This window comes from Acinetobacter modestus (assembly GCF_014636095.1).
GTDB lineage: Bacteria > Pseudomonadota > Gammaproteobacteria > Pseudomonadales > Moraxellaceae > Acinetobacter > Acinetobacter modestus.
The window spans coordinates 1-57318 of sequence record NZ_BMDV01000011.1 but is presented as its reverse complement, the minus strand read 5'-3'; the positions used below and the strand labels follow the sequence as shown (position 1 = coordinate 57318).

Below are 57318 nucleotides of genomic sequence, written 5' to 3'. Positions count from 1 at the left end.
CATCAAGAGGATTACCACCGACACCGCCAGTAATACCACCAATAATATCAGTCACAGCATCAAGAGGATTACCACCGACACCGCCAGTAATACCACCAATAATACCAGTTACAGCATCAAGCGGATTACCACTGACACCACCCGTAACACCACCAATAATATCTGTAATATTTCCCAGAGGATTGCTACTACCAAGGTCGGTTAGATCGCCTACAATATGTTGAATTGTGTTTGAAGCAGTTGTTCCATTATTAATTAAAGTTCCAATTACACCTGAGGCAGAACCTACGGCACCATTAATATCTGCACCTGCTAAATCTGAAATTGCTTCAAGTGTTCCATTTACAGTATCGCGTGAAGTTTCAAATGTAAGTGTCCCAAGATTGGTCAAATCAACGATTGGATGTACTTGGGGTAATACACCACTAATTACGCCACCTACTGTATTTATTCCTGTATTGATAATTTCTGTTTTGAGGCTCTCTACACCTTGAAGTACATCGATACCAGTTTGAACAATGCCTGTGACTGGATTGTTACCTAAATCGCCACCCGTAACACCACCAATAATATCGGTTACACCATCAAGAGGATTGCCACCGACGCCACCCGTAATACCACCAATAATACCAGTTACAGCATCCAGAGGATTACCACTGACACCGCCCGTAACACCGCCAATAAGATCGGTCACAGTATCAAGAGGATTACCACTGATGCCACCCGTAACACCACCAATAATATTGGTCACAGCATCAAGAGGGTTACCACCAACACTACCCGTAACACCGCCAATAAGATCGGTTACAGTTTCAAGCGGATTACTACCTAAACCGCCTGTAACACCACTAATAAGATCGGTTACAGTCTCAAGCGGATTACCACCGACACCACCCGTAATACCACCAATAATATCGGTTACAGCATCAAGAGGATTACCACCGACACCGCTAGTAATACCACCGATAATATTGGTCACAGCATCAAGAGGATTAGCGACGCCGCCGCCCGTAACACCACCAATAATATCTGTGACAGCAGCAACAGGACTGCCGCTGCTAATATCCGTTAAATCACCCACAATGTGCTGAACCGTGTTTGAAGCAGTAGAACCATTATTGATGAGTGTGCCGATAACGCCAGTTGCTGAGCCAATTGCACCATTAATATCCGCACCAGCGAGATTTGAAACTGCTTCGAGACTTCCATTCACTGTATCGCGTGAGGTTTCAAAGGTAAGCGTACCAAGATTTGCTAAATCTCCGATTGGATGCTCTGATTGGTGAACCGTCCCTATAACTGCATCCGCTACAGTATGGATACCTGAATTAATAATACTTGTTTTTAAACTTTCTACACCTTGAAGAGTGTCTATAGTGTTTTGAACCGTACTTGTGACAGGATTGTTGCTGAGATCACCTCCTGTAACTCCTCCGATGATTCCCATTACAATATTGACAGGGTTACTTCCAGTGGCTCCTAAGATATTTGTGACTACATTGAGTGGGGAAGTTCCTATTCCACCTGTAATACCACCAACAATATTAGTTACGGTATCAACAGGATTCGTGGTTGTTCCTCCTGTGACACCACTAACAATATTCGTCACTGTAGATAATGGACTGCTACTCCCAGTTACACTGCCTAAAGTACTGGTAATCGTACTTATTGGAGAACTTGCAATGCTATTGCTAACCGTACTAATGGTTTGATTTACCGTATTTGTAATTGAACTCGTCGAAACGATATTTGTGATTGACGAAAGAGAAAGGGGAGCTATGGTTGAACCTGTGATGGATGAAGTTGTTGTATTACTTTCTAATAAATTTGAAGTAATACTTTTAATTGGCGATAAAAGACTTTTGAAAAGCATAGCGGTACCTATATTTTAAAAGTTGTATTGTTTTGATTAATTATTAAAGTGATTTGATTTTTATGTGATGTATTTCACATTAATCAATAATAATGTTATTTGTATTTGTTTTTTTGTCAATTCAAACGATAAGCTGCATCATTGTTTAATATAGATTAATGAAAGGTTTTAGTAGTTGAATCTTAAAGTAATTCGATTTTTAACAAAGAATAAAATGTCAAAAATAATAATAGAGAATGAGGAGAATAGAGCTGATATTTTTTGCCTTGATTTAATTTGTGATATCAGTGTATTAAAAATTATTTTTCTCGCGTTACAGTTTAAAAAATGACTTTAATTCAAAGAAGTTTATAAGTTTTGTTATTGGTTTGAAAATAAATATTAAGCAATCTTTATTCTTAATTTAAAGGTATAAATATCAATTATTTATAGTTTTATTCCAATTATAAACATTTACTTTTAAATTAAAATGATCAATCTCTCGCCGTTTGAATGTGATTTTATTAAAAAATACTTATCAATTGGAAAAAAATGCGTATAATGCGCTCCATCAAATATGCGCTCATAGCTCAGCTGGATAGAGCACTTGGCTACGAACTAAGGGGTCGGGAGTTCGAATCTCTCTGAGCGCACCAATTTGAATTTATCGAAAGATAAAGTGAAAAAAACCGCTTAAATGCGGTTTTTTTGTGCCTTACATTTTTGCTTTAATTTTCTGAACAAACACAGTATTACCACCAACTGCGGGTAGTACATCATGATAGGGTAAACTTCGCATAGCCCTTAATAAAAAGGGCGCTTTTTCATCAATTTTCATTGAACTGGTTATTTTAAATAAACTTCCGTGATTCAATTCTGTAGCAACCATTTTTCCTTTTATAAAACGTAAATCACCACCATTTGCATAAAAGTTATTTTCAACAGTATTTGGATAATTAAAATAAAGCTTAAATGCAAAAGGAATATTAATCACACCTAAACCCACATTCACTTGAATATCTGCATCTTGACCTTGATTTTGGATAGGAGAAGTACTGATTTTCTTGATTTGTCTTGGAAATAATTCTTGATAGGCTAAAGGGTTTAACCATTTATGTAATTGCTGTGGTGGCTGTTGATAAAATTGATAGGTTGTGGTGAAGCGCATGGTTTCTCGCCCATGTGTGTACAAAATGCTGGTCGGTGCATGTAGGTAGCTTACAGGCTGCTGTGCATTTTGACTCAGTTGTGCAATCTTAGCCAATTGAGCTTCATTTAATTGAGGGCTTGGTATTTGTCCTGGATTTAAGGCAACGATATTTTGTTTAATAAAGCGTGTTCGAAGTGATTCTAGGATGAAAGCATTCGTTGAGCTTGGAATCCCTAATTTGACCTCTGGAATCGCATTCAGAATTTTTTTAAAAATAAAACCTTTAGGTTGATTTAAATCTCCCCACTGGGTGAGCGTAATTAAAGTTCGATGATCATCTAAGGCAAACCATTCAAACTTTCCTACACCATATGGAATAGGAGAATCAATCACTAAACTGGAAATACTGTTCGATTTAATCTGATGCTGTAAAGTAACGTCTTCATTAAAATTGAGCACTGGAATAGGCGTTGGAATGGAGACACGATATTTCATTTTTACAGTATTGCCAGATTGTTCTAGTGTTTTGGCCGATTTAAGTGTTGGAAATAGACCGACGTAGTGATTAAAGTCAGTCAGGGTCTTACTAACCTGCTGTACATTGGTAGGAACAATAAGTGCTGCGGATGTAAAACTGGCGTTTGGTTGTGAATTGGATTTGAGAGTGGGGAGGTTAGTTTTAGTTGTTGGATGCGCATAAATGAAAATATTATTTTGCGTGTAGCTTGCCAAAAGCTGGGGGTTATTTTGAAAAGGTTGTAAAGCGCTTGGGATATTGTCATTCCAAGTCAGCATTTGTGCAAAGCAAGTTTGCGTTACGCTAAAAACAAGAGTCGTTAATATAAATCCATTCAAATACAACATCAGATTCCTTTGATTTTCCTTAATCATATACTCAGTTTCATCTGTAGATGAGCGATCAAACATTGCTATTAATAAAAGTTTTTATGTATAAAAAATAGTCATATTATGTAAAACATGTCTTATCATAGGCTTCCGATCGGTCAGTATTTGTAGAAATAATAAATTAGCCTATCTATCATTCTGAATAGAAAAAGATTTTTAATATTGTGAAGTGGAATGATGAATAGAAAAATAAAGTTCCAAAGGCAATTCCGATAGTGGTAAAAGATTTCGATCAGATCATCTTCATGGATAAAGCCTACTTTTTCTCGAAATTAGACATCTCATTTTCTATCTAAAAATAAGCTGAAAAGTCCTATCGCATCATATTTAAATTTTGTATCAAATCACGATAAATCTGATTTACGCTCTAATCATTTATGTTCTAATAGATGAGTTTTTTCAAATCTTAGAAATCAAAAATGTCTGAACAACGTCCAACTGTATCTGTGCGCTATTATCTTAATTTAGAAGAATCACAAGATGGTTTTGCTCTTGTCACTTTTGGTAAAAAGACCTTTAGTCGTTTTCTAACACCTGTTATTAGTATTGCAATTATTGGTTGGGGAATCTATTTAGGTTTCTCAGACGTTGGTCGTTATTACGTCGCATTGGGTGCTTTTTTTCTGATTATGCAGGGCTTGATGCGCTATTGGTTGTTACCGATGTTATTTAAACGTCAGTTTGTCCGCTACCAATTTGGAAAAAGTGAGCAGGGAATTGACCTTTATCAAGATCATTTTGAACTTTATGCCACAGGTAAAAAGCAAACGGCGCAGTATGCAGAGGTACAATCTTTTGCAATAGGCAAACTGACTTACATGTTGGAGTTGAAAAATCATACCGTCATTATTGTTCCGAAGCGTTCATTCACTGATCCAGCAGATCAAACCAAATTTGAAAATAGTTTTAAAAAATAACTTCATTCGCGATTTAAGGAACAAGGAGCTTTTATGAGCACACGTCCGTCAAAAATTGTTTGTGTAGGCAGAAATTATGCTGAACATGCGAAAGAACTAGGTAATGCAATTCCTGATCGCCCAATTTTATTTATCAAACCACCAAGTAGTTTGAGTAGCTTAGCCCAAGGTGCCCGTTGGAATCAGGCTTTGGGTGAATGTCATTTTGAATGTGAAATTTGTTTGCAGATCGCACATCCATTGTCGCAGGAAACCGATCCAAGCAAAGCTTTAGAAGCGATTGGTGCTGTGACATTAGGATTGGATTTAACTTTACGTGATTTGCAGAATGATTTAAAAGCGAAAGGACAGCCTTGGGAACGAGCAAAAGCTTTTGACGGCGCATGTATCTTGGCAGACTGGGTGGAAGCAGATGAAATTGGCGATTTACAAGAGTTAGAGCTTGTTTTAATGATCAATGGCGTTGAACGCCAACATGGTTTTAGCCAAGATATGATTTTTGATATCGGTGCATTATTGGTTGAAATTAATCAGTCATTTAGTTTGGAAGCGGGTGATGTCATTATGACGGGTACACCTGCTGGCGTCGGGGCATTACACCCAAATGATCAATTAACCATGAAATTAATAACCCAATCAGGAGAATATGATTGGGATACATTTGTTCAAGCATAATTCATAAAATCAAAGCGCTGATATTTCAAATATCAGCGCTTTTTTATTTGTAAAAATGAGAAGATAAAAATGAAAATCTGGTTGTACTTTGCATTATTTTTAACCACAACGATCAGCCATGCCCAACAACTTGCTTTAAGTTTTGATGATGGCGTTAATCCCGATTTAAATAAACAAGCCGTTAATATTAATCAGAGAATTTTAGTGCAACTGGAACAACATCAACTCAAAAGTATGATCTATCCAAGTGTCATTAAAATTGGAGATTATGCGGGATTACAGTTAGTTGCAGCGTGGGGTGAGCAAGGTCATCAGATTGGCAATCATAGCGAGTTACATCTTAATTTAAATAAAGATAGCGTAACGAGCCAACAATATATTGATGGCATTCAGAGAGCTGAACATGTTTTTCAACCATTAAAAGGTTGGACGGCAAGATATCGTTATCCTTTTCTCAAGGAAGGAAATACCTTAGAAAAGAGAGAGCGTATCACGGATTATTTACAGCAACATGGCTATCAGTCGGGTGCAGTAAGTATTGACGCGAGTGACTGGTTTTATAATTTAAAATATTTGTCTTATCAAAAACAAGGAAAAACAGCCCAGTTAAATCAATTGAAACAAGCTTATATTCAACACTTACTTGGACGTGCAATTTACTATGATCAATTGGCAACCGAGACTTTAGGTTATTCACCAAAGCACGTACTTTTATTACACGTGAATGCGATTAATGCTGCATTTTTAACAGATGTGATTCAGGCATTTCGCGTACAAGGTTGGCAATGGATTGATACAGCCGATGCTTATACAGATCCAATGTATCAACAGCGCCCGAATATTTTACCTGCAGGTGAAAGCATTATTTGGGCATTGGCCAAGCAACGTGGGCAAGCGCAGTTGCGTTATCCTGCTGAGGATGCACCTTATGAACAAGATAATTTAAAACGTTTTGGTTTAGATTGAATTAGCGTCCTTGATACAACTTGCGGAATTGATCAGGAGTAAACTGCATCCAACGTTTAAACATATAAATAAATGCAGATGAACTGGCATAGCCCAAATCGAGTGCAATATTTTCAATGGTCTTACCTTGATTTAGCATCGACATTGCTTTCATTATTTTTAATCGTTGTCGCCATTCATGCAGTGACATTCCCAATTCTTTTTGACTATAACGCGCTAGCGTTCGTTCAGTCATATTTATCATTTTAGCTAATTCATCTAGAGTGCTGTTGTCGGCAGGATGAAGATGTAAATGATTCAATATTTCTGATAACGCCGGATGCTGTGTGGTTGGTAAATAACTTCCGACCAATTCTGCATGAGTAAGGGAATCCAGAAGTACCTGTAGTAAACGTAAATATTCTGGATCATTTTCTTGAAATGGATGTTTGCGGATATGTTCCAATAAGGCGGGAACTAAGGGAGCTGAAAGTAAGATTCCTGCTTGCTTGGGCATTCGCTCGCAAAGTGTTTCATGTATATAAAGGGTGCAGTGCGTGACTTCATTGCGATTAATCCCACTGTGCTGTAGACGTGGTGGTAGCCAAATACCATACGGCGGAGGTGTTAAATAATGAATTTGTTCAATATTAACTTCTAATACACCATCGAATGCATAAATAAATTCGCCCCATGCATGGACATGTTCAGGATAAAACGTCTCAGCAGGTGCATCTCGAATTCTAAGCCATAAAGGGGCTGGAATATCACTGTATGCAGGAAGCTGTTGAAAATTTTGAATCCTTTGAGCTGATTTTTTCATAAAATGAGAATTGCCCGAAAACATGGATTGAATGTCAGATTTTCACTATATCATGAAAATCTGACAGCTTTATATTGGTGCTCTAATTATAGAATAGAGAGCCTATTATGGATGAGCGCAAGGCATTGGATGCAACAGCTTCAGGTTTGATGATCATGCTGTGTATGATTTGGGGCCTGCAGCAAGTCATACTGAAAATGGCAGCTCCTGATATTTCACCATTAATGCAAATTGCGCTACGCTCAGGCTTGGCTGCTTTACTGTTATTACCCTTATTATATTTAGATAAAACCACGCAGCTATTGAACCGACAAAATTTTAAAGCGGGTGTTTTAGTCGCTTTATTATTCTCTTTAGAATTCTTTTTATTGGCACAGGCTCTGCAACTCACGTCTGCTTCACATGCGGTGGTACTTCTTTATACCGCCCCAATTTTTGTAGCCTTAGGTTTGCATTGGAAATTTCCTTCTGAGCGTTTAAGCACTTTGCAGTGGGTGGGTATTGCAATTGCCTTTTTAGGGATTGTGGTGACTTTCCTAAGAGTAGAATCAGACTCGCACTCAGCATTGCAGCAGCAAATGCTATGGGGGGATTTATTGGCATTGGCTGCAAGTATTGCTTGGGCAGCAACCACAATTACGGTTCGTTTATCTTCTCTAGCACAAGCGGCAGTGACGCAAACTCTGTTCTATCAACTTGCAGGGAGTTTTGTGTTGCTATTTGGCTTAGCTGTAATCCTAGGACAAGAGACGATTCATTTTACCCCGTTGGTGTTGGGTAGTTTAGCCTTTCATACTTTAGTTGTTTCTTTTGCCAGTTTTTTAGCGTGGTTTTGGTTGTTGCGAAATTACTTGGCATCTCGATTAGGTGTATTTTCCTTTCTCACGCCATTATTTGGGATGGCATTTGGAGTATGGTTACTAGGTGAAAAAATCGAACTAAATTTTTTGATTGGTGCTGTATTGGTTCTTTTGGGTATTGTGATAGTGAGCTTTCAAGGTTGGATAAGCAAATAAAAAGAAAGACCTCAGTTGAGGTCTTTTGATTTTAATAACCTAGATTTGTGCTACGTGGTCTTGAATAAGTATTATCAATTGGGGGTGCTGTACCTGCTAGGCTAGAATAAGCACTATCAACTTGATTCTTTAGGTGAATGGAATGAGAAGATCTGTGTGTTCGCTTATCACTGATATACGAGGCAGAATTATCCCAAGTACGTGCTGTTTTAATTTCATTTGAGTCAATATGATAAAAATAAGCATTGTTGTATTTGGGATTCTTATATAAAGGAGGATAGTTTTTTATTGGCCAATAAAGGACATTTTTTTTACCATGATGTTCTTGGATAATCCCTTTTAAATCGCGATAGTTTACGATCTGTATTGCTAGTAGATTTCCTTGGCTAGCGGCTTTTCTATACCATTTCATCGCACTGTAAGGATCTTCAATAAGCCCTTTGCCTAAATCATACATCCAACCAACAGCATATTGAGCTTGAGTATCACCTTTTTTAGCCTGTAACAATAACCATTGAGAAAATAAAGAATTATCATTGTCCATCAAATTACTAAGAAATTGATTTGCCTCTTGATTACCCTGAAGTGCCTCAGTATGAAGCCATTCAAAGGCTTCAAAGTTGCCTTGATTGGCAGCTTTTTTAATCCAGATTAAACCTTGTTGATAATTGGTTTCTGTTCCAACGCCTTTGAAATACATTTGTGAAAGTCTAAACTGAGCATTAACTTGTCCTTGCTCAGCAAGTTTTGCAGTATTTTTGAACTCTCTTTCTGTGGGTGAGCTACAAGCAGATAGACTCAAACAAAAACTGAGTACGATAAGTGAAAATAATCTTTGTTTCATTTTTTAAATATAATTAAAGTCATATAGATAAATTATAATTAAAGACAGGGTGTTGGTTGAATGATTTAGATAAATGGTGATGTCATATTTCAGACATCAACCTAGTACATTCTATTTCTGTTCAAAGATCGTTGAAAGAGGAATCGAAAGTTTTGCAGCTAAATAATCATTACTCTCGATGAGGGATGGCCCTAAACGCTCAATCCATTCATCATCTTGATGGATATTGGCCACATCATGACGTAATGGTAAGGGGTAAGGAAGTGCTGTAAAAAAGCTCCAGAAATCAACTTGCGCAAGATTTCTAACCAATACATACTCATCATTGTCTGTACGTTTGACTAAGTTCTGTTTTTCTAACTGTAAGATATATGCAGGTAAGCGTCCTAATTCACCACGTCCAATAATCCCAAGTAGTTCTTGTTCACTGACACTTTCTCCAATTTGTTGCTTTTTATAAAATAACTCCAATATGTCTAATAACATTAAGATAGGATGACGCTTTTGTTCTTTATCTGAATGAAAAGCAGTCAGTGCATAACTGACTTCTACGCCTAATAAGATAATGTTCCAAGACAAATAAATCCAAAGGAGGAAGATTGGAACAGCAGCAAAAGCACCATATACAATTTCATAACTGGTGAAATTACTCATCACCCAACCAAAGAAACGTTTTAAAATTTCAAATACGGTTGCGCTAAAACATGCAGCAATAACAGCGGAAAGAATAGGGACGCTACGATTAGGGATGGTCCAGTAAAGAATGAAAAAGCCAACAATTGTAAGTAGAAATGAAATGAGCCATAAAAGGAAAGAGCCATCTAATTGATAACCCGCAAAATTATTGCTCAGAATATTCATTGAGGCGACAGTAGATGAAAGTACAAAAGCACTGCCTAGAATGATTGGACCTAAAGAGATGATTGTCCAATAACGCATAAAGCCCACAAGCCCTGTGCGAGTTTCTTTGACACGCCAAATACGATTAAAGACATTTTCGATTGAAGTGAGCATAAGCACGGTAGTCACAAACAGAAATAGCACCCCAATAATCGTGAGATTACTGGATTTATCTGTAAATGCGTTCAATGCTTTGTCAAAGGCAATGGTACTTTTTGGTAAAAAATTACTGTAAATCAATTGCTGTAGTTGTTGTCGAGCAGGCTCTAAAGCTTTAATTGAGGAGATAATGACTAAGAAAACGGTCAGCATCGGAACAACTGCAAACAAAGTGGTGTAGGTGAGTCCTCCAGCTTGTTCTCTACAGCGATCAGCTTCGAAACGCCGTAACACAAATACAATAAATTGAAACCATGTTTTTTCTAAAAAAGGCAGATTTTTTAGATAACGATTTAAGATCATGGGTTCTATCCTAGTTATTTTTAATAAAATCCTGTGTCAGCACAGGATTGGCTACAGCTCAAAAGAGGAAAAATGTCGTATAGTGTTCTTTTTAACAAAATTTATTAAAGTGATGCAACCTTACGTTCTTGTTCTTTATTACAGTAAATATGGTTCAACTCGAGAAATGGCCCATCTAATTGCCGATGGAATTGAGTCTTCTGGTATCACAGCCCGTATTCGAACGGTTCCCAATCTCGCAACTGTTGTCACTCAAGCAGAGCGGAGCATTCCTGCAGAGGGGGATGTTTATTGTACTTTAGATGATTTGACGTATTGCTCAGGTTTGGCACTTGGTTCACCTACTCGCTTTGGTAATATGGCGAGCGAGATGAAATACTTTTGGGATCAAACGACGAGTTTATGGTTGAATGGCGCTTTGCATAATAAACCAGCATGTGTTTTTACTTCTTCTGGCTCGATGCATGGTGGGCAGGAAAGTACCTTGCTTAGCATGTTACCGCCATTGTTCCATCATGGTATGCTCATCATGGGGTTGCCGAATTCAATTCCAGCTTTATCGAATACTAAAACAGGCGGTACACCTTATGGGGTAAGTCATGTCAGTGGCCCTCGTCATGATCAAAGCTTGAGTGCAGATGAAAAAATCTTATGCGAAGCACAAGGTAAACGTTTAGGTAATGTCGTAAAAGCGTTGTTAGGAAAAGTTTAGATCTAAAAAAGGGAGCATCTGCTCCCATTATTTTATTTTTTAATTTGCCAATCGTAGATTTTTTTCTGATAGGCATACCACATCATCCACAGTCCAATCAGTAACATTGGTACAGTGAGAATCTGACCTTTAGTCATCCAACCGAATAGAATAAAACCTTGATCTGCATCGGGCTGACGGAAGAACTCCATGAAGAAACGTGCAACTCCATAACCCATCAGGAATAATGCTGAAACCGCCATACGTGGACGAGGTTTAGCGCTAAACCACCAAAGTATGATAAATAGAATCAGACCTTCACAGAGCGCTTGATAAATTTGCGACGGATGGCGAACTAAACCTAAAGGATCAGTTGGAAAAATCATACCAAATGGATAGCTAGGGTCTTGAACTTGACGACCATACAATTCACCACCAATAAAGTTACCGATACGACCAAACATCAAACCTGTCGGTACACATGGTGCAATAAAGTCCAAGGTTTGAAACCATGTTTTCTGATATTTCTTACACCAGAATAACATTGCGATCATGACACCCAAGAAACCGCCGTGGAAGCTCATCCCTCCTGTCCAGACTTGGAATAACCAAAGCGGATTTTCTAAGAATTTGCCAAACTCATAAAACAAAACATAGCCAATACGACCACCAAGTACGACGCCTAGAGCGCCATAAAACACCAGATCTGAGACCATATCGGCAGTCCAACCATCACGTTGTTTAGCACGATAAGAGGCTAAGCCCCAAGCGCATAAAAATGCCAAGAGATACATGAGTCCGTACCAATGCACTTTGACTGGTCCCAAGCTCAGCGCAACTGGATCAATATTTGGATAGGTCAGCATTGCTGTTCCTCAATTTAGAATTTGAAATTAAGTTTTGAGCAGATTGTAGCGGAATGATGTGAAAAATGTTGTACATTCAATGTGTAAAGATGTGAGAACAGAATTAATGTGTATTGTCGCTTTTGCATGGCATGTTCTTGATGATATGCCGTTGTGTTTAATTTCAAATCGTGATGAGTTTTATCATCGACCAAGTGCCGTTTTACATCGATGGGATAACAGTTCGATAATCGCTGGGCAAGATTTACAGTCAGGTGGGGCATGGATGGGAGTCACTGAGTCTGGGCGTTGGGCAATCGTGACTAATTTTCGAAATGGACGAGATAAGAACCAATATTCAACTTCACGTGGGCATTTAATCCAATCTTTCTTAGAAAGTGATTTAGCCCCTATTCGTTTTGCACAACAATTAGAACAGCAACAACAAGACTACGCTGGTTTTAATTTGTTTGTTGGTGATCGAGAGCAAGCGGTTTACATGAGTAATCGGGGGGAGGCACCACAAGTCTTAGCGAATGGTGTTTATGTTGTTTCCAACGGTTTAATGTCAGAAGATTGGGAGAAAACCAAACATTTACGTAAACGCTTTACACAAGAATTTTTACCAATGTTGCAACAATTAAAGATTACAGAATCTGATTTGCAATATTCAGTCTGGGATATTTTGGAAGATGAACGAAAAATTATTCCAGATTTGTTGCCGGATACAGGGATTAGTGTGGAAATGGAAGAGTTATTATCTTCAACTTTTATTCAAAGCCCAATTTATGGAACACGATGTTCTAATTTTCTGAGAATGACATCTGAGCACTGGCAATGGTTAGAGAAGTCTCAACAAGGTGAGCAGCAGGGGCGTATTATCGAAATGCAAGTTGATCTGTTGAAATAAAAATACCGACAAGGCTGTCGGTATTTTTATTGGAGTATTTTGCTTATTTTTTAGTTTCAGTTTTTTTCTCAACCGATGGTAAAACATCAGCTGTGATATAACCAACACATGCACTATAACCGCCATTATAGTTTTCTAAAACTTTTGCTTTTAATTCAGCGGAAAGTTTTGAGCTATCTCCAGGATGTTGGAAATTACTCATGATGTATGTCCAACCATTTACAGAGTCAACTGCATGTAAGCCTGTTGATTCTGCACCTGCTGGAGTAGAGAGGATACGATCTAAAGACTTAGTATCAACGTTATATGCCCAGAGGAAGTTATTGGTATGGTTGCCACTGTCTTCACCGATGAATAATGTGCGTAAAGTTTCAGAGAATTTTAAATTGTCTGGGCTTGCAATATTATTTGGATCTGCCGTGTTACCTAAGCTATCCACGGTAATATCTTTACCCATAAGAACCATATGGCTTTGGTAAGGTGTCCATTCACTATTGATCACATTGTTAAGATGATCAACTTGGCTACCTTTGAGGTCATGTCCAAGGACACCACCTGCTTTTAGCGTGCTCTTAAACTTAACATTATGTGATTCAACCCAAGCTGCATTTCCACCAATCATTGATTCTTGAATATTGGCAAGTGCAGAGTAAGCAACCTTATCTTTAATATTTACGGTAGTACCTTCCATTTTGGTGAAAGCCATACTACCGCCTTTTAGGGCAGCATATCGATGTGTTTCTAGGAATGCAGCAGCAAGCTCAATCTCAGCTTTGCTAAAGCCATTGTTGGCTTCTTTGAGTTTAACCCAAAGCGATTTTCCATCTAACACAATCTTGGTATAACCTGTTAAATCAGCTGGTGCTGTTTTCAAGCTTTCCATAATGTTTTCAGATTTGATTCCTCGAACATTCACGAGGTCTTCGATGGTCTTACTATCAGTATGACCTAACTTGATCCATTTGATTGCTGCTGTTGAGGTCTCATTCAGTTCAGATGTGTATTTCGCAACATATAATGTTCCAGCAGATAAGTCTTTTTCTTTGTCTGCAATAAACATGAAGAAACCACCGTTAGTGTAATCATCACCCATGATTACAGTGCGGTTGTCTGGCATGACTTGAATCAGTTCATGTGAAATACGACCTAAGCAGTAGTGTTTAACTGCCTTAGCACGACCTTTACCATCAAGAATAATTTCTGGCAAATGACCATAGTTATAGGCATTTGCAGTATTTTCATTGCCATATAGATTTTTACTATATGCTTTGAGCATTGCGAGATCTGAACCGATTTGGTCAAATGCATCAGGCTCATATTCTTCACTTGAAAGGTGGGTATTCCACGGAGAAAGGCTAGCACCACAGGTGATCCATAGACCATGAACTTTAGACATATCGACATTGAAGTATTTTTTCAATGTTAAGTGTCCAGTTTTTTGATCTTGATCAAGCGTTAAAATCGCAATTGGAGATGGCAATTTGCCATACATGCTTTGATTATTGAGGTTTTTAGTGGTGTATTCAAATTGAACAACGTGGAATACAGGGTTAGCCACACCAGATACAGAAGCGCCATTGATGTGGATTAAAGATGAACCATCTGGAGAGTCAGAGAAGAATTGGCGTTCTTGACCGATTACAGAAGTATCTTTAATCGGTTGGTTATTAATATCATAATAACTACCTGCAATGATTTTTCCACCATCGATATTATCAACTTGCATGCCAGTACGGAAAAACTCCTGATAACCCAATTTGTACTCTGTGGTTGTATTATCATCCCACGTAATCGTCAAAGCAGATTTAACTGAAGTGGTAGCCATCTCTGGTACAGTTGAAGGTGCCGCCATAGGTGTAAATTTTGCATTTTTAAATTTTGCAGCAGGTACGGTTGGCGTAACGGTAGTATCGTTATTATCATTGCAACCTGCTAAAGCTGCTGCTGTGCCCATTGCCCCTAGTGGTAAAAACGGAACACCCGCGAACCACTTTAAAATATCACGACGACTTGGCTGATTTGTATTGGCTGTCATAATAAATCCATATCTTTAATAAATGGTAAATAAATCTAGATTGATTTTATGTTTGATAGATGACAATTTTTTGACACTTTTAAGGCAGTTTGAAGACAATTTAATTTTTATAAATATATAAAAAATATAAATTTAAAATACAAAAATCCCTGAGGTTATTCAGGGATTGAACAGAGATATTATTATTCTGAAACTGCTTTACGCTTTTCTAATATTTTTCCAAAAAGTAAACCGATTTCAAATAGCATCCACATCGGAACAGCCAGCATAATCATGGATAACGCATCAGGTGGTGTTACAAACATAGCTACGAAAAAGCATCCAACAACAATAAAACGGCGTTTTTCAACGAGGCTTTGTGTACTCACGACACCAATCAAAATCAGAACTAGAGTAATGATTGGAATTTCAAAGGTAAAACCGAAAACCAAGAATAGTTTTAAGCAGAAGCTCAGATAGCTATTAATATCTGTCATAGGTGCAACAGTTTCAGGAGACACGCTAATAAAGAAATGCAAAATAGCAGGTAGGGTAATGAAATAGGCAAATGCGACACCTAAGTAAAATAATAGAATGCTGCCAAATAGCAAAGGAATCGCTAAATGTTGTTCTTTTTCATATAGCGCAGGTTTTATAAATGACCAAATTTGATAAATGATATAGGGCATTGCCAGCATAAATGCGACGAATAAATTGAGTTTAAACGGTGCCATAAAGGTAGCTGTGACATCCGTCGCAATCATGGTTGATGTTGCGGGTAATTGTTGTCTCAATGGTTCAGACAGCCATTGATAGGTTTGATTTCTAAAAGGTAATAAACAAAAAAACAGAAAAATTGTTACGCCAACAATCTTAAAAAGATATTGGCGAAGTACGATTAAATGCTGCATGACCGGCATTTGTTGTAGGGTTTCTTCAGTACTGACTGAAGTTGATGGTAATTGGCTCATACGGCAATCTTTAATTCGTTATCAAACTGATTCAACGATGGATATGCTTCCATACCAATCACAGATGATTTTTGGTATTGAACACAAAAGGGAATAATAGAACTTGAGTGATATGGCACATAGCGAATCGAATTTTGAGATTTAGTTACTGATGGTGCAGTCTCTATCTCATGATCTTGAGTTTTCAATTCATCTAATTGTTTTTGTAGCCGACGTTCAAGCTCAGTAATCTTTTCAATTTCTTTTTGCATTTCTTCGCGGAACTCAGAAAGACGGAGCTCTCGATCAATTTCATTCTGAATATTGTTGATAAATTTTTTAATTTTTCCATACCATTTTGCTACAAATCGAGCAGCTTCAGGTAATTTATCAGGACCAAGAACCAATAATGCAATTACTGCAAAGCAAAAAATCTCAGTCATTCCCAAGTTCAGCATAATTCCGCTCGCTTAGCTTTTTACTGAGCTTTCAGCATTTTTAACTTGAGCATCAATGGTACGAGGCTCATTGAGTGGCGCAGCAACTTCATCTTCTTTAATAGACTTTTTGAAATCTTTAACCGCACCGCCAACATCTTTGCCTAAATTTTTAAGCTTTGATGTACCGAATAGTAAAATCACGACAATTGCAAAAATAACGACGTGCCAAATTGATAAACCAGCCATAATTCTATTCCTATATAACTTTGGTTATATCTCAACAGTTTGGCATGACAAAGATGTGACACTTATATTGCAATTTTGCGACAAAAATTATGAGATTAAGTAGATTGATGGATTATTTTTTACTTTTTGGTTTGTAATCAATGCCTCGTTAAGGTGAGTTTTTACTCATTATTCAGTATTTTTATTCAATCTAGATTTAAATAATTTGCCCTAGGTTTTAGCTAGGGCAAATGATCTTTAAATCAAACTTGCTTTAAAAAGCTGCATTGCTTGACCACGATGACTGATTTTATTTTTGTCAGCTTTGCTAAGTTCAGCACTTGAAAGATTGAGTTCTGGTAGCCAGAACAATGGATCATAGCCAAACCCATTCTCACCGCGCGCTGCTTCTAAAATCTCGCCTTTCCAAATGCCTTGAAAGATTTGTGGCAATGGATCTTCGGCATGTGTGACCAGTGCTAATACGCAAACAAACATGCCCTCAATCACTTCGCCGTCTTTACGGAAGGGTGCAAGATCAGCTAAAAGTTTTTGGTTATTGGCAGCATCATTACCATGCTCGCCTGCATAGCGCGCTGAATAAATTCCTGGTGCACCACCTAAAATCGGAACACAAAGTCCAGAGTCATCTGCTAGTGCTGGTTTACCTGACAGTTTTGAAGCATGACGTGCTTTGATAATGGCATTTTCAACAAAGCTGAGACCGTCTTCAATCGCATCTTCAATATCCAGTTTGCCTTGAGGAATGATTTCAACAGGAAGATTGAGTTGTTGAAACAGGTGTTCAAATTCGACCACTTTACCTTTGTTATTACTTGCAAGGACAAGGCTGCCTTGGTTGAGCCATGATGGGGTAGTCATTTTAAAATCTCAATATATTAAATCGAGTGAAGTATACCAATTTAGTAATGGATTAAACTTTCAATCCATGTTTCAAAATCAGGATAAGCATTTTTTGCATCTTTAATAATTTCTAAGACGGTTTTATGTTCAGATTTTGAATATTTTTTTGCAAAATCTAAAAAAGTTGGATTTATCTTTTTAATATTTTCTGGATAGGAGATGGCTTCATATGGCCCATGTGTTTGAGCGAGTAACCATAAATAATCATCAAATTTTTTTGCAACTACACCAATTTCACCTTCTGATCCAAGAAAAATGATAGGCTGTTCAAGAATCTCCTTATCTTTATTCACGAGCCAAAAGGCCGCATATCCTCCAGTTCCATCTTGTCCAAAGACTAAAAAATGAGTTGCATCAACTTCATGATTACCCGTCCAGGATTTTAACCAGTCATTTGTTTCTTGTTCAGATAAAAAATTTTCATAGTGTTCAAAATCAATGCCATTACCATTTTCATAATCAAACTCAAGCTGATGAAGTTGGCTAAGCAAAGGGGGGAATTGATACATGTCTATCTCCAGTTTCTTATTGTTGGTAATAAATTTATTAAATAAAAAAACCGACTTACACAAGTCGGTTTTTAAATCACTTCATAGATTTAAGTAAGATTATTGTGCTTGAATCCATTTATCAGCACGGTCACGAGCAGTACGAATCTGATCTTGAGTTAAGTTTGCAGCCAACGCTGTTTTCTTACCTTCAGAAAGACTGATGACTTTAGTATCCAGCATACCGTCACGTGTTGAAAGCTCATACCATTGGTAAGCACCAACATAGTTTTTCTTTTGCTCTTCCATCATCGCGAGATTAAAGCTGGCACGGTTATCGCCATTACTCGCAGCTTTCTCGAAATATTTACGCGCCAAAGCTTCATCTTTCTTCGTACCGATGCCATCTGCATACATACGACCGACATTTAACTGTGCAGCAGATAAACCTTGATCTGCTGCTGCTTTAAACAAAGAAAAAGCTTGTTTCTCATCTTTAGCAACGTCTTTACCATACTGATAACGTGTTGCTAGATAAAATTGTGCCCCTGCTTGACCAGATTTTGCTGCGCTTTGTAATTCACTGATACTCATCACTGAATATCGTGCTGCCTGTGTTGCAACCGATTGGGGTTGAGCAACATAGTCAGCATGCGCTTGTATACTGATCAGACCAAATAAAAATGTGCTGATAAATGTCTTTTTCATAGAGCGCTCACTCGATAAATTGCGACTTCACCAAATAGGTTCGGCATATGCTTACTGAGCATACTACCTTGTTGGTCACCATTAACGGCAAGTCGATTAATAATTTTAATCCGATTCTCAGCACATAAGGCTTCAAAGTCACGGAAAGTACATAAATGAATATTCGGGGTGTTATACCACATATAGGGTAAAGCTTCCGAAACAGGCATTTTACCTTTTAATGCAAGAAAAGAACGTGTCTTCCAATACGCAAAGTTTGGAAAGGTAATAATCGCCTGTTTGCCAACACGCACCATATCACGAAGTAATACATCAGGTGCATCTACAGCTTGCAAAGCTTGTGCCATGACTACAGAATCAAAAGATTGGTCGGCAAAACGGCTTAAACCTAAGTTTAAGTCCTGTTGAATAATATTTAACCCCCGACTGATCGCAATTGCAATCTTTTCTTGATCAATTTCTAAGCCATAAGCACGAATATTGTGCTGTTTGCTCATATGAGCCAGTAATTCACCATCACCACAGCCTAAGTCTAATACGCTAGAGTTCGGACTGATCCATTTTTCAGCGAGTCGTTGATCTATTCGCATTAGTGCTGCTCCTGCGGTGTAGCTTGCAACTGTTGTTCTCCACCTAAAAATGCTCTTAATGTTTTCACATAGAGTGGGATCGGGAACAAGAACGAATCATGACCTTGTTCCGCATCAATATCTAAGTAACTGACGGGCTTATGATTATCAATTAAAGCATCAACTAATTCTTGTGAACGACTTGGGCTAAAACGCCAGTCAGTCGTAAATGAAACCACCAAGAATTGGCACTTCGGTTGACTCATTGCCTTTGTTAATGAATGTTCATATTCACGAGAGGGATCAAAGTAATCCAAGGCCTTGGTCATAATCAAGTAAGTATTTGCATCGAAATTGCGGCTAAATTGTTCACCTTGGTAACGCAAATAGCTTTCCACTTGGAATTCGACATCAAAACCATACATAAATTTGCCAGATTTCAAATCACGACCAAATTTCTGTTTCATGGCTTCTTCAGACAAATACGTAATATGACCGACCATACGTGCCAAAATTAACCCACGTTTTGGATAACTGTCATTTTCCAAGTAACGCCCATGATGGAAATCTGGATCAGAGAGAATCGATTGGCGAGCAACTTCATTAAAGGCAATATTTTGAGCTGATAATTTTGGTGCACTGGCGATAATGACACATTTTTTTAAACGATCAGCATAGTCTAATGACCATTGTAGTGCTTGCATGCCACCTAACGAACCACCAATCACGGCAAACCAAACATCAATTCCGAGGCGATCAGACAACATGGCTTGGGTCTTTACCCAGTCACGAACAGTGACTAATGGAAAATCTGGACCATAAGGACGATTTTCGTTTTCAGGGTTTGGCGATGTTGGGCCTGTTGAACCATTACAACCACCAATATTATTTAAAGAAACAATAAAAAAATGATTGGTATCAATCGCTTTACCGGGACCAATACAGCTATCCCACCAACCTGCTTTTTTATCATCTGCATGATGATAACCCGCAGCATGATGATGCCCGGATAATGCATGGCAAATTAAGATTGCATTGGATTTATCTGCATTAAGTGTTCCATAGGTTTCAACCATCAAATCAAAACGTGGCAGGATACGCCCACATTCAAGCTCTAATGGTTGCTCAAATTGAAATTTTTGTGGTGTGACTAAACCCACTGAATCCGATGGAAAAGACACTGGAATGATTCGCCTTGTATAAATCTTTGATCAATAATAAAAGGATACCAATTCAGGTATCCTTTCAAAAGTCATTTTTTCTGATATTACAACTCAGCTTTGCTTAAACTGCCGCAGCAGCAACTTGCTCAGTTGTAAGTACGCCTTGTTCAATTAAACGATTGGTACATGCAATAATCGCTTCAATCGATGAGGTGACAATGTTGTCATGAATCCCTGCACCAAAGGCATTTTTACCTGTGCCTTTGACTTGAAGTTCAATCAAGGCAAGTGCTTTAGCATTTGCACCAGAACTGATACTACGTTCTTCATAATTTACAACATCAATTGGCAATTGTAACGCATCGAGCATCGCCGAAATTGGGCCGTTACCTTCACCACGTAAACGTTGTACTTCACCGTCAATTTCAATATCCAATTCAATGATTTGTGTGCCATTAATATCGGATAACTGATAATGTTTGGTTTGGTAATGGCTATTTTTCACATCCACATAGGTATTTTGGAATAAGGTCCAGATTTCATGTGCACTAATTTCTGTACCGTTTTCATCAGTATGTTGCTGTACGATTTGGCTGAACTCGATTTGTACTCGGCGTGGTAAAGCAACGTTGTAATTTGATTCCAATAAGTAAGCAATACCACCTTTACCAGATTGGCTGTTGACACGAATCACCGCATCATAGTCACGACCTAAATCTTTAGGGTCGATTGGTAAGTACGGCATATCCCAGATCTCTTCGTTTTTCTGGAATTCGAAGCCTTTTTTAATCGCATCTTGGTGTGAACCAGAGAAAGCGGTAAAGACTAAATCACCTGCATATGGATGACGAGGGTGCACAGGTAAACCTGTACATTCTTCAACTGTTGCAATGATTTCATTGATATTTGAGAAGTCTAAGTTTGGTGCGACACCTTGGGTATACATGTTTAAGGCAATCGCAGCAACATCGACGTTACCTGTACGTTCACCATTACCAAAAACGCAACCTTCAACACGGTCAGCGCCTGCCATAATTGCCAATTCAGAAGCAGCGATACCGCAACCACGGTCATTATGACAATGAACAGAGATAATCACGCCATCACGACGTGCTAAATTACGATGCATCCATTCGATTTGATCGGCATAGACATTCGGCGTTGAAACCTCAACCGTTGCAGGCAAGTTCAAGATCACCTTATTGGCTGGAGACGCTTCCCAAATTTCCGTGACCGCATCACAGACATCTTTGGCAACTTCCAATTCAGTTGCAGAAAAACACTCTGGACTATATTGGAAAATCCACTCAGTTGCAGGGTATTGTGCTGCGTATTCTTTGACTTTATTTGCTGCATTAATTGCAAGTTGCTTTGCGCCGTTTGCATCTACATTCAACACTTTTTGACGGAATGTTGGTGAGTTTGAATTGTAGATATGCACGATCGCACGTTTAGCATCAACTAATGCTTCAAAAGTACGCGCAATTAAATGATCTCGAGCTTGAACCAAAACTTCGATGTACACATCTTCTGGAATCAAATCTTCTTCAATTAACTTTCGAGTAAAGTCAAAGTCAATTTGAGATGCTGAAGGGAAACCAATTTCAATATGTTTGAAGCCGATTTTAACCAACATATGGAACATTTTTAATTTTTGATCCATATCCATTGGTTCAAAAATCGCTTGGTTACCATCACGAAGATCGGTGCTCATCCAAATCGGTGCTTGGTTAATTTCGTTATTTGGCCATTGACGATCTGGTAAATCCACTCGTTGATACATACGGCGGTATTTTTTGCTTGGGTCAGCCAACATCATGAGATAACTCCTTGTTGTAGCATGGTTGCTGTTTCAAAATAAATGCAACGTGCTACGAATATATATGGTGTCTATAAGAATTAATTTAAAGCGAATTCGGGGATCGAGTGCCTAAAAAAGTAGGTGAAAATTTATACGCGCGCGAGGCGCAGCATCAGGAGAGCAGTAAGTAGTTTTATATCAGACGGATGGCTAAAATCATCACTCGTTTTCATTATCTACCGTTCAAAGCAAAAGTATTGGGTTTTGCAGTTATCTTAATCACCTAATTTGAATCAGTCTAGGTGAAAATACAAGCGACTGCAGTGGTCTATAATTTATTTTAATTCGAATGGATGGGAAATATTTTCCTATTTTTTGCATAAAAATAAAATTTAAAGAAAATATTTCCCGTTAATATGCTTAAGGCTGATAAATATAGTCTTGATTAATGTCCTTTATGGTAGCGGTTCCCATAAGTGCCATCGTGATTTCAAATTCTTCCTTTAACATGCGGATGACATGAGCAACACCTAAAGCGCCTGCTGTTGCTAAACCATAAATATAAGGGCGTCCAATCAATACGGCATTTGCACCTAATGCAATTGCTTTGAAGATATCTGTACCACGTCGAATTCCACCATCTAATAATACAGGGTAATCAGGAGGAACAATTGCGCGAATTTTTTGTAATGCAACTAAAGGTGGAATAGTGGTATCTACAATGCGCCCACCATGATTAGAAACAATAATCCCAGACACACCATGATCGAGGGCTTTCTGAGCATCGGCAGGATGTAGTATTCCTTTTAAGATTACAGGTAAATGTGTATTTGCAATCACCCAAGCAATATCCGCCCACTTAGGCGCAATTTGCATTAAGCCTTGAAATAGTTGGCTTTCGGATGGTGATACATCAGGAAAGCTTAAATGGGTAGGAGTGTGTGGATGTTGCATTTCTTCTGGTAGCTGAAAGAATAACTTACGTTCCCGATCTCGGATACCCACATGGGGAGCATCGACCGTAATCACAATTGCACGATAACCTGATTGTTCAGCTTGTTTGATTAAGGTTAACGATTTTTCTCTGCATCCCTGCCAATACAATTGAAACCATTTATAAGGATTTTCTAGTTTCAACTGTGCCATATGTGTATTTGTGAATGTACTTAATACAAAGTTACTTTGCATAAGTTCAGCTGCGAGAGCAGATGCAGCTTCTGCTTGAGGATGAAAAAGTGCTTGGTGGCCAATCGGTGCAAGAAAAATAGGATGCGGATATTCCATCCCAAATAACTGAAAATGAGTATTACCTTGTGTTAAGTCGTTTAGATGTCTAGGAATCAATTGAATATTTTGAAATTGTTGGCAATTATTTTGCACGCTAATCTCATGCATCGCTCCACCATTTAAGTATCCCCAAATGTCCTTGCTAACATGGTTCTGAGCTTGCTGTTGATAGTCGAAAATTGTTTGGATATACGAAGGAATAGTATTTAAAGCGGGTGTAGGGATCTGGTCATGCATTATAAATCCCCCCATTGTCTTAACAAATTATGATAATGGCTGGTTAAACTAACAACTTCTTCCGTATCGCCTAATTGTTGTCTTAGTTTGATAATGGTCATGTCTAAATTGAATAGCATCGTTCGCTGCCAGTCATCTTTAACCATGCTTTGAATCCATGTGAATGCTGCGATTCTACGTCCTTGAGTCACAGGTTCAACACGATGCAAACTTGTTGCTGGGTAAACAATTGCATCTCCTGCATCGAGTTTCACTTCATGGCTGCCGTAAGTATCTTCGATAATCAGTTCCCCACCTTCATATTCATCAGGTTCAGATAAAAAGACGGTAATAGACACATCAGTACGAATCATTTGCCCTGTTTTTGCAGAATATTGAATCGAATTATCAACATGATTGCCATAATTGCCTTGATTTTGATAGCAGTTAAACATTGGCAATAACGTATGTTTAGGGAGGGCCGCTGAACGCAAAAGCAGATTTTGTTGTAATGCACTCAAAACAGAATGGCTAACAGATTCATATACATCGCTCTGTATATCGACTTGTAAATTATTTTTAATTTTTTGTGCTTGTGGACCTGCACTATGTGTACCGTCAATCCAAACTGATTGTTGTTGTATTTGTTCGCGTAGCTCAGCAACTTGATGCTTATTAAGTACTTGGGGGATATGCAACATCATATTTTGAATCTTCCAAAAAATACAACCTGTCAAAAATTATAGCTTTTTTGACAGGCTGTGTTCATTTATTCAATCATGATGAATTAAATAAAATGACTTAGAATTTGTAGCTTAATGTAATTGCTGCAGAGCGAGGAGTTCCTAACTTCACACGGTTACCACCACTATTAAGTGTTTGGATATATTCTTTATCTGCCAAGTTATATATATTTAGGTTAACAGCAGCATTTTTATTGAAAGTATAACCCGCCATTGCATCAAATACTGTGTAAGCTGGAATTTTACTCATACTTGTTGTTGCTGATGTCGCTGAAGTTGAGCGTAGTTGTTCATCCATATAACGTGCACCTAAACCAACTTTAAAGCCTGCAATATTATAAGTTGTCCATAATGTGCCTGACCATTCTGGAGACCAGCTTACATATGGAGATTCAACCCCACTATTACTGAATTGATTTAGCTGTTTGGTTTTCATATGGGCAATACCAGCAGACACATTCCAATTCTTGGTAATTTGTCCCACAGCACTGAGTTCTACGCCTTCAACACGTTTTTTCCCTTCTGAAACATAGTCTCCTTTGCCTGCATTCGCATCTTGATCCCAAGTCATTTGGTTTTCATTTTCAGTACGATAGGCTGCTAGATTAACGTTTAAGTGTTTATTTAATAAATCCCATTTTGTACCTAATTCATAGTTTTTCGTACGTTGGGTTTTCAAATTTGGATTATCAACGCTTGTTGTACTGGTTGATAACGTTCCTGTACTTCCAGCAGGAATAGCTGAATTTGAGAAGGCAGCATAGATGCTACCAATTGACATTGGTTTATAAAGTGCACCAACTTTCCAACTTACAGCATTACCATTTGTACTTTGAATATCTGAACTTGGAACATTATTGGAGATAGAAATAGTTTTTTGTTTAATATCATAGTAGTCAAGGCGTGCCCCACCATTTACTTGAAACTGTTCATTAAATTTTAAGGTATCAAATAGATAAGCTGAAGCAGTCTTTTGTTCACGACCTGTATAGGCGCCAGTCTTAGTAAACTTTGAGGTTGGATCATTTGCATTTGGATTATAGAGATTTGCAGGAGGAACAGTACCTGTAGCTGTAGTTGACCAAGCAGTTTGTTCTTCCTTTGCTAACTCTATTCCCGTAGAAATATCATGATCAATAAAACCAGTTTTTGCATTTATTGTGAAATTAGAAGCATTGGCAAGGATCTTATTTTCTTGGATAACTGCTTGATGTGATCTTGATGAAGTCCATGTGTTTGGATTATTGGAGTCAAAACCTGCCTGAATTACCATTGGGTTAACAAGATTTGAAACTACACCTGTATTTTTATCATAGGTATACGTTACTTTTTTTGAGTCTAATGTCACTGGATTTACAAAGCCCATTGTCCCAGTCAGATTACGTTCAATATGTGACTTACCAAGACGAGAAGTATTAGTAAAAAGAATATTATCGGCTAATTCACTTTCAACTTTAGCTGTGAACATATCAGCTGTGGTGTCTTCAAAATCTTCCACACTACCATAATAATTACTACGGTTTACTTTAGGTGCATTATTAAGTGCTGTATTGAGATTATTGATCCATTGGGTATTTTTATCGTTAAAATCTTTGCGTAGGGCCGCTGTCACTGCATCAGTTTCTTCTTTTGTTTTTGCTGGTTTTGTTGTTGTGTCACTATAAGATGGTGTTGCAAAAACGTACTTATAACCATCCATGCCAATTGTTGGGATACCACCATCAGGGATATTGTTCTGTTCTATATGTTGGCCATATAGATAGAAGCGAGTACTGGTATCTAGACCAAAGACGATAGAAGGTGCTATAGCCCAGCCATTATTTTCAAGCACATCACGTTTTTCAATTCCGCCTTCTTGTCCCATGACGTTTAAACGGAATGCAACACTGTCATTAATTGCTTGATTAATATCAGCAGTTAGACGTTTATGATTTGCTGTATTCCAAGTTAATGAAGTAGAGCGAGTACTTTCTGCTTTTGGTAATTTAGTAACAAGATTGATATACCCTGACTGCGAACCACGACCAGCATCAGAACCTGCACCACCTTTAATTACTTCAATCTGTTCAAGATTAAAAGTATCACGAGTGATAGCACCTAAATCACGAATACCATCCACATAAGTTTGAGAGGCAGTTGAAAAACCGCGCATTTGGAAAGTATCACCCGAACTGGTATTACCATTTTCACCAAGTTGCATTGTAATACCTGGTGTATTTTGTAAGGCTTCCATTAAGGTTGCCGCGCCTTGTTCTTGTAATAAGTCTTTAGAAATAACTTGAATTGTTTGTGTTGTATCGAGAAGTGGTTGAGTATATTTAGTGGAGCTTGATTTGTCGACTTTATAGCCTTGTTCTGCATTCACTTCAATCGTTGGAAGTTGAGTCACTTTTTCTTCTTTAGTTGCCGCATGACTGATTAAAGGCAGACTTGCTGCAAGTGCAACTAATGGTGTTGTAGCAATATGTTTACGGCTTTTGATTTTTGCCATGAGAGACCCCCCGAAATTAAACAGATGAATGACAGAGCTTTTGATCTTTTAAAACTTTCACAAAAGTGTAGTAAAAGTGAGTGGATTGTTAAGCTGTGTAACATTTTGTGAGAAGTCTAATGATAATTATTATTATTATCAATTGTGATTTTGGCTATATAATGAATTGTATAGTCTTAAACTTATGATATTTATAATTTAATTTCATAATTGGTATTACGGTTGTTTTTGATAATGAGAATCAGTATTAACGATTGTTTTATTTAATGCTATGTTTTTTATACTTAAATGATCATTTTAAAATTGTTGGTTTGATTTTTTAGGTTGAGAATTTAAATATTGTTTTTCTGGCAAATTAGGAAAAATAGGGAATTTTGATCATCTGATTTTGTATATCCAGAAAGTTGTCATATAATGTGGCACTTTTAAAAATGTTACTACTAACTATATATCGAGGAAGCCATGCAAGTAACGACTGAAGCGGTTTCGGGCGTTGCCCGTCGTTTAAATGTTTCTGTACCGACGAGCCGTGTTAACGAGCAATTTGAAGCTCGCTTAAAACGCACTGCCAAAACTGTGAAGATCAACGGCTTCCGTCCAGGTAAAGTGCCTTTAAATGTTGTTCGCCGTGAATATGGTGCGAGCATTTATCAAGAAGTTGTGAATGACATCATTCGTGACACAGTATTCGAAGCAATTCAACAAGAAAAAATCAATGCGGTCGGCATGCCGAACATTGAAAAAGTTGAAAACAAAGATGATGCTTTAGTTTTTGAAGCTACTGTAGAAGTTTATCCAGAAGTAGAAGTGAAAGCTTTTGTTGACTTAGAAGTTGAACGTAAATCATCAGAAATCAACGATGCCGATGTTGATGTAATGATTGAAAACTTGCAAAAACAACGTGCTTCTTGGACTGAAACTAAAGGCATGGCGAAAAAAGACATGCAAGTGACTTTCGATTTTGAAGGTACAGTTGATGGTGAGAAGTTTGAAGGCGGTGCTGCTGAAGACTTTAAACTTGTTCTTGGTTCTGGTCGTATGATTCCTGGTTTTGAAGATGGCATCATCGGGATGAAGAAAGGCGAAGAGAAAGTGATTGATGTTACTTTCCCTGAAGATTACCAAGCTGAAAACTTAGCGGGTAAAGCAGCTCAATTCAAAATCACTGTGAAGCTTGTTGAAAAACAAAAACTTCCAGAGATTGATGCTGAATTCTTAAAAATCTTTGGTTTAACTGAAGAAGAAGGCGTAGATAAGTTAAAAGCTGACGTTCGTAAAAATATGGAACGTGAAGTTCGCAACGGTCTTCGTAACCAAGTTAAACAAGCTGCATTTGATGCTCTTGTCGCTGCAAACGAAATTGAAGTTCCAGCTTCTATGGTTGCTCAAGAAATTGACCGTCAACGTCAACAAATGATTCAACAGTTCACTCAACAGTTTGGTGCTCAAGGCGCAGGTGCATTTGATAGCAGCATGCTTCCAGATGAATTGTTTAAAGAGCAAGCTGAAAAATCAGTGAAGCTTGGTGTATTGGTTAGCAAAGTATTAGCTGACGCTAAACTTGAAGTTGATCAAGCACGTGTTGAAGCTTACATCGATGACATGGCTTCTTCTTATGAAGATCCAACAGAAGTTGTTGAATACTTCAAAAATGATAAACAACAACGTGCTCAAATCGAAGCAGTTGTGTTAGAAGACCAAGTTGTTGACCACATTTTAGCTGCTGCTAAAGTAAATGATGTTCCAGTAAGTTACGAAGACTTATTGAAAGAACAACAAGCTCGTCGTGGCTAATCTTTTAAAAGTTCAGAAGAAAGGCGCTTAATGCGCCTTTTTTTATCCGTGTTATGAAAGTGTTAATTTATCGAAAAATTGCCAGCTTTTAGTCTAAATAGTCGAATATTTAGGGTTGAACCTTTTGCAATTTCAGCGATTATCCCTCATATTGTTGGCATGATCGAGTCACAATAATTTAGGAATAAATAAACATATGTATGTTCCAACAATTGAAAATGCTTTAGTTCCTGTAGTCGTTGAACAGTCATCACGTGGTGAGCGTTCATTTGATATTTTCTCACGTTTGTTACGTGAGCGTGTGATCTTCTTGACAGGTGAAGTTGAAGATAACATGGCAAATCTTATCGTTGCGCAGATGTTATTTTTAGAAGCTGAGAATCCAGAGAAAGATATCCATCTTTATATCAACTCACCGGGAGGCTCAGTAACTGCTGGTATGGCAATTTATGACACTATGCAGTTTATTAAGCCAGATGTTGTTACATATTGCATGGGACAAGCGGCTTCAATGGGTGCATTCTTATTGAATGCGGGTGCTAAAGGAAAACGTTACTGTCTTGAAAATGCACGCGTGATGATTCACCAACCACTCGGTGGTTTCCGTGGTCAAGCGTCTGATATCGAAATTCATGCACGTGAAATTCTTTATATCAAAGAGCGTCTAAACCGTTTGATGGCTGAGCATAGTGGTCAAGATTATGAAAGAATTGCACGTGACACAGATCGTGACAATTTTATGACTGCACAAGCAGCCAAAGAATATGGTTTAGTTGACCAAGTATTAAGCAAACGTCCCTAGTTTTTAAGATTTAAGTTGTGGAGTAAATATGTCCGAACATCCTCAAGGACAAAAGCATTGTTCATTTTGTGGTAAGACACAATCTGAAGTTGGAAAATTGATTGCAGGTGAGGACGCATATATTTGTAATGAGTGTGTGGATGTCTGCTTAGATTTAGTGCAAACCAGTCAACAAGTTGAAGCAGGTGACTGGGCGACTAAAGCTTTGCCTAAACCACATGAGATACGTGCTGCGTTGGATCAATATGTCATTGGACAAGATGTTGCAAAGAAAACACTATCTGTTGCGGTCTATAATCATTATAAGCGTTTGAAAGTTGGTCAGTCACATCATGCACATCAAGATATTGAGATTGCGAAAAGTAATATCTTGTTAATTGGACCAACGGGTTCAGGTAAGACCTTACTTGCGCAAACTCTTGCACGCTTATTGGATGTTCCTTTTGCCATGGCAGATGCAACGACACTCACAGAAGCGGGTTATGTGGGTGAAGATGTTGAAAACATCGTACAAAAGTTATTGCAGAAAGCGGACTACGATGTAGAAAAAGCGCAGAAAGGTATTATCTATATTGATGAGATTGATAAGATTACCCGTAAATCGGAGAATCCATCAATTACTCGTGATGTATCGGGTGAAGGTGTACAACAAGCATTATTGAAAATGATTGAAGGCACCGTTGCTTCTATTCCGCCACAAGGTGGTCGTAAGCATCCGCAACAAGAATTCATTCAAATTGATACCTCAAATATTTTATTTATTTGCGGTGGTGCATTCTCTGGTTTAGAGAAAATTGTACAACAACGTCAAGAGAAAGGCGGTATTGGATTCACGGCTGATGTGAAGAATAAGGATGACAGTAAAAAAGTCTCTGAGTTGTTCCGTCAAGTTGAAGCAACTGATTTAGTCAAATTTGGTTTGATTCCTGAGTTTATTGGTCGTTTACCAGTGATTGCAACTTTAGAAGAACTGGATGAAGAAGCATTAATGCAAATTCTGACAGAGCCTAAAAATGCATTAACTCGCCAATATCAGTATCTTTTCACGATGGAAAATGTTGATCTTGTCTTTGATGAATCTGCATTGCGTGCTGTAGCGAAGAAAGCACTTGAACGAAATACGGGTGCGCGTGGCTTACGTTCAATTTTAGAAAACGTTTTGCTAGAAACCATGTATGACTTACCAAGTCGTAGTGATGTGGGGACGGTTATTGTGGATGAGGCTGTGATTAATGGTACAGCTAAGCCAACATTTAAAGCTGAACGTTTACCACAAGTGACAACACCTGAATTAGTTGAAAAGAAAGATTTGAAAGTAATTGATTCAAAATCTGCTTAATTCTCATTCATCTAAAAAGCATGAAAGGTTAGACTTTTCATGCTTTTTTTATTTGCAATTAATTAATGAGGTGTTAATCTTAAAAGTTGGAAAATCCGCATAGTTTTGCGCTGTTAAAAATAAATCCAAGAAAACGCCTTGAGGGATATCATGCGTTATTTAATATTGTCATTATGTTGTGTAGGGGTGTTGGCTGGCTGTCAAAGTCATAAGGCGGTTGAAGAAAATTCGACAGTACTCACAGCGACTTTACCTCCAGTAGATACAGCAAAAGAACCAGGGCTATCTGATCAGTATCATGTTGGTGGTTTTACCATAGGTGGATGGGTCAATCAAAAATTAGGTCAATATTACACACCGATCAAACCACAGAATGAGCAAGCGGCAGTGGTATATTTATATCGCCCAGATACGCGCTGGAATCGCCAAGAAATTGCTGCTGCAAATTTATTTATCAATGGCCATCGAATTCCAAGCCTGTTACATAATCATTATTATTGGGTAGAATTACCAGCTGGGACATATCGTCTGAGTGTCAGCCGTCCATTGGCAGGGCTACATTTTCAAAAACCAAAATATGTAGATTTTACGGTTGATGCATCACAAACGTATTTTATTAAATACGATGAAGAAAATAAGATTTCTCGTAGTGAACATACGGGGCCATTTATGATTATGCCTGATAAGGTTGCACATCAGGAAATCGCATTTACACGTTTAAAATCATCGAGCTATAACTTTGTAGCACAAGATGCCTCAGGTAAAATTCGGTCTAAGCCTCAAGAGTTAAAGCCAGCTAAGTATGATGAAAAGTCTGAGGTCCTATTGGTTAAGCCATTTAAACTTTGGAATCCATTGACGTGGTAATCAATATTGAGCAGCGTTTATTCATCTTGAATTAAGGGTTTGATGATGCTTAAAAGCTGCTCTTTGAGTTTTAAATTTTGCTCAGGATCATTTAAGGTCCTTTGACTTAAACTGTTCATGTATTGAAAAACATTGCTACTAATTGTTAAATTTTTTTGGTTGATTGATTTTCCTTCTGGCGTTCGCAAAAATTTTAAATAAGCTTGTACTTCCTCTTCACTCAGTGTTTCTGCATAAATTTGCTCAATTGCTTGTAATGTTTCAGGCCGCATAAACATTTTTGAGCTTGTGTCTTTTAATAATTGACTGAGTTCTACAAGTACTAGATGTTCTTGATTGGTTGTCAGTCTCTCTTTACCCAAAATTTTTAAAAGCATATTTTCGGCTTCAGAGTCTAACGCAGGCTGCATCTCATCTAGAGACGAATGTAAAAGGTTTTCTAAATCACTGAGTTTAATTAGTTCTTTTACAGATTTTTTTTGAGCAGGACTGGCAAATGTATTTTCTGCTGCCATGACACAGCAGAGACTCATTATTAGGATCGATATTGTTTTATTCATCTTGTTATCCTTATTGTTTTTTATAATTTAACAGATGCTTTAGGCAAAAAAATAGCCGAATACGATGATTCGGCTAAGATTATTGTATAAGTATTATTGAGCGGCAGCGTCTACAACAGGAATTTTCCCAATTTTTGCTTGCCAGATTTTTGGCGCAGTCGCATGGATTGACGTACCATTGACATCAACTGCAACAGAAACAGGCATATCTTCAACCACGAATTTGTAGATGGCTTCCATACCTAGGTCTGCAAAAGCAACGACTTCAGCCTCACGAACTGCTTTAGACACGAGATACGCAGCACCACCAACAGCCATCAAGTAAGTTGCTTGATTATCTTTGATTGCTTCAATTGCAGCAGGACCACGATCTGCTTTACCAATCATGCCGAACAAGCCCGTTGCTTCTAGCACTTGACGAGTAAATTTGTCCATACGTGTTGCAGTTGTCGGGCCAGCAGGACCAACCACTTCATCACCTACTGGATCAACAGGGCCTACGTAGTAAATAAATTTACCTTTAAGATCAACAGGTAATTCTTCACCATTGTTTAACATGTCAACCATACGCTTATGCGCAGCATCACGACCTGTGTAAATCGTACCGTTAAGAAGTAATGTATCGCCTGGCTTCCACTCATTCATTTCTTCTTGGGTGATGGTATCAAGATTCACACGTTTTGATTGTGATGAATCCCAAGTGACAGCAGGATAGTCTTCAAGTTTTGGTGCTTGGATATGTGCAACGCCAGTACCATCCAACTGGAAGTGTGCATGACGAGTCGCTGCACAGTTCGGAATCATACCGACTGGTTTACCTGCTGCGTGGCATGGATAATCCTTGATTTTAATATCCAGTACTGTGGTCAAACCACCCAAACCTTGTGCACCAATACCGAGTGCATTTACTTTTTCGAAGATCTCGATACGGAGTTCTTCCATTTTGCTTTGTGGGCCACGACGAAGTAATTCGTCCATGTTGATTTCTTCCATAAGTGCTTCTTTTGCAAGCATCATGGCTTTTTCAGCAGTACCACCGATACCAATACCGAGCATACCTGGTGGACACCAACCTGCACCCATGGTTGGAACAGTTTTAAGCACCCAATCCACGATTGAATCAGATGGGTTGAGCATCGCAAGTTTAGATTTATTTTCTGAACCGCCACCCTTCGCTGCAACGGTAATATCAACTTTATTACCAGGAACGAGTTTGTAGTGAATTACGGCAGGCGTATTGTCTTTGGTGTTTTTACGACCAAAAGCTGGATCTGCTAAAACAGACGCACGGAGTACATTTGAGTTCTCTAGGTAACCTTGGCGTACACCTTCGTTTACAGCATCATCCAAGCTCATGGTTAAATCAAATTTAACGTCTAAGCCAACTTCAAGGAAAACGTTAACAATCCCTGTATCCTGACAGATTGGTCGGTGACCTTCAGCACACATACGTGAGTTGATCAGGATTTGGGCAATAGCATCTTTTGCAGCTTTGTTTTCTTCACGATCGTAAGCACGGCTCATCGCTTGGATGAAGTCTTGTGGGTGATAGTAAGAAATAAACTGCAGGGCATCCTTGATTGATGTAATCAAGTCATCTTGTTTGATGATCGTTGTCATATCAAATTTCTCTTGAGCGGGCGATTAGCTGGCGGGCTAAATTATATGACAAAAAGGGATGAATGTGGGAGTTTTAGCTTAGATTTGGCTAAAGGTCTAAACTGAGCCTTCGATCTAAATTGCATCAACAACAGATACGCTGTGGATTTTAGTTTTTTCTCAGTTGAGATGGACTATAGCCAAACTGTTTCTTAAAGCGATGGCTAAAATGGCTGCTGGAGCTAAATCCATATTGCACAGCTATCTCTGTCAGATTCGTTGTGGTTTTTTCTAGTGCTTGATGGGCGCGCTCAAGACGGCGTTGCATCACATATTGATGTGGTGGCATCTGCATCGATTGTTTAAACATATGCGCAAAATGATACTCGCTGAGTTGCGCTTGCTGAGCCAGATCAGACAAGGTCAAACTCAAATGGAGATGTTGGTCAATCCATTCTAATAACTGCTTAAGCACATAAGGGGACAGTCCACCTTTGACTTCAGGTGCTTGCCATTGTGCATGACTGTAATTTTTGATCAGATGATTGAGTAATAGCGTTGTTGCAGTACTCATCTGCAAATGGTTTTCACGATCTTGCCATGCACCATTGAGTAAAAAGTGCCGATAGATCATCGAAATTTGTGGGTCAGCCACAAAAATTTGTGGATTTAAAATGATCTGACTCGGTTCACGATCCCAGACTTGTTCTGCCACCCGTTGTAAGTGTTGTTCAGTGTAATACAGATGTACGAAGGTGAGTGGATCACGTAGGTCCCAAGTCGACTCGAAATCTTGTGGCATCAGGCACATACGGTCAGGGCCACCGCCATTGTGCCAGCCCTGTTGGGTTTTTTGATAGCTTTCATAACCGCCCTGAATATACATACTCAAGGTGTGGTGATTGCTACAGACGCTGACACGGTCTTGGTTATTTTGCCACATGGCCAGCTGCATGCCCGAACCCAGTTCTACCGAGTCGAGCAATTGCGCTTTATATTGCTGTAATTGATCTAGAATCTGATATTTCATCTTCTATACGCAGTGCCAAATATGATCCAGTTTAGTGTAGAACGTTCAGCCAGTTTTGTCATCTGGTCAAAAATTTCCTAGAAAAACGCAAGTCCATGATAATCACCGCAAGATGATGCAAGTAATGATTACGATAAAACCAGCAAAATAGCTGTCGAGGTAATTGAGTTTGGTTCTAATGATATGAATGCGCTGTTATATGCTTTGGTTGTGGTGATCTGGGGCACAACATGGATTGCGATTAGTCTGCAGCAACAAAGTGGAATATCAGCCAGTGTCGCAGTATTCTGGCGTTTTTTTATTTCTGCCATAGTGTTATTTGCTTTTGTCACTTTAAGTCGGAAGCTACAGAAATTGGCGGCTAAAGATCATCTATTTTGTATGTTACAGGCTTGCTGTATTTTTGGTTTTAACTTCGTCTGTTTTTACTATGCTGTGCAATATATCAGTAGTGGTTTGGAAGCAGTGATCTTCTCCATGGCGGTGATTTTTAATACCATCAACGCCAAACTCCTCTTTGCCCAGCAGGTGTCGACACGCTTTTATCCTGCCGCCTTATTAGGTGTACTTGGGATTATTGCCTTGTTCTGGCATGACGTGGTGGGCACCACTTTAAATCGCAATACATTGATCGGTATTGGACTATGTATCCTAGGCACTTATGGTTTCTCTTTGGGCAATATGATCAGTACGCGTAATCAAAAACATGGGCTGGATATCTTTACGACTAATGCATTTGCTATGTTATACGGTTCTTTGTTGATGGCTATGATTTCATGGTTAAGACAGGATAACTTTTTTCCAAATATGCAATTCAGTGCTGTGAGTGCTTTATTGTATTTAGCCATCTTTGGTTCAGTGATTGGTTTTACTGCCTATTTCTATTTAGTTGGACGGATTGGGGCAGGCAAAGCCGCGTATAGTACCTTGTTATTTCCTTTAGTTGCCTTGCTGATCTCGACAGTTTGGGAAGATTATCATTGGCAAATGAATGCTGTGATCGGAGTGATCTTAATTTTATGTGGTAATGCAATTTTCTTTGTGAAAATTCCGCAGTTAAAGCGTATAAGTTCTTCAAAAAATGCTTGATTAATGGATGAATAAAAAAGCCATTAACTTTTGACCGAGTTAATGGCTTTAATATAATGATATGAGCTTAGTCTTGTTGCTTTGCCTGAATCGCCGTTAAGGCAATCGTAAATACAATATCATCAACCAAAGCACCGCGAGACAAGTCATTCACAGGCTTGTTTAAACCTTGCAGCATTGGGCCAACACTTACCACATTCGCTGCACGTTGTACTGCTTTATAGGTGGTGTTACCTGTATTGAGATCAGGGAAAATAAATACATTGGCACGACCCGCAACTTTAGATTCAGGTGCTTTTTGACGCCCAACGCTTTCAACTGAAGCCGCATCGTATTGTAGAGGCCCATCAATCAGTAAATCAGGACGACGTTGTTGGGCGATCTTGGTTGCTTCAGCCACTTTTTCAACATCGGCACCTGCGCCTGACGTGCCTGTGGAATAACTGATCATGGCAATACGCGGATCAAGACCAAAGGCTTTAGCAGAGTCTGCAGATTGAATCGCAATTTCAGCAAGCTGTTCAGCATTTGGATCTGGATTAATTGCACAATCGCCGTAGACATAAACTTCATCAGGCAACAACATAAAGAAGATTGATGAAACTAATGAGTAGTTCGGGGCAGTTTTAATCAATTGAAATGCAGGGCGAACGGTATTGGCAGTGGTATGAATTGCGCCAGATACTAAGCCATCGACTTGATCAAGTGCCAACATCATTGTACCAAGGACTACAGTATCTTGTAGCTGTGCTTTTGCTTGTAATGCATCTAGCTTACCTTTGCGTAATTCAACCATAGGTTCAATATATTGGTCACGAATACTATCGGGATCAATAATTTGCAGATCAGCTGGAAGTTGAATACCACGCGCTTTAGCAACTTCAGCAACAGCTTCAGGTTTCGCTAATAAAATACATTCAGCAATACCACGTGATTGGCAAATCGCTGCGGCTTGTACAGTACGAGGTTCATCACCTTCAGGTAGTACAATGCGTTTTTTCGCAGCAATCGATTTTTGTACCAGCTCGTAGCGGAATGCAGATGGAGATAATCGTGGATTCAGGTTGTTCTGAGTATGCTGATCGAGCCAACTATTATCAAGATGGCTTGAAACAAAACGCGTCACTTGTTCAGCACGTTCAATATCATCTACGGGAATTTCATTGCCAAAATGATATAGGCGTTGTGCTGTTTCTAATGTGTCTAGCGAAGTGTGTAAAATTGGTAGACCTTGTTTAATAGCACCTTGGCAGAATTCTAAAATATTCGCGGCTGGAGCAGCCTGTTCAGTTAAAACTAAACCCGCCAAAGGTATTCCATTACTGCTTGCAAGACTTGCTGCAAGTAGGGCATCTGTACGTTGAGATGCGCTAATGATGAGTTCGCCAGCAACAAATTTATGTAATTCGGCTTCAATATCAGATGCGATCAAACTGGTATGTAAAATACGGCGTTGTTTTGCTTCACCTTCATTTAACCAAGTACCATTAACAACAGTGGCAATATCTAAGCTACGCGGTACGCTGAGAATATTACTGAATGGCACTAAACCAATGATAGGTAATTCACTTGTGCCAATAAAACGATTGTAACGTTGTAATTGTATTGAAAATTCAGCTATTTGCTTATCTAAACGCAAACTTGGATCAAGTGTGACAGGAATTGCTGCTGTACCATCAGGGAGACCCTTGGTTCGCATAAATAAAACACCTGTGGTGCGCGCTGATGCAGCACCTCCGAATTGACGCAAATGTGCATCGACTTTTTCGGCTGTTTTACGTGGGTCAGCTAAATCCGCTGTGCTGACCAAAACGACTTGGGCATCGAGTGCTTGTGCGAGTGCGGCATTAATTTCACTGGCAAAGTGATCTTGTCCATTGGGTACAAGACCTTCTACAATAATCACATCGTGATTGGCTGAGATTTTACGATGCAGTGCAACAGCTTCTTCGAGTAGCTCATCTGTTTCGCCTAAACCAAGAAGCTGGGTGAGCTTTTCATAAGCAATTGGTTCAACAGACTGATGTTGAAATAAATGACGATAAAGTGTTGCAGTGCGATCAACGGTTGAATCTGCTAATTGAGAAAATGGTTTAAGAAAACCAGCATTAATCCCTTTACAGTCTAAAGCGTAGATCATTCCTAAACAGGCAGATGTAAGACCAACCCCTTCACCTGTTGGAATCAGTAAAATCGTATTCATAAGAACCTTAAAATTTATCTAAATTTTTGTGAATTAAGCGAGCTGTTCAACGACTTGACGCGTTTCTTTCGCAATGCGTCCTTCTTCGTCTGTAGGTACAACCCAAATCTGTGGACCTGTGCCATTATCGATTCGACCTTCAGTGCCGCGTGCTAAAGCATTATTTTTTTCTGCACTAAATTGCAAACCAAAGTGTGGTAGATAAGCCAAGGTTTTTTCACGAACATAAGCTGAGTTTTCACCGATTCCGCCCGTGAAAACTAAACCATCTAAACGAGGCAAACCACAGCTCAAAGCAGATAATGATTTTGCTAAACGATAGCAGAATACTTCAATCGCAAGTGTTGCCCCTTCATGACCATTACCCGAAGCTTCAACTAAAGTACGCATATCGTTTGAAAGGCCAGATAAGCCAAGCAAGCCACTTTCTTTATTCAACATACTGTCAATTTTCTGGATACTCCAGCCTAAATTACTTGCAAGGAATAAATGTAGGCTTGGGTCAACATCGCCACTACGTGTTCCCATCACTACACCTTCTAATGGAGTCATGCCCATAGAAGTATCAAGACTTTGACCATTCCAAACGGCACAAGTTGAACTACCATTGCCTAGGTGAGCACTGAGCCAGCCCCCTTGATTTTTTGCACCAGCAAGTTCACTCGCACGCTCAGTAACATAAGCGTGGCTTGTTCCATGGAAACCATAGCGGCGGACATGGTGTTCAGTATATAAATTTTGCGGTAAAGCATAACGATACGCATGTTCAGGCATGGTTTGATGGAATGCAGTGTCAAATACAGCAACCTGAGGTAATTCAGGGAACAAACGCATGGTTGCTTCAATCCCAATCAAATGTGCAGGATTGTGCAAAGGTGCAAGTGGTGTTGCAGCTTCGATGCGGCTTACAATTTCAGGTGTTAATAGTTCTGCTTTGGTTAAATTGCCACCATGAACAACACGATGACCAATCGCTTGTGGATTGTAGTTCGCTAAACGTGCAAGAAGAGTCTCAAGTGCTTTGGCGTGATCTGCATGTGGAATCGAAAGTTCAAGTGGCTCACCACCAATCGTAACGCCTTTGATACGCGCTTCAGCAGAACCTAAGTTTTCTGCTAATCCATAAATACGATCTTCACGGCGTTCTGAGATAAGCGCGTATTTGATTGAAGATGAACCACAGTTAATTACAAGTACAGATTTAGCCACGTTTGAACACCTAACAAATTTTGAATTTTATGACGAACACTTTTGATCTTGCTGCAACGTGTCGAGCAGAGCAATCACGTGCAATGTTTTAACATGGGTTGTCATATTGGCGAAGATAGACTTTAGCCTATACAACTGATTTATAATTGAATCTAATGATTATAGAGTGTAAATAGAAACTTCTTAGGATGAATCTGTTTATTTTGATCAGTGTTTTTGTATGAAAATATGTGAAAAACACGATAAAGATTAAATAAATGAGCTTTATCGTGCAGAGCTTTACTTGGATGTACATGCCTTATTGGCGTATTTGACCATCACCAAATACGATCCATTTCTGAGAAGTTAGACCTTCCAGACCAACTGGGCCACGCGCATGAATTTTGTCTGTTGAAATTCCTATTTCTGCACCTAGACCATACTCAAAGCCATCAGCAAAGCGGGTTGAAGCATTGATCATGACTGAACTTGAATCAACTCGTGCGAGAAACTCACGTGCTAGACTAAAGTTTTCAGTAATAATCGCATCGGTATGATGAGAACCATATTTATTAATATGTTCGATTGCTTCATCCATACCTGTAACAACTTTGATTGCAAGGATAGGACCTAAATATTCAGTGTACCAATCTTCTTCAGTGGCCGTTTTAACAGACTCACCTAAGATACGTTGTGTTTCCGCACAACCTCTTAGTTCAACTTGTTTATCTGCGTATAGTTCAGCAATACTTGGAAGGAAATCTTCTGCAATTGCTTCATCAACAAGTAATGTTTCCATCGCATTGCATACGCCATAACGATGTGTTTTTGAGTTGAGCGCAATTGGTAATGCTTTTTGTAAATCTGCTTGTGCTTCAACAAAAACATGGCAATTGCCATCTAAATGCTTAATCACAGGAATACGTGCTTCATTCGTTACACGTTCAATCAAGCTTTTACCGCCACGAGGAATAATGACGTCTACAAATTCAGTCATTGTGATTAAATGACCTACTGCTGCGCGGTCAGGTGTGTCAATCACTTGAACAGCATGTTCAGGTAAGCCGGCAATTTGTAAACCGTGTTGAATTGCGATTGCAATTGCTTTATTCGATTCAATCGCTTCTGAACCGCCGCGTAGAATAATGGCATTTCCTGACTTTAGTGCTAATGATGCGGCTTCAAGCGTAACATTCGGTCTCGATTCGTAGATCATGCCGATCACACCTAAAGGAACCCGCATTTTACCCAGTTGGATACCCGATGGACGGTAAGCTAAATCCGTAATTTCCCCGATTGGGTCAACAAGTGCGATAACATCTTTTAACCCTTGTAGCATGCCTTTAAAGCGAGCAGGAGTGAGTTCAAGACGATCAAGGAGGGCAGAATCTAATTGACGTTGGTGACCATTTTGCATATCAATTTGATTGGCTGCCAAAATTTGTGCTTGATTATTTTCTAAAGCAGTATAAATTGCAGACAGAGCATGGTTCTTTAGATGCGTTGATGCGCTCATTAAGATACGAGACGCTTGACGTGCCTGAGTACCAACCTGTTGCATATAGTTTTGAATAGAATCTTGCATAGCATTTTGACGATTGCATATATTTATAATGATAGTAACAGTCAAATGCTGAACAATGAATAGGCTGAACTGACAATTCAAAAAATTATAGATTGTAAATTTTGAGTAGTTCTTTTGATTTAAAATTAAATTTACAAGCTGATTACATATTTTGCAAAATATTATTGATCTAAACAAGATAAGTGGTTAAGGAAATGATTGCGTATAAATCATGCATTTGTATAGAATGAAAAATGTATAGGATAAATGTAATACAAATTTTATAAATTTGTTAACTTGTAACTAGAACTCACTAAAAATGAGACTAATTACAGCAAAAAAATAAACAAGGATGGAGGAAGGATATGAATTCCATAATCCAAATGGACTCGGATTTAAACCATACCTACACAGGGTTTGGTTTTTTCGACATATACAATAAAAACAGTTTTAAACAACCAGCGCGTACTACATGGATAGATGGTTGGAAAATTGAATATATGGCAATTGCAGATCCTAAGACGATCTACAACACGCCAATTGTAATTGTCGGGGGCGCATTTCAAAATTTTAACTCTTATAAGTATTGTGTTGAGCAACTCTTTGAGAGTGGGCCTGTCATATTGATTGATTTACCATCAATGGGCGCAAATCAGCAGATTCGAAATGTGGACACAGGCGAGTCAGCTGGAATTCTTGAATTACCAGATTTATCAAAAATGTTGGGCCAATGGCTTGATATTGTTGGGATTGATAAAGTTTCGGTCATGGGTATGTCATTGGGTTCAGTTGTTGCATCTTCATTTGCACACCAACGTCCTGAACTGATTGATCGCATGGTCTTGATGGGTGTGATGCAAAAAACCCGTAAAAGCTGGCGTATGCTGCTCGAGGAATCTTTACACTTGATGCGTGAAGATCGTATGGAGGAGTTTGGGCAAGCAGTTATTTTGTATCTTGTGAATCATGCGAAGCTTGATAAAACTCGTATGTCTCCAACGGCAAAACGTTTATTTTTTAGACAGATGGCAGAGTTTACTGCAACTGAACGTGAGCGTTACGAGATTAATTGCAATCGACTACTCCGTTTAAGCAATGTACCTGTTGCGCAGTGTAAAACTCTAGTTGCAGCGGGGCAGTACGATAGCTTTACTTTGCCACATGAAAATGCAGACTTTGCTTTGCAATGTAATAATATGGAATTTGCATTGATTGCTAATGCAGACCATGTTCCACAATTACAACGCCGCAAAGAAACGATGACGCTTTTTACTACGTTTTTAAAGGGAGAATCCATCGACAATCTTGATGGTATTATTCCAATGAACCGCGAACAGATGAAAAATATTGAGCGTCGTGGTGAGGAACGTATCCCTGTTTTAAAACCAGACACTAAATTATCACATCGACATTCAGATACCGAAGTAGCAGTCAAGATTGTAGATATTACGTTCTTTGGTGTGTACCTAAAACTTGATCATTTGGATCAGCTTGATTTTGTTAGCCAGCATCCACGAGATTTAGCCTTACATTTAGCTGATGAAGAAGGTGAGTTTAAAATAGAATGTTTAACATTTGAGGCAACCGAACAGGGTTTACGTATCTTGTTTAAACACGGTAGTTTCGACGTTGCGGATCGTTTGTCTCGTTTTATTGAGCGTCAGAAACAAATTTAATTATTTTCAATAGAATTTTAAGAGAGAAGTGTTTTGAATTCACTTCTCTTTTTTTTTGACTTTTATTTATTGGTCGCTTGAATCATCCAAACAAGATCACCGAGATGCTGTTCCTTGTTCTCTAAACGTGTTTGTTCAAAGAACTCTTTAGGTTGAAGTACTTCAACTTGCTTAAAACCAGCTTCATGAAAAAAATTCTCTACCTCTGCTGGTGTCTTAAAGTGGAAGCTAAAAGCGCTGCGTGACATTAATTTCAATAAACGACTACTATTCCAGATAATGGTTGCTAATTTATTTTGAGTGGGTTCGGGATAAAGATCGGTTAAATAATGAAGTTCTTTGAAGTCACGGCCATAGATCGCAATTGCTTGAATAAGTTGCTGAAGTAGGGGTTTTTCAAAGTAGTTAATTAAGCCTTCACTAATAATCACTAAAGGTCGTTTAGGGTCAAAGACTTTAAATACGTTTGCAAATGCTTCTGTAAATAAATCAACGGATAGGACATCATCAACATGTGGTTCAATTTGTTGTAATGCTGCTTGTTTTGTTGCGGCCATATCTGGTAAGTCAAGTTCACGATAGCAAATGTCTGGGTGATGCTGTCTAAACCACCAACCTCGTGGCGATAAGCCACATGCAATTTCAAGTACTTGTAGGTTTGGATATTGCTGAATCAATTGCTCTAAATGCGTATCAAGCATGGTATGGCGTTGTTTCAACGTTGTTCGCATACTTCCACCAACATACTTTTCTGCCCAACTTTCAATTGGATGGACTAAGGCTGCTAGTGTTTTTCCTTTAGTTGTCGCTAATGCAGGGTGGGAAATGCCCATTTGATACCAAATATAGCCGGTATAGTGTGCAGTAAATGAAATATGGCGGTGTTTCGAAAGTTGTTGTGTCATCTGTCCTAGACTCAATTTTTTTCATTTTATTGTGTTCCCATGCACAACCCATTTGCGCGAGGAAATTGACCTATTCATTTTCAAATAGGTCAATTAGAGATGGTGTGTTAAATCATCTTTTGCTTATTGGCAAGTTAAAACGAATTCTTAAAGTCTTCAATGACTTTTTTTACGTTCTGCCAACTTTCATCTAAATTTAGTGTTGAACCTATTTGGATGTTTGGAATTTTACCGCGCATACGCTCTAGACGTTGTTGATTTGGTAAAGCCAATTTTTGAATGCCATCTAAAGCTGTACATGCTGCTATTCGATCATTACACACTAATCCCATATCACAACCCGCATTTAATGCCGCTTGAATACGTGCATCAGCACCACCAGCAACACATGCGGCTTGCATACTGAGATCATCAGAGAACAAAACGCCGTCAAATTTGAACTGCTGGCGTAAGATATTTTGCAGCCAGAATGAAGAAAAGCCAGCCGGATTTGGATCGACTTGATCATAAATCACATGCGCAGGCATTAAAGCATCAAGTTGAGGCATTAATTTGATAAAGCTTTGCATATCTTTGTCATAAATTTCTTGATATGAGCGACTATCAATCGCCGCAGCGACATGTGAATCAGCTTTTACAGAACCATGTCCAGGGAAATGTTTTCCAGTTGTTGCCATACCTGCTTGTTTCATTCCACGCATAAAGGCATCAGCCAGTGGCACGATGTCTTGCATATTTTTAGCAAAGCTTCGATCACCAATCACATCACTAATATCATTGAGATCTAGGACTGGAGCAAAACTAAAATCGATACCTACAGCGAGAACTTCAGTTGCCATTAACCAACCACACTGTTGGGCTAACTCAATTGCTTGTTCGGGATGATGTACATAATGTTCACCAAGTCGCCCCATTGCAGGTAACAAGGTGAAGCCTTGTCTTAAACGTTGAACACGCCCACCTTCTTGATCGACAGCAATCAGAATATCTGGACGGACTTGGCGCATATGATCAGTTAAAGCGCGAACTTGTTGAGGAGACTCAATATTTCGTGCAAATAAAATCATGCCACCGACTTGCGGAGCTTGTAATAGTTCAATATCTTCTTGAGTAAGTTCTGTGCTAGCAACGTCTAGCATCAATGCGCCGATCATATAGATTCCATTTGAATTTTGATGTAAAAAAGCGATAGCTAAATTGTGCAATGATTTGCTACATTTTGTCAGTACAGAATATGATAAAACTACATGATATTGATGATAAGTGCTTGTTGGTCATTTATTTATAATGATTAACCTGTACTACAGTTTGGTAAAAATATTGAATGAAATATGTTCATATTGATCGTACTAGCATGTAATAATTGCCATATCCAAGGAAGTACCAAAATTTTATGAAACTTCAAATGATAGCGTGTGCAGTTGCAATCGCGACTGGTGGTTTATTTTTTTCTCATACAATGAATGAGGCATTTGCGGCAACGGAAGCTCCTGTTGTTTCAACCGTGATCAAGCCATCACAAGAACAAGCATTGGTCGCACGTCAGTTGGCAACATTAGTTGATCGTCAGCATTATCTGAATATGCGTTTAGATGCTGCGACATCAAATCGTATTCTAGATATGTATTTGGACAGCTTAGATCCAGATCATTCATTATTTCTGAGCAGTGAAGTTTCAGAATATAAAAATAAATATGGTTCAAACTTTGGTAGCTCATTAAAAGCAGGAAACCTGACGGGACCTTTTGCGATTCATGCCCAATATCGTGAACGCTTGAAACAGTTCTACGAATTTATGTTGGCTGAATTGAAGAAGCCACAAAATTTACAGCAAAAAGGTGTGTACCTTGATATTGATCGCGAAAAAGCGCCTTATTTTCAGACTTCTGCCGAGCAACAAGCACATTGGCAGAGAATGTTGGTGTCTCAGCTAATTAATTTAACGATTAGCAAAGAAGAAGAGCAGGCGAAGCAAAAAGCTTTGAAAGCAGATCCATCTCTTGCAAATGGTCAGGATTTAACTGGTCCAGAGGATTTAACACCAGTACAAACGCTGACAAAACGTTATACGCGCCAGCTTGAACGTATTGGTCGTGTAAAGAGCGATGATGTTTTAGATAAAACATTAAATGCAATGTTGGCAACCTACGATCCACATAGTAATTATTATCCTCCTATTGATGCGATGGAGTTAAATCGCCAGACCACATTGCAACTTGAAGGCATTGGGGTATCTATTCGCCCAGAACGAGGCAATGAAGATTACACCAAGATTGAAACCATTGTTGAAGGTGGGCCAGCGAGTAAATCTGGTCAAATCAAATCAGGAGATCGAATCATTGGCGTTGCCCAAGATGGCGAAAAAATGATTGATGTCATTGGTTGGTCGAGTTCAGAAATTGTTGGATTGATTCGTGGTAAGCGTGGAACTAAGGTAACGGTTCGCTTACTCGGTGCGGGTGCTTCGATGAGCCAAGCACGTAATGTGAGTTTAGTTCGAGATGTGATTCAGGAAGAGGATGCGGGTGTTCGCTCACGTACAGTTGAAATTACACGTGATGGAAAAAAACATCTTTTCGGTGTGATTGAAATCCCATCTTTCTATTTTGATTATCGTTCACGTCGAGCTGGTACAGAATATCGTTCAGTTTCTGAAGATACAGCAAAAGCATTTGAATCGCTCAAAGCACAGAAAGTAGAAGGTGTTCTGGTTGATTTACGTAATGACCCAGGTGGTTCATTAGAAGAGGTTGCTCGTATGCTGGGTCAGGTGATTAAGTCTGGTCCAGTCGTACAAATTCGGGATGGCAATGGCAATGTGAATGTTTTTGAAGATACTGATGGCGGAGAGCAAATTTATGCTGGGCCAATGGCTGTGCTCGTTAACTTAGCATCTGCGTCTGCGAGTGAGATTTATTCTGCTGCAATCCAAGATTATGAGCGCGGTATTATCATTGGTAGTACTACGACAGGAAAAGGCACCGCTCAAGTTCAATTAGACTCCTTAGCACATGGTCAGGCAACACTAACTCAACGTAAATTCTATCGTGTCACGGGTGGAAGTACGCAGAACAAAGGCGTGATTCCTGATATCAAACTTGTTGATATTTACAATGAGGAGTTTGGTGAGCGTAAAGCTAAAAATGCATTGAAATGGGACACCATTCCAACAGCACCTTTCAAGCGCGAAGGTTCTGTACAACCGTATATTGCTAAACTTACCCAATCTTCTGAGCAGCGGGTGAAAGCTGATTCACAATTTAATTATTTAGAAGCTCGAAAACTGATCGCACAAAAAAGTTCTGATCAGAAGAAAGTTGAGTTAGATATTGCTCAACGTCGGGCTGAGCTAATTGATTTAGAAAAGCAAACCCTCAATGCTGAAAATCAGCGTCGTATAGCGACAGGTCAGGCACCTTATGCCAACTGGGAAAGCTATCAGGCTTCGATTGATGCATTAATTGAGTCACGTGCCAAAATGAAAGCTTATGCACGACCAGCATTGCCAGAAGAAGAAACCTTTATTACAGAAGCTGCAAATGTTTTGATTGACTACGCAAAGTTGCAAAGTCATTAAACTATAGTTATAGAAATATAAAAAAGCCCTCAAATTGAGGGCTTTTTTATTAATTAGATTCAGTTATTCACACGAATCCAGATTTGACTACGACCTAATACTGATACGCCTACATATCCCCGTAAGTGTAAACGTTGTCCATTATTACTTACTTTTGCTGCAAGACTATAAATACGACCACTGTTTGGATCTAAGATTTTGCCACCAGAATAAGATAAGTCTTTTTTATGCTTTAACTTGGTGATAACAGTCAAACCGAGGATAGGTTTGTTGGTGTAAGGAGCAGGGCAGCCCGTACAAAATTCTTTTGGTATATAACCTGTGCGTGGCGTAATTTTAGTGATTTTACCAATATATGTCCCATCGGCTTCTTGGGTGATTTCAACTTGCCCTTTGGGTGCTCCAGTTAGATCATCAATACTTTGCCAAGTACCTATAATATCCTGTGCAAAAGTCAGATGGCTAAGACTAAATAAGAAGAAAAACGTAATCAGTTTTGTGTACATGTTAAGCTACTCAGCCACTATTATTGTCTCTCTATTATTTCGGATTTCTAATAACACATTCAATCATTATTTTACATTTGTGTATTTTTTTAATAATTGAAATTTCAATGAATTTTTTTTAATTTTTAAGAAAAAACACCTTTCATTCGGAACGAAAAAAAGGTGTTTTATAGTGCTAAACCGTGATCAATTTGATCAAATACGGAGATGGCTGGCGCAATTGATAGCTCTAAAATTTTATTCTGCGCGAATCCAGATCTGATTACGACCTAATGCAGATATCCCAAGATAGCCACGTAAGTGTAAACGTTTACCATTTGAACTTAATTTTGCTTTCATACTATAAACTTTACCTGTATTCGGATCTAGGATACGTCCATTAACGTAGTTAATTCCTTCACCATGTTTTAAGCCTGTCATAACATCTAAGCCTAAAATTGGTTTGTTGGTATATGGTGCAGGACAGTCCACACATATTTCTTTAGGTGTGTAACCTGCTCGTGGAGTAATCTTTACAATCTTACCCGCATAAGTACCGTTCGCTTCTTGACGAATTTCAACCAAAGCTTTTGGTGCACCAGTTTTGTCATCGATACTTTGCCACATACCTGTAATATCTTCTGCAAAGCTAAAACTGCTTACCGCAGAGAGAATCAACGCGCCTAATAATTGTTTGCCCATCATTAAAAATCCTTTTAACGTTTGAACTTTCATTATGTAGGATTTTTGACAACTAGTTCAATATTAATTGACATCTGTGTGACAAATTAAGAAAGAGACAAAATAAAAGTGGGTAGCCATATAGCAGTAAATACACCATTCACAGCCATACCAAAAGCAGCATAACGACCTGTAACAGGGCCTCGCTGCCATGCTTGTGCTGTACCAATTGCATGAGCAGCCAAACCTAAAGCTAAGCCTGAAGCCCGTTCATCATGGATATGTTTTAAAATCCACGGAGAAAATGCGGCGCCAATGACTCCAGATAAAATCACAATCAGTGACACCATCATCAGAGGAGCGTGTAATAGTGTGGCAATATTCAGAGCAATAGGCGTCGTTACAGCTCGGGTCGCAAAAGCCATAATTGTTGGTTCTGACATGTGTAATAAATATGCAAGTCCCATCGGTAATGCAACTGCACTGATACTTGCAAAACACAAAATGCCAATCATTGATTTAATTGGCAAATCATCATAACGCATCGCAGCTAAAGGAATGGCTAAAGCCACAGTAACGTAGCCAAGTAAATGATTAAATATACTATTCACATTATTCATGTAATGTTCATAAGGAATACCCAAAATTGCGAGTAGTCCAATCACGATAAACATCGCAAAAACAATTAATGGAATCTGTGGAATTTTTTTGTTTAAAGGTTTTGCGATGAGATAACTGATTAAGGTAATCACGAATCCATATATAACCATCAACATATTCATGAACTCCTATAACCAGCGTTTCGCCATTTTGGCGTAAATCCACAATGGCAATAAAGTACTCAGTGTTAAGACAAATAAAAAGATTGGAATTTCTTTGCCTAAATGCACCAACATGATCAAAGAGCCAGCACAGATTGGCAAAAATGCAAAAGCACTTTCTTTCATGATTTTGTTGTTGGTATCTATAAGACGATTGGAGATTTTTCTGAATCTTCTCCAAATTAATAAAGTTGCAAGTAAGCTGATCAGCCCGACAAGATTACCTAATTCTGGATGATGAAAGACTGTGGTAATAGCAACAGCGCCTTCACGAAATACAATAATTAATAGAATCGTGCAAAACCAAGCTGTCCAATCAATTTCTTTCATCTTTTTTCTAACTCTCACTTATGAACGATTATTACATTGATGCTTACTTTTCAAATTCTTCCAAAGGCCTGTGAAATAAAGCTGCTTGGTTTCCAAGAATTTCATCTAATGGTAGATGTGCTTGTTTGATCAGTTGATGCAATTTTTGTGGAGCAATACAAACTGATAAATGCAAATCACCTTGCTCATCATATTGTTCAGTTTGAATGACATTGAGTGTATAAAGTTGTGTGCGTAGTTTACCGTAAGCGGGTTTGAGAACTAAGTCGAAATGTTGTAACTGTCCCATGAGGCATTGTTGAACAGCTTGGCTTAGTAAATCCAATCCCTGCCGAGAATGCGCAGAAACATAAACACGATCAGGTAAATCTGCTGCCTTATAAATAATTTTTGCCGTATCACCGCTGAGATCAATTTTATTGTAAACATGAAGAATCGGTGCATCGGCTCCAATTTCTTTCAGCACAGATTCTACTGCTTCGATTTGTTCAGGCATGTTAGGGCTACTGCTATCAATTACATGCAGAAGTAAGGTCGCTTCTAGTGTTTCTTCTAAAGTAGCTTTGAAAGATTCAACCAAATCATGCTGTAAATTTCTCACAAATCCAACTGTATCTGCGAGTACGACAGTACCAATACCATCCCATTCTAGACGACGTAAGGTTGGATCGAGTGTTGCAAAAAGTTGGTCTGCTGCATAGACATCACTTTGGGCTAAAATATTAAACAGTGTCGATTTACCAGCATTGGTATAACCAACCAAAGAAATCGTTGGAATTGCTGCTTTTTGACGTGCGGCACGACCTTGTAATCGAGTCTGTTGAACTTTAACCAATTTGTCTTTCAGTTGGGTAATACGTACTTTGATGAGTCGGCGGTCAGTTTCAAGTTGTGATTCACCAGGACCACGTAGGCCAATACCACCTTTTTGTTGTTCTAAATTACCTGTAAAACCACGAATTAAACGGGTAGATAAATGTTTGAGCTGTGCGAGCTCGACCTGTAATTTACCTTCATGTGTCCGTGCGCGGAGTGCGAAAATGTCTAAAATAAGACCTGTACGATCAATCACACGACATTTTAAGATTCTTTCTAAATTACGTTCTTGAGCTGGTGAAAGAGAGTGATCAAAGATGACCAATTCAGCTTCTAGCTGCTGAACTAATTCTGCGATTTCATCAACTTTACCTGAGCCAATAAAAAATTTAGGGTCTGGTTTATTTCTTTGTACAGAAATATGTTCAAGAATTTCAGCACCAGCGGATTGAGCGAGCAATCGAAACTCTTCAGCATCAAGGTCATCGAGTAACTGCACAGAAACACTGACTAAAATTGCTCGTTCACCACCTTGTTGCCGCTCAAAAAATTCCACGCTGTTATCATATCCTGAGTATTGAAGCCTTATTCTAGAATAAACTTCAAGCAAAGGGCAAAGGCTTCATGGATTTATATGACATGATGGTGAATAAGTTTGATAAAACCAACGAGTGTGCCGATATATAAAATTGACCAGCCCAAAAACATTCTTAAAGCATAGCCATAAGGAATATTCACTTGATTATGAGATGTTGTGTGTTGAGGATTCATCATATGACCTCTTAATTTATTAATTCGATTTATTTATGATATTTAATTTAAAAAACCTTTTAAAATTGAAAATAATTATATTCACATTCGTTTTTTCTCATGGTGGTAACTTTTATAAATAGATACGGGCATGATATAAGTGAGCTAGTTCAATGCAATGTGCATACATGCGTACGGTTTTAATGATTTATGACTCAAGAAGCAACAGCAGCAAATAACACACCATTAAATTTAATCTCTAAATTGAGCTTGTATAGTAAAAAATTAGCCTCAGGTCTAGAAACAATTGGTGAAGGTTTTTATCTCATTTATCGACACGGTTTATACAAAGACCCGAATAATCCAACGAATACGCGTTATGTTCAGTATTTTTGCCGCCGTTTATGTGAAGTTTTTAATATCGAAGTGCAGATTCATGGCACTATTCCACGAGAACCAGCGCTTTGGGTGAGTAATCATATTTCTTGGTTAGATGTTGCTGTACTTGGCTCTGGAGCACGTATTTTCTTCTTGGCAAAAGCAGAAGTCGAAAAATGGCCTATTTTGGGTAATCTAGCAAAAGGCGGTGGAACCTTATTTATTAAGCGTGGTTCTGGTGACTCAATCCGAATAAAAGAACAAATTACAGAATTTTTAAAACAAGATATTCCAGTTTTGTTCTTTCCAGAAGCCACAACCACAGATGGTCGTCAGGTCAAAAAAGTACATGGGCGCTTATTGGGTGCTGCGATTGACGCGCAACGTCCAGTTCAAATTTGTGTGATTTGCTATGTCAATCAGCAAGATGAATTAGATCTAGTCGCACCATTTATTGGTGAAATGTCTTTTGCAGAACATGTGCAACGTGTTTTAGAAATGCCAAAAGTTACCGCACATTTATTGACCCTACCTGCAATTCCTGTAACAGGCCATACGGTAGATAGCTTAACTAAAGAAGTTGATCGTCAAATGCGAGCAGGGCTGCTTGAGTTACAAAGCAAAGTTTTAAATACTCTGCCATAACAACACTCGCTTTAAATTACATAAAGCCTTCAATTGGCAGCCATGAAATAATTTTCATTCCTGCCTTTTGCCACCATTTCATTCGAGGTTCTTTCGTGTAGATGACAGGACCTTGTGGTGTTTCACGTCGCCATGTAATTTTTTTATTGGCATCTAACACTAATTTATAGGCATATTTACTTAGGTTTTGGTCCATAGTCGCATGAACAGCCTGCGCTAAAGGTGGGCTATCTAAAAGCACGCCAATTTCAGTGTTCAGATAGGCAGAGCGTGGATCAAAATTAAATGAGCCAATAAAAACTTGCTTTTCATCTAGCGCCATCAGTTTGGCATGTAAACTGGAACGGCTTAGTCCTTTGATATTTACTTTTGCTTTCTTCGCGAGTTCTTCGGTATGTTTATCGAGATCATTTTTATTTAATGCTGGAAGAAACTCATATAGCTGTACACCATGTTCCAGTAAATCCTGACGATATTTTCCATAAAATGCATGAACAACAGCGACATCGTTTGCCTGAAATGAGTTTGTGAGCACTCGAACTTCGATTCCATCTTTTGCAAGATCATTGAGAATTTTAGCCCCCTTTTTTTCAGGGACAAAGTAAGCTGAGATGAGGTCAATATTTTTTTCAGGTTGTTCTAAATGATTAATCAATTGGAAATTAAGGTGTTCCTGTTTTTTTGCTTTTGATTTAATTTTGTCAGGAGAGTCTTTTACAACCTCAGCTTTTACCCAATTTAAAGGAATATCCCGACTGATAATTGAATCAATTGCCTGTGAGTTGCCCGTCAAATCAAGATAATTCTGTACCGTTGCTCTCTTATAATGCTCATCAAGTTGCTGTTTTAGGCTCTCATAGCTTAAGCGATGAGCATTTTGATTGACAATTTCCCTTACATCGTAGGCGTAACTATGATTCCAGTATTCGTCAAAAGACTGTGAAATGTCATTGACTGCTTTGCCCACCAACATCACATCGACATCAGAAAACTGATAGTTATCACTCACGTTGTAGTATTGATTCGTCATATTACGTCCACCAATCAAGGCAACTTGTTGGTCTGCAATAAAACTTTTGTTATGCATTCTGCGGTTGATACGTTTTAAGTCTAAAACCATATCAAGCGCACGGTATTTGCGAAAACGATAGGGATTGAATAATTTAACTTCAATATTTGGATGCTGTGCTAGAGCTAAGAAGATTCCTTCAGTTTTTTTTGCATTGTTATCATCAATAAGTAATCGCACTTTGACACCACGATCTGCTGCGCGAATCAGCGCATGCAAAGCAAGAGCACCTACTTTGTCATTGTCCCAAATATAATATTGCAAATCTAAGGTTTTCTCTGCCTTATCAATTAAACGTAGTCGTGCTGCTAACGCTTCTAGGGGTTCAAATAAAACGTGATAACCAGTCAATCCAGGATTTTGTTGTTCTAAAGGCTGAATGATCTGAGCCAAAGTTGTCTGATTTATTTCTAATTGTTGAATGTTAGATTGTTGTATTGGCTCTATTTTATGTTTAGGTAGTGTGCTGCATCCTGTGATTGCGATCGCAATACTACAATAAATCGCAAGCATACTTTTATTGTAAGTAGTTGTACTTATTTTTGTATGTTTGCGATTTAGATGAGAAAATTGCGTCATAATCTTTACTGATTAAAAGTTGGACTTGAGTATAGCATTTCATCAAAAATTATAAATATGAGATGCGATGTATGCCCTAATGTCAGATTAATGAGAGTGGTAATGTCGAATTCAGACACAGTTATATTAGTTTTTTATATTATTTTTATTGTTTTAGCCTTGTGGGCATTCGCTCAGGCATGGATTCATCAAGCAAGAACTGAAACGATTCATCCTTTTAAAGCTTTTGTCCATCTAGCAGCATTTTATCTTTCTTATTTATTAGTTCCTCTCTGGTTTTTTACCTTGTATGCAGGTTGGTCTGAGTTTTACAGTTTACATGAGAGTATTTTTGTTTTTCTTCTAACGAGCATATTGATTTATGCACGATTTATTGAACCACATATGGTTCATATTAACCATCATCAATACCGTTTAAATCCAGATCGTGATTTTATCCAACCTGTTAAAGTGGCCTTAATTGCAGATATGCATGTGGGATTGTTTTCTGGTCATGAACGTCAATTAAAAAGCATTGTTAAAAAGTTAAATGAAGCTAAACCAGATATTGTGGTGGTTGCAGGTGATTGGACTTATGAACCTGAGAATCGCTTGATTCAAGAACTCTCAGTACTAAAACAAATTCATGCCCCTGTATATTCTGTCCCCGGTAACCATGATGAGCAGTATCCTGGTCCACCTATACAGACATTATTAAAAGATGCATTAGAGCAGAATAATGTGATTGATATAGAAGGCCAGATTATCGATTTTGATGAGTTTCGCTTAATTGGAATTGGTGATTTATGGGCGGGTAAAGCAAATATGCGATTTATGCCAGACTTACCACAAGATAAACCATGGCTCATTTTATCTCATAACCCTGATACAGTAGATATGGTGCCGGCATTACCTACACGACCATTAATGCTGGCTGGTCATACACATGGAGGGCAAATAGAACTTCCTTGGATTACAACGTATATTATGAAAAAAGTGTCTATCTTGGGGCACAAAAAAGGTTTTTATACACATGAACACGCTGATGTATTTGTAACGGTGGGAACTGGAATGGTTGGCGTTCCATTTCGATTTCGAGTTCCACCGACGATTGATATTATTGAACTCATATAAATTAAAAAAGCCAACTATTTAAAGTTGGCTTTTTTAAAAAATTACAAGTTAAGGAATAATAATAATCGTAACTCGGCGGTTATTCGCGCGATTCTCATCAGATGTATTTGGCACGAAAGGTTGGCTTGCACCGCGACCAATCACAGTGACATTATTTGGTTTGAAACCCTGATGAATAAAAATCGAAGAAACACTTTGAGCACGTTCTTCAGATAATTTCTGGTTATATTCAGGATTACCAATATCATCAGTGTGACCCACAACTTTTAATTTTTGCAGATCATATTTGTTTAGTTGATTGGCAAGACGAACGATTTCTCTTTGATTTTCAGGTTTAATATCTGCTTTATTAAAGTCGAAAAGTAAACGTTCAGGCAGACCCAGACTCCAGCCTTCTTCTGTTAAAACGAAACCTTCTTTTTTTAGCATTTTGACTTGACGATATTTCAAAGGACCAAAACTTAAACAGCCAGCCAATGTTAGGCAGAGTAATGCTACAAAGGAGATCTTAAAAGTGTGAGCGCGCATAACATGTCCTAAATTTCTGGTTTATAAAGAAACCAATGTGGATTTAAATTTTTAGCTTTATACATTGCTTGATCTGCTTGCATGACTAAATCATCTGGATTGTCTGCAAACTGTGAAAATGCAATCCCTAAACTAAAGCTAAAATGGATAAGTTGACCGTTAAAATCCAAAGGCTCATCACAACTTGCTAGTAAACCTTCAGCGATTGTTTGTAAGTAATCAGAATGATGGATGGTATGCAAAATGATTGCGAATTCATCACCACCCAAACGAGCAATAAAGTCTTCTTGTCTGACAGACTGCATTAATCGATTTGCCATTTCTCTTAATACCGCATCGCCAGCAAGATGACCATAATGATCATTAATTGCTTTAAACTTATTATTATCTATGAAAATCAGCGCAGAATTGTGACGAAATTGCTTATTTTTAAAAATATTGAGTAATTCTTCATAAAAATAGTGTCGATTAGGTAAACCTGTGAGCTGATCATGGTGAGCTTGAAATGAAAGTTGGAGATTCTCTTTCTGTAAATGAGTATGCCAAACTTGTATTTCTTCTAAGAGCTCATTAAATACCGTATTCAGATTTTGAAACTCTTTAATATGGTTATTGGGGAAGCGTAAGTTGTAAGCTTTCTGATCACTCACTAATTGAGCGATATGGGTTAATGGTTTGATCGCTTGCATGATTTGGCGATAGGTAAGATTAACGGACCATAAAAGTGCAATCACGATAAAAAACATTGATATGGCTAGGCCAATAATGATGGTCTTTAAAAAATGTAAAATGTTTTCAGAACTACCATATAAAACCAATTCACCAACTTTTTTCTTATGATGCATCACAATAAGTTTAATTGGGTCGTGCAAGAACCAACGATCTAATATGCTCTGTAAAAATGAGGTATGCGCTATTTGCTTAGTACTTTCTGCTAATAATTGATGTTCTGGGTCATACACATGAATACTGCGAATAGCATGATCGGTTGTATAGTCAGCTAAGATTTGATCAATAGCACCTTTATCTTTAAAAACGACAGCAGGTTGAATACGTTCAAGTACGGTTTGACTTAATAGTTGCAAATTCTGTTTAGCATAAGTTTCCATGGTAAACATGGAAATTGTTGCAAAAGTACAAGAGCAAATTAAAAAAGTAATTGCAAAAATCGTAAATTGAGATTTACGGAATAAAGCATGTAGCGAAGTAGATTGATATAAATTCGAAATCACTTTAATTACTCCGTATTCTTCGCCAAGATTAAGACTCGGGGGTCGATATGAACTTTGGAGTAACTCAAAGCATCTAGATTTACTTTAAATGTAGAAGAGGTCTTTTTGTTGTATAAGCAGAAAATACTGCCGATTTCACATGCTGGATTATTAATACTTAATGACAGCAATGAACGCGATGGATAAGCTTGAATCAAGTTTTGTTGTTGTTGCGGTGTTGTTGTTGAGAAATACACCACATGACATTCTGTTTTTTGAAAATCTTTTGAATTAACAGCCTGCACCTGATAGTCATATCCAAGTTGTTTAATATTGGACTGAAATTGATTCGAAGCCTCAGCATTATCTATTACACAAATAATTGGGCGAGATGTATTCGACCACTTGCTATAACTCAATATGGTTAATGCTAATTCATAAAAATTATGATTTGAAATGGCGTAACAAATCTGGCTTGTAGCGATCGACGCTAAAAGCAACAGTAATTGTACTTTTTTACTAATAAACCGTATTTTCAATCAAAAATGCCAAAAAATGTGAAGCAAGAGACATATTCTACTTAACTTAATTGTTTAAAAAAAGTTCTTATCGACAAAGAAAATAGATAAAAAGTAACTGATCAGTCTAAAAAATGTTCATTTAAATAAAAAGATTAAGAAAGGGGGTTGTATTGGTTTGGGAATGCTGTAGAATGCACATCCATCGGCGGTGATGCAGATAAAAACTTGTTGAGAAACAAGGAT

At 38.3% G+C, this 57318-nt stretch carries 52 protein-coding genes and 1 tRNA gene; 16 read left to right on the top strand and 37 right to left on the bottom strand.

What is annotated here, in order from left to right; genetic code table 11:
• Positions 1–1873 (bottom strand): beta strand repeat-containing protein (locus IEV17_RS16370; RefSeq protein ID WP_227554481.1); only part of this gene is annotated, 1873 nt, incomplete at its 3' end.
• Between the two features lie 558 nt (positions 1874–2431).
• Here IEV17_RS16370 and IEV17_RS16365 point away from each other — a divergent pair.
• A tRNA-Arg gene (locus IEV17_RS16365) sits at positions 2432–2508 on the top strand.
• A gap of 59 nt (positions 2509–2567) precedes the next feature.
• Here the strand turns inward: IEV17_RS16365 and IEV17_RS16360 are convergent.
• Positions 2568–3866, bottom strand: a complete 1299-nt coding sequence (locus IEV17_RS16360; RefSeq protein WP_004660399.1) for an SRPBCC family protein — start codon at positions 3864–3866, stop codon at positions 2568–2570.
• Between the two features lie 461 nt (positions 3867–4327).
• On the opposite strand from IEV17_RS16360, the gene IEV17_RS16355 reads away from it, so the two are divergent.
• From IEV17_RS16355 to IEV17_RS16345, 3 genes are all read left to right on the top strand, one after another.
• Entirely contained in the window at positions 4328–4825 is a 498-nt protein-coding gene (locus IEV17_RS16355; protein ID WP_004660401.1) for a YcxB family protein, read from the top strand.
• Between the two features lie 33 nt (positions 4826–4858).
• Positions 4859–5500, top strand: a complete 642-nt coding sequence (locus IEV17_RS16350; protein ID WP_004660402.1) for a fumarylacetoacetate hydrolase family protein — start codon at positions 4859–4861, stop codon at positions 5498–5500.
• 69 nt (positions 5501–5569) lie between these two features.
• Positions 5570–6466: a polysaccharide deacetylase family protein gene (locus IEV17_RS16345; protein ID WP_004660405.1), complete on the top strand. Its 897-nt coding sequence runs from the start codon at positions 5570–5572 to the stop codon at positions 6464–6466.
• Position 6467: 1 nt separating this feature from the next.
• Here the strand turns inward: IEV17_RS16345 and IEV17_RS16340 are convergent, their stop codons facing one another.
• On the bottom strand, positions 6468–7268 hold the full coding sequence (locus tag IEV17_RS16340; protein WP_034601046.1) for an AraC family transcriptional regulator: 801 nt from the start codon (positions 7266–7268) through the stop codon (positions 6468–6470).
• Positions 7269–7375: 107 nt separating this feature from the next.
• On the opposite strand from IEV17_RS16340, the gene IEV17_RS16335 reads away from it, so the two are divergent.
• Complete coding sequence (locus IEV17_RS16335) at positions 7376–8284, top strand: DMT family transporter (RefSeq protein ID WP_004660409.1); 909 nt, start codon at positions 7376–7378, stop codon at positions 8282–8284.
• Positions 8285–8315: 31 nt separating this feature from the next.
• Here the strand turns inward: IEV17_RS16335 and IEV17_RS16330 are convergent, their stop codons facing one another.
• Together IEV17_RS16330 and IEV17_RS16325 are read right to left on the bottom strand one after the other, a co-directional pair.
• The gene (locus IEV17_RS16330) at positions 8316–9128 is read right to left on the bottom strand and encodes a tetratricopeptide repeat protein (protein WP_004660411.1); all 813 of its coding nucleotides are present in this window, start codon (positions 9126–9128) and stop codon (positions 8316–8318) included.
• A 111-nt stretch (positions 9129–9239) separates the two neighbouring features.
• Positions 9240–10490, bottom strand: coding sequence for a YihY family inner membrane protein (locus IEV17_RS16325; RefSeq protein WP_004660413.1), 1251 nt, complete (start codon positions 10488–10490; stop codon positions 9240–9242).
• 112 nt (positions 10491–10602) lie between these two features.
• Here IEV17_RS16325 and wrbA point away from each other — a divergent pair, with 112 nt between their 5' ends.
• Positions 10603–11202 carry an NAD(P)H:quinone oxidoreductase gene (gene wrbA, locus IEV17_RS16320; protein ID WP_004660414.1) on the top strand — a complete coding sequence of 200 codons (600 nt, stop codon included), beginning with the start codon at positions 10603–10605 and terminating at the stop codon, positions 11200–11202.
• Between the two features lie 32 nt (positions 11203–11234).
• Here the strand turns inward: wrbA and lgt are convergent, their stop codons facing one another.
• Entirely contained in the window at positions 11235–12047 is an 813-nt protein-coding gene (lgt, locus tag IEV17_RS16315; protein ID WP_004660416.1) for a prolipoprotein diacylglyceryl transferase, read from the bottom strand.
• A 106-nt stretch (positions 12048–12153) separates the two neighbouring features.
• Between lgt and IEV17_RS16310 the strand changes: the two genes are divergently transcribed.
• Positions 12154–12936, top strand: a complete 783-nt coding sequence (locus tag IEV17_RS16310) for an NRDE family protein (protein ID WP_004660418.1) — start codon at positions 12154–12156, stop codon at positions 12934–12936.
• A gap of 43 nt (positions 12937–12979) precedes the next feature.
• Here IEV17_RS16310 and IEV17_RS16305 read toward each other — a convergent pair whose 3' ends face one another.
• From IEV17_RS16305 to IEV17_RS16245, 13 genes are all read right to left on the bottom strand, one after another.
• Entirely contained in the window at positions 12980–14971 is a 1992-nt protein-coding gene (locus tag IEV17_RS16305; protein WP_004660420.1) for a PhoX family protein, read from the bottom strand.
• A gap of 182 nt (positions 14972–15153) precedes the next feature.
• Positions 15154–15921 (bottom strand): twin-arginine translocase subunit TatC, encoded by a 768-nt coding sequence (gene tatC, locus IEV17_RS16300; RefSeq protein ID WP_004660422.1) that lies wholly within the window; start codon positions 15919–15921, stop codon positions 15154–15156.
• The gene (gene tatB, locus IEV17_RS16295; RefSeq protein ID WP_004660423.1) at positions 15918–16358 is read right to left on the bottom strand and encodes a Sec-independent protein translocase protein TatB; all 441 of its coding nucleotides are present in this window, start codon (positions 16356–16358) and stop codon (positions 15918–15920) included. The genes tatC and tatB overlap by 4 nt, the downstream gene beginning before the upstream one ends.
• A gap of 12 nt (positions 16359–16370) precedes the next feature.
• Positions 16371–16586: a Sec-independent protein translocase subunit TatA gene (locus IEV17_RS16290; RefSeq protein ID WP_004660425.1), complete on the bottom strand. Its 216-nt coding sequence runs from the start codon at positions 16584–16586 to the stop codon at positions 16371–16373.
• Between the two features lie 237 nt (positions 16587–16823).
• Positions 16824–17447, bottom strand: coding sequence for an RdgB/HAM1 family non-canonical purine NTP pyrophosphatase (rdgB, locus tag IEV17_RS16285; protein WP_004660427.1), 624 nt, complete (start codon positions 17445–17447; stop codon positions 16824–16826).
• Between the two features lie 41 nt (positions 17448–17488).
• A complete protein-coding gene (locus IEV17_RS16280; RefSeq protein ID WP_004660429.1) occupies positions 17489–17998 on the bottom strand; it encodes a hypothetical protein in 510 nt (169 codons plus the stop codon).
• Between the two features lie 99 nt (positions 17999–18097).
• Positions 18098–18685: a tetratricopeptide repeat protein gene (locus tag IEV17_RS16275; RefSeq protein ID WP_004660430.1), complete on the bottom strand. Its 588-nt coding sequence runs from the start codon at positions 18683–18685 to the stop codon at positions 18098–18100.
• Complete coding sequence (gene metW, locus IEV17_RS16270; RefSeq protein WP_004660432.1) at positions 18682–19275, bottom strand: methionine biosynthesis protein MetW; 594 nt, start codon at positions 19273–19275, stop codon at positions 18682–18684. Before metW ends, IEV17_RS16275 begins: the two co-directional genes overlap by 4 nt.
• Positions 19275–20435: a homoserine O-succinyltransferase MetX gene (gene metX / locus IEV17_RS16265; RefSeq protein WP_004660433.1), complete on the bottom strand. Its 1161-nt coding sequence runs from the start codon at positions 20433–20435 to the stop codon at positions 19275–19277. Before metX ends, metW begins: the two co-directional genes overlap by 1 nt.
• Before the next feature lie 103 nt (positions 20436–20538).
• Positions 20539–22236, bottom strand: a complete 1698-nt coding sequence (gene leuA / locus IEV17_RS16260; RefSeq protein ID WP_004660436.1) for a 2-isopropylmalate synthase — start codon at positions 22234–22236, stop codon at positions 20539–20541.
• 402 nt (positions 22237–22638) lie between these two features.
• Positions 22639–23742 (bottom strand): alpha-hydroxy acid oxidase, encoded by a 1104-nt coding sequence (locus tag IEV17_RS16255; RefSeq protein ID WP_004660437.1) that lies wholly within the window; start codon positions 23740–23742, stop codon positions 22639–22641.
• Positions 23742–24425 carry a Fe2+-dependent dioxygenase gene (locus tag IEV17_RS16250; protein ID WP_004660439.1) on the bottom strand — a complete coding sequence of 228 codons (684 nt, stop codon included), beginning with the start codon at positions 24423–24425 and terminating at the stop codon, positions 23742–23744. Before IEV17_RS16250 ends, IEV17_RS16255 begins: the two co-directional genes overlap by 1 nt.
• 97 nt (positions 24426–24522) lie before the next feature.
• Positions 24523–26955: a TonB-dependent siderophore receptor gene (locus IEV17_RS16245; protein ID WP_004660441.1), complete on the bottom strand. Its 2433-nt coding sequence runs from the start codon at positions 26953–26955 to the stop codon at positions 24523–24525.
• Between the two features lie 462 nt (positions 26956–27417).
• Between IEV17_RS16245 and tig the strand changes: the two genes are divergently transcribed.
• From tig to IEV17_RS16225, 4 genes are all read left to right on the top strand, one after another.
• Complete coding sequence (gene tig, locus IEV17_RS16240) at positions 27418–28749, top strand: trigger factor (protein WP_004660443.1); 1332 nt, start codon at positions 27418–27420, stop codon at positions 28747–28749.
• 196 nt (positions 28750–28945) lie between these two features.
• Complete coding sequence (clpP, locus tag IEV17_RS16235; RefSeq protein WP_004660445.1) at positions 28946–29551, top strand: ATP-dependent Clp endopeptidase proteolytic subunit ClpP; 606 nt, start codon at positions 28946–28948, stop codon at positions 29549–29551.
• 28 nt (positions 29552–29579) lie between these two features.
• Positions 29580–30890 (top strand): ATP-dependent Clp protease ATP-binding subunit ClpX, encoded by a 1311-nt coding sequence (gene clpX, locus IEV17_RS16230; protein WP_004660446.1) that lies wholly within the window; start codon positions 29580–29582, stop codon positions 30888–30890.
• Between the two features lie 150 nt (positions 30891–31040).
• A complete protein-coding gene (locus IEV17_RS16225; RefSeq protein ID WP_004660449.1) occupies positions 31041–31757 on the top strand; it encodes a DUF2846 domain-containing protein in 717 nt (238 codons plus the stop codon).
• A gap of 17 nt (positions 31758–31774) precedes the next feature.
• On the opposite strand, the gene IEV17_RS16220 is transcribed toward IEV17_RS16225, so the two are convergent.
• The 3 genes from IEV17_RS16220 to IEV17_RS16210 form a co-directional block, all read right to left on the bottom strand.
• On the bottom strand, positions 31775–32317 hold the full coding sequence (locus IEV17_RS16220) for a DUF2059 domain-containing protein (RefSeq protein ID WP_004660451.1): 543 nt from the start codon (positions 32315–32317) through the stop codon (positions 31775–31777).
• A 93-nt stretch (positions 32318–32410) separates the two neighbouring features.
• Positions 32411–33937 carry a fumarate hydratase gene (locus tag IEV17_RS16215; RefSeq protein ID WP_004660453.1) on the bottom strand — a complete coding sequence of 509 codons (1527 nt, stop codon included), beginning with the start codon at positions 33935–33937 and terminating at the stop codon, positions 32411–32413.
• Between the two features lie 148 nt (positions 33938–34085).
• The gene (locus IEV17_RS16210; RefSeq protein WP_004660454.1) at positions 34086–34946 is read right to left on the bottom strand and encodes a helix-turn-helix transcriptional regulator; all 861 of its coding nucleotides are present in this window, start codon (positions 34944–34946) and stop codon (positions 34086–34088) included.
• A 183-nt stretch (positions 34947–35129) separates the two neighbouring features.
• Here IEV17_RS16210 and IEV17_RS16205 point away from each other — a divergent pair, with 183 nt between their 5' ends.
• A complete protein-coding gene (locus tag IEV17_RS16205) occupies positions 35130–36035 on the top strand; it encodes a DMT family transporter (RefSeq protein ID WP_004660456.1) in 906 nt (301 codons plus the stop codon).
• 67 nt (positions 36036–36102) lie between these two features.
• Here the strand turns inward: IEV17_RS16205 and pta are convergent, their stop codons facing one another.
• From pta to IEV17_RS16190, 3 genes are all read right to left on the bottom strand, one after another.
• The gene (gene pta, locus IEV17_RS16200) at positions 36103–38238 is read right to left on the bottom strand and encodes a phosphate acetyltransferase (protein ID WP_004660457.1); all 2136 of its coding nucleotides are present in this window, start codon (positions 38236–38238) and stop codon (positions 36103–36105) included.
• Between the two features lie 33 nt (positions 38239–38271).
• Positions 38272–39447 (bottom strand): acetate/propionate family kinase, encoded by a 1176-nt coding sequence (locus IEV17_RS16195; protein ID WP_004660458.1) that lies wholly within the window; start codon positions 39445–39447, stop codon positions 38272–38274.
• A gap of 298 nt (positions 39448–39745) precedes the next feature.
• Complete coding sequence (locus tag IEV17_RS16190) at positions 39746–41011, bottom strand: glutamate-5-semialdehyde dehydrogenase (RefSeq protein WP_004660459.1); 1266 nt, start codon at positions 41009–41011, stop codon at positions 39746–39748.
• Between the two features lie 344 nt (positions 41012–41355).
• Here IEV17_RS16190 and IEV17_RS16185 point away from each other — a divergent pair, with 344 nt between their 5' ends.
• Entirely contained in the window at positions 41356–42666 is a 1311-nt protein-coding gene (locus IEV17_RS16185; protein ID WP_004660460.1) for an alpha/beta fold hydrolase, read from the top strand.
• 62 nt (positions 42667–42728) lie between these two features.
• On the opposite strand, the gene IEV17_RS16180 is transcribed toward IEV17_RS16185, so the two are convergent.
• Together IEV17_RS16180 and nagZ are read right to left on the bottom strand one after the other, a co-directional pair.
• A complete protein-coding gene (locus IEV17_RS16180; RefSeq protein WP_004660461.1) occupies positions 42729–43571 on the bottom strand; it encodes a class I SAM-dependent methyltransferase in 843 nt (280 codons plus the stop codon).
• Positions 43572–43705: 134 nt separating this feature from the next.
• The gene (gene nagZ, locus IEV17_RS16175) at positions 43706–44725 is read right to left on the bottom strand and encodes a beta-N-acetylhexosaminidase (protein ID WP_004660462.1); all 1020 of its coding nucleotides are present in this window, start codon (positions 44723–44725) and stop codon (positions 43706–43708) included.
• 239 nt (positions 44726–44964) lie between these two features.
• Here nagZ and IEV17_RS16170 point away from each other — a divergent pair, with 239 nt between their 5' ends.
• On the top strand, positions 44965–47148 hold the full coding sequence (locus IEV17_RS16170) for a carboxy terminal-processing peptidase (RefSeq protein ID WP_004660463.1): 2184 nt from the start codon (positions 44965–44967) through the stop codon (positions 47146–47148).
• Positions 47149–47207: 59 nt separating this feature from the next.
• Here the strand turns inward: IEV17_RS16170 and IEV17_RS16165 are convergent, their stop codons facing one another.
• The 6 genes from IEV17_RS16165 to IEV17_RS16140 form a co-directional block, all read right to left on the bottom strand.
• Complete coding sequence (locus IEV17_RS16165; protein ID WP_004660464.1) at positions 47208–47654, bottom strand: DUF2147 domain-containing protein; 447 nt, start codon at positions 47652–47654, stop codon at positions 47208–47210.
• Positions 47655–47891: 237 nt separating this feature from the next.
• Complete coding sequence (locus tag IEV17_RS16160) at positions 47892–48335, bottom strand: DUF2147 domain-containing protein (protein ID WP_161794032.1); 444 nt, start codon at positions 48333–48335, stop codon at positions 47892–47894.
• A gap of 86 nt (positions 48336–48421) precedes the next feature.
• Positions 48422–49090, bottom strand: coding sequence for an LrgB family protein (locus tag IEV17_RS16155; RefSeq protein WP_004660468.1), 669 nt, complete (start codon positions 49088–49090; stop codon positions 48422–48424).
• A gap of 12 nt (positions 49091–49102) precedes the next feature.
• Entirely contained in the window at positions 49103–49465 is a 363-nt protein-coding gene (locus tag IEV17_RS16150; RefSeq protein WP_004660470.1) for a hypothetical protein, read from the bottom strand.
• 43 nt (positions 49466–49508) lie between these two features.
• Positions 49509–50837 carry a ribosome rescue GTPase HflX gene (hflX, locus tag IEV17_RS16145; RefSeq protein ID WP_004660472.1) on the bottom strand — a complete coding sequence of 443 codons (1329 nt, stop codon included), beginning with the start codon at positions 50835–50837 and terminating at the stop codon, positions 49509–49511.
• A gap of 74 nt (positions 50838–50911) precedes the next feature.
• Positions 50912–51055 carry a hypothetical protein gene (locus IEV17_RS16140; protein WP_155757109.1) on the bottom strand — a complete coding sequence of 48 codons (144 nt, stop codon included), beginning with the start codon at positions 51053–51055 and terminating at the stop codon, positions 50912–50914.
• A gap of 186 nt (positions 51056–51241) precedes the next feature.
• Here IEV17_RS16140 and IEV17_RS16135 point away from each other — a divergent pair, with 186 nt between their 5' ends.
• On the top strand, positions 51242–52054 hold the full coding sequence (locus tag IEV17_RS16135; protein WP_004660475.1) for a lysophospholipid acyltransferase family protein: 813 nt from the start codon (positions 51242–51244) through the stop codon (positions 52052–52054).
• A 16-nt stretch (positions 52055–52070) separates the two neighbouring features.
• On the opposite strand, the gene IEV17_RS16130 is transcribed toward IEV17_RS16135, so the two are convergent.
• Positions 52071–53636 (bottom strand): phospholipase D family protein, encoded by a 1566-nt coding sequence (locus IEV17_RS16130; protein WP_427832716.1) that lies wholly within the window; start codon positions 53634–53636, stop codon positions 52071–52073.
• A 168-nt stretch (positions 53637–53804) separates the two neighbouring features.
• On the opposite strand from IEV17_RS16130, the gene IEV17_RS16125 reads away from it, so the two are divergent.
• Positions 53805–54815, top strand: a complete 1011-nt coding sequence (locus tag IEV17_RS16125; protein WP_004660478.1) for a metallophosphoesterase — start codon at positions 53805–53807, stop codon at positions 54813–54815.
• Positions 54816–54863: 48 nt separating this feature from the next.
• On the opposite strand, the gene yfiB is transcribed toward IEV17_RS16125, so the two are convergent.
• From yfiB to yfiR, 3 genes are read right to left on the bottom strand one after another with little or no spacing between them, the layout of a single operon-like run.
• A complete protein-coding gene (gene yfiB / locus IEV17_RS16120; protein ID WP_004660479.1) occupies positions 54864–55343 on the bottom strand; it encodes an outer membrane lipoprotein YfiB in 480 nt (159 codons plus the stop codon).
• Between the two features lie 8 nt (positions 55344–55351).
• Positions 55352–56575, bottom strand: a complete 1224-nt coding sequence (dgcN, locus tag IEV17_RS16115; RefSeq protein WP_004660481.1) for a diguanylate cyclase DgcN/YfiN — start codon at positions 56573–56575, stop codon at positions 55352–55354.
• Between the two features lie 5 nt (positions 56576–56580).
• Complete coding sequence (gene yfiR, locus IEV17_RS16110) at positions 56581–57093, bottom strand: regulatory sequestration protein YfiR (RefSeq protein WP_473828915.1); 513 nt, start codon at positions 57091–57093, stop codon at positions 56581–56583.
• Between the last annotated feature and the right edge of the window lie 225 nt (positions 57094–57318).

Bases quoted from the DNA above. Each gene is read 5' to 3' on its own strand.
- IEV17_RS16360 (WP_004660399.1), bottom strand. From the start codon at position 3,866: ATGTTGTATTTGAATGGATTTATATTAACGACTCTTGTTTTTAGCGTA.
- IEV17_RS16185 (WP_004660460.1), top strand. From the start codon at position 41,356: ATGAATTCCATAATCCAAATGGACTCGGATTTAAACCATACCTACACA.
- IEV17_RS16190 (WP_004660459.1), bottom strand. From the start codon at position 41,011: ATGCAAGATTCTATTCAAAACTATATGCAACAGGTTGGTACTCAGGCA.
- clpX (WP_004660446.1), top strand. From the start codon at position 29,580: ATGTCCGAACATCCTCAAGGACAAAAGCATTGTTCATTTTGTGGTAAG.
- IEV17_RS16165 (WP_004660464.1), bottom strand. From the start codon at position 47,654: ATGTACACAAAACTGATTACGTTTTTCTTCTTATTTAGTCTTAGCCAT.
- IEV17_RS16340 (WP_034601046.1), bottom strand. From the start codon at position 7,268: ATGAAAAAATCAGCTCAAAGGATTCAAAATTTTCAACAGCTTCCTGCA.
- IEV17_RS16135 (WP_004660475.1), top strand. From the start codon at position 51,242: ATGACTCAAGAAGCAACAGCAGCAAATAACACACCATTAAATTTAATC.
- tig (WP_004660443.1), top strand. From the start codon at position 27,418: ATGCAAGTAACGACTGAAGCGGTTTCGGGCGTTGCCCGTCGTTTAAAT.
- lgt (WP_004660416.1), bottom strand. From the start codon at position 12,047: ATGCTGACCTATCCAAATATTGATCCAGTTGCGCTGAGCTTGGGACCA.
- IEV17_RS16210 (WP_004660454.1), bottom strand. From the start codon at position 34,946: ATGAAATATCAGATTCTAGATCAATTACAGCAATATAAAGCGCAATTG.
- IEV17_RS16325 (WP_004660413.1), bottom strand. From the start codon at position 10,490: ATGATCTTAAATCGTTATCTAAAAAATCTGCCTTTTTTAGAAAAAACA.
- IEV17_RS16305 (WP_004660420.1), bottom strand. From the start codon at position 14,971: ATGACAGCCAATACAAATCAGCCAAGTCGTCGTGATATTTTAAAGTGG.
- IEV17_RS16330 (WP_004660411.1), bottom strand. From the start codon at position 9,128: ATGAAACAAAGATTATTTTCACTTATCGTACTCAGTTTTTGTTTGAGT.
- IEV17_RS16150 (WP_004660470.1), bottom strand. From the start codon at position 49,465: ATGAAAGAAATTGATTGGACAGCTTGGTTTTGCACGATTCTATTAATT.
- IEV17_RS16125 (WP_004660478.1), top strand. From the start codon at position 53,805: ATGTCGAATTCAGACACAGTTATATTAGTTTTTTATATTATTTTTATT.
- IEV17_RS16275 (WP_004660430.1), bottom strand. From the start codon at position 18,685: ATGAAAAAGACATTTATCAGCACATTTTTATTTGGTCTGATCAGTATA.
- IEV17_RS16310 (WP_004660418.1), top strand. From the start codon at position 12,154: ATGTGTATTGTCGCTTTTGCATGGCATGTTCTTGATGATATGCCGTTG.
- IEV17_RS16290 (WP_004660425.1), bottom strand. From the start codon at position 16,586: ATGGCTGGTTTATCAATTTGGCACGTCGTTATTTTTGCAATTGTCGTG.
- IEV17_RS16155 (WP_004660468.1), bottom strand. From the start codon at position 49,090: ATGTTGATGGTTATATATGGATTCGTGATTACCTTAATCAGTTATCTC.
- IEV17_RS16205 (WP_004660456.1), top strand. From the start codon at position 35,130: ATGAATGCGCTGTTATATGCTTTGGTTGTGGTGATCTGGGGCACAACA.
- IEV17_RS16180 (WP_004660461.1), bottom strand. From the start codon at position 43,571: ATGACACAACAACTTTCGAAACACCGCCATATTTCATTTACTGCACAC.
- IEV17_RS16140 (WP_155757109.1), bottom strand. From the start codon at position 51,055: ATGATGAATCCTCAACACACAACATCTCATAATCAAGTGAATATTCCT.
- clpP (WP_004660445.1), top strand. From the start codon at position 28,946: ATGTATGTTCCAACAATTGAAAATGCTTTAGTTCCTGTAGTCGTTGAA.
- IEV17_RS16170 (WP_004660463.1), top strand. From the start codon at position 44,965: ATGAAACTTCAAATGATAGCGTGTGCAGTTGCAATCGCGACTGGTGGT.
- IEV17_RS16220 (WP_004660451.1), bottom strand. From the start codon at position 32,317: ATGAATAAAACAATATCGATCCTAATAATGAGTCTCTGCTGTGTCATG.
- IEV17_RS16130 (WP_427832716.1), bottom strand. From the start codon at position 53,636: ATGCTTGCGATTTATTGTAGTATTGCGATCGCAATCACAGGATGCAGC.
- leuA (WP_004660436.1), bottom strand. From the start codon at position 22,236: ATGATGTTGGCTGACCCAAGCAAAAAATACCGCCGTATGTATCAACGA.
- IEV17_RS16250 (WP_004660439.1), bottom strand. From the start codon at position 24,425: ATGATGTTGCATATCCCCCAAGTACTTAATAAGCATCAAGTTGCTGAG.
- IEV17_RS16345 (WP_004660405.1), top strand. From the start codon at position 5,570: ATGAAAATCTGGTTGTACTTTGCATTATTTTTAACCACAACGATCAGC.
- IEV17_RS16215 (WP_004660453.1), bottom strand. From the start codon at position 33,937: ATGACAACGATCATCAAACAAGATGACTTGATTACATCAATCAAGGAT.
- IEV17_RS16280 (WP_004660429.1), bottom strand. From the start codon at position 17,998: ATGTATCAATTCCCCCCTTTGCTTAGCCAACTTCATCAGCTTGAGTTT.
- IEV17_RS16255 (WP_004660437.1), bottom strand. From the start codon at position 23,742: ATGCATGACCAGATCCCTACACCCGCTTTAAATACTATTCCTTCGTAT.
- nagZ (WP_004660462.1), bottom strand. From the start codon at position 44,725: ATGATCGGCGCATTGATGCTAGACGTTGCTAGCACAGAACTTACTCAA.
- yfiB (WP_004660479.1), bottom strand. From the start codon at position 55,343: ATGCGCGCTCACACTTTTAAGATCTCCTTTGTAGCATTACTCTGCCTA.
- tatC (WP_004660422.1), bottom strand. From the start codon at position 15,921: ATGAGCCAATTACCATCAACTTCAGTCAGTACTGAAGAAACCCTACAA.
- IEV17_RS16335 (WP_004660409.1), top strand. From the start codon at position 7,376: ATGGATGAGCGCAAGGCATTGGATGCAACAGCTTCAGGTTTGATGATC.
- IEV17_RS16350 (WP_004660402.1), top strand. From the start codon at position 4,859: ATGAGCACACGTCCGTCAAAAATTGTTTGTGTAGGCAGAAATTATGCT.
- metW (WP_004660432.1), bottom strand. From the start codon at position 19,275: ATGCGAATAGATCAACGACTCGCTGAAAAATGGATCAGTCCGAACTCT.
- IEV17_RS16160 (WP_161794032.1), bottom strand. From the start codon at position 48,335: ATGGGCAAACAATTATTAGGCGCGTTGATTCTCTCTGCGGTAAGCAGT.
- IEV17_RS16245 (WP_004660441.1), bottom strand. From the start codon at position 26,955: ATGGCAAAAATCAAAAGCCGTAAACATATTGCTACAACACCATTAGTT.
- tatB (WP_004660423.1), bottom strand. From the start codon at position 16,358: ATGCTGAACTTGGGAATGACTGAGATTTTTTGCTTTGCAGTAATTGCA.
- IEV17_RS16355 (WP_004660401.1), top strand. From the start codon at position 4,328: ATGTCTGAACAACGTCCAACTGTATCTGTGCGCTATTATCTTAATTTA.
- wrbA (WP_004660414.1), top strand. From the start codon at position 10,603: ATGCAACCTTACGTTCTTGTTCTTTATTACAGTAAATATGGTTCAACT.
- IEV17_RS16225 (WP_004660449.1), top strand. From the start codon at position 31,041: ATGCGTTATTTAATATTGTCATTATGTTGTGTAGGGGTGTTGGCTGGC.
- rdgB (WP_004660427.1), bottom strand. From the start codon at position 17,447: ATGACTACCCCATCATGGCTCAACCAAGGCAGCCTTGTCCTTGCAAGT.
- pta (WP_004660457.1), bottom strand. From the start codon at position 38,238: ATGAATACGATTTTACTGATTCCAACAGGTGAAGGGGTTGGTCTTACA.